The 56,577-nt window shown below is 74.3% G+C and carries 49 protein-coding genes and 1 pseudogene (1 of these 50 only partly in view); 28 read left to right on the forward strand and 22 right to left on the reverse strand.

What is annotated here, in order from left to right:
- Positions 1-91 precede the first annotated feature (91 nt).
- The gene (locus ACFWA9_RS12035) at positions 92-868 is read right to left on the reverse strand and encodes an AraC family transcriptional regulator (protein ID WP_380386007.1); all 777 of its coding nucleotides are present in this window, start codon (positions 866-868) and stop codon (positions 92-94) included.
- Between the two features lie 55 nt (positions 869-923).
- Here ACFWA9_RS12035 and ACFWA9_RS12040 point away from each other — a divergent pair, with 55 nt between their 5' ends.
- Positions 924-2,240 carry an MFS transporter gene (locus ACFWA9_RS12040; RefSeq protein WP_380386010.1) on the forward strand — a complete coding sequence of 439 codons (1,317 nt, stop codon included), beginning with the start codon at positions 924-926 and terminating at the stop codon, positions 2,238-2,240.
- Positions 2,241-2,309: 69 nt separating this feature from the next.
- Here ACFWA9_RS12040 and ACFWA9_RS12045 read toward each other — a convergent pair whose 3' ends face one another.
- Together ACFWA9_RS12045 and ACFWA9_RS12050 are read right to left on the reverse strand one after the other, a co-directional pair.
- On the reverse strand, positions 2,310-2,819 hold the full coding sequence (locus ACFWA9_RS12045) for a methylated-DNA--[protein]-cysteine S-methyltransferase (RefSeq protein ID WP_380386013.1): 510 nt from the start codon (positions 2,817-2,819) through the stop codon (positions 2,310-2,312).
- Complete coding sequence (locus ACFWA9_RS12050) at positions 2,816-4,336, reverse strand: DNA-3-methyladenine glycosylase 2 family protein (RefSeq protein WP_380386016.1); 1,521 nt, start codon at positions 4,334-4,336, stop codon at positions 2,816-2,818. The genes ACFWA9_RS12045 and ACFWA9_RS12050 overlap by 4 nt, the downstream gene beginning before the upstream one ends.
- Positions 4,337-4,594: 258 nt before the next feature.
- On the opposite strand from ACFWA9_RS12050, the gene ACFWA9_RS12055 reads away from it, so the two are divergent.
- Positions 4,595-4,999, forward strand: coding sequence for an ASCH domain-containing protein (locus ACFWA9_RS12055; protein WP_380386099.1), 405 nt, complete (start codon positions 4,595-4,597; stop codon positions 4,997-4,999).
- 69 nt (positions 5,000-5,068) lie between these two features.
- Here the strand turns inward: ACFWA9_RS12055 and ACFWA9_RS12060 are convergent, their stop codons facing one another.
- From ACFWA9_RS12060 to ACFWA9_RS12070, 3 genes are all read right to left on the reverse strand, one after another.
- Entirely contained in the window at positions 5,069-5,650 is a 582-nt protein-coding gene (locus ACFWA9_RS12060) for a YdeI family protein (RefSeq protein ID WP_380386019.1), read from the reverse strand.
- Positions 5,651-5,726: 76 nt separating this feature from the next.
- Positions 5,727-6,848: a ribosome small subunit-dependent GTPase A gene (gene rsgA / locus ACFWA9_RS12065; RefSeq protein ID WP_380386022.1), complete on the reverse strand. Its 1,122-nt coding sequence runs from the start codon at positions 6,846-6,848 to the stop codon at positions 5,727-5,729.
- Between the two features lie 319 nt (positions 6,849-7,167).
- Positions 7,168-8,454 carry a YihY/virulence factor BrkB family protein gene (locus ACFWA9_RS12070; protein WP_380386025.1) on the reverse strand — a complete coding sequence of 429 codons (1,287 nt, stop codon included), beginning with the start codon at positions 8,452-8,454 and terminating at the stop codon, positions 7,168-7,170.
- Between the two features lie 177 nt (positions 8,455-8,631).
- Here ACFWA9_RS12070 and ACFWA9_RS12075 point away from each other — a divergent pair, with 177 nt between their 5' ends.
- The 11 genes from ACFWA9_RS12075 to ACFWA9_RS12125 all read left to right on the forward strand — a co-directional run bounded on the left by ACFWA9_RS12075 (position 8,632) and on the right by ACFWA9_RS12125 (position 18,715).
- Positions 8,632-8,715, forward strand: coding sequence for a putative leader peptide (locus ACFWA9_RS12075; RefSeq protein ID WP_329492070.1), 84 nt, complete (start codon positions 8,632-8,634; stop codon positions 8,713-8,715).
- A 198-nt stretch (positions 8,716-8,913) separates the two neighbouring features.
- Positions 8,914-10,638 carry a nitrite/sulfite reductase gene (locus ACFWA9_RS12080; protein WP_359802362.1) on the forward strand — a complete coding sequence of 575 codons (1,725 nt, stop codon included), beginning with the start codon at positions 8,914-8,916 and terminating at the stop codon, positions 10,636-10,638.
- A 73-nt stretch (positions 10,639-10,711) separates the two neighbouring features.
- Positions 10,712-10,909 carry a hypothetical protein gene (locus ACFWA9_RS12085; protein ID WP_329487146.1) on the forward strand — a complete coding sequence of 66 codons (198 nt, stop codon included), beginning with the start codon at positions 10,712-10,714 and terminating at the stop codon, positions 10,907-10,909.
- Positions 10,890-11,591, forward strand: coding sequence for a phosphoadenylyl-sulfate reductase (locus ACFWA9_RS12090; protein WP_359802364.1), 702 nt, complete (start codon positions 10,890-10,892; stop codon positions 11,589-11,591). The genes ACFWA9_RS12085 and ACFWA9_RS12090 overlap by 20 nt, the downstream gene beginning before the upstream one ends.
- Before the next feature lie 73 nt (positions 11,592-11,664).
- Positions 11,665-12,246, forward strand: coding sequence for an adenylyl-sulfate kinase (gene cysC / locus ACFWA9_RS12095; protein ID WP_352290394.1), 582 nt, complete (start codon positions 11,665-11,667; stop codon positions 12,244-12,246).
- Entirely contained in the window at positions 12,243-13,181 is a 939-nt protein-coding gene (gene cysD / locus ACFWA9_RS12100; RefSeq protein ID WP_352290311.1) for a sulfate adenylyltransferase subunit CysD, read from the forward strand. Before cysC ends, cysD begins: the two co-directional genes overlap by 4 nt.
- The gene (locus tag ACFWA9_RS12105; RefSeq protein WP_352290309.1) at positions 13,182-14,507 is read left to right on the forward strand and encodes a GTP-binding protein; all 1,326 of its coding nucleotides are present in this window, start codon (positions 13,182-13,184) and stop codon (positions 14,505-14,507) included. It abuts the gene before it with no gap.
- Positions 14,508-14,775: 268 nt separating this feature from the next.
- Positions 14,776-15,948 (forward strand): aliphatic sulfonate ABC transporter substrate-binding protein, encoded by a 1,173-nt coding sequence (locus tag ACFWA9_RS12110; RefSeq protein WP_380386030.1) that lies wholly within the window; start codon positions 14,776-14,778, stop codon positions 15,946-15,948.
- 247 nt (positions 15,949-16,195) lie between these two features.
- Positions 16,196-16,999: an ABC transporter ATP-binding protein gene (locus ACFWA9_RS12115; protein WP_329487151.1), complete on the forward strand. Its 804-nt coding sequence runs from the start codon at positions 16,196-16,198 to the stop codon at positions 16,997-16,999.
- Positions 16,986-17,888, forward strand: a complete 903-nt coding sequence (locus tag ACFWA9_RS12120; protein WP_380386033.1) for an ABC transporter permease — start codon at positions 16,986-16,988, stop codon at positions 17,886-17,888. The genes ACFWA9_RS12115 and ACFWA9_RS12120 overlap by 14 nt, the downstream gene beginning before the upstream one ends.
- Before the next feature lie 20 nt (positions 17,889-17,908).
- Complete coding sequence (locus ACFWA9_RS12125; RefSeq protein ID WP_380386036.1) at positions 17,909-18,715, forward strand: sirohydrochlorin chelatase; 807 nt, start codon at positions 17,909-17,911, stop codon at positions 18,713-18,715.
- Positions 18,716-18,833: 118 nt separating this feature from the next.
- On the opposite strand, the gene ACFWA9_RS12130 is transcribed toward ACFWA9_RS12125, so the two are convergent.
- From ACFWA9_RS12130 to ACFWA9_RS12140, 3 genes are all read right to left on the reverse strand, one after another.
- Positions 18,834-20,504 carry a DEAD/DEAH box helicase gene (locus ACFWA9_RS12130; RefSeq protein ID WP_380386039.1) on the reverse strand — a complete coding sequence of 557 codons (1,671 nt, stop codon included), beginning with the start codon at positions 20,502-20,504 and terminating at the stop codon, positions 18,834-18,836.
- A gap of 157 nt (positions 20,505-20,661) precedes the next feature.
- On the reverse strand, positions 20,662-20,865 hold the full coding sequence (locus ACFWA9_RS12135) for a cold-shock protein (protein WP_329487154.1): 204 nt from the start codon (positions 20,863-20,865) through the stop codon (positions 20,662-20,664).
- A 297-nt stretch (positions 20,866-21,162) separates the two neighbouring features.
- Entirely contained in the window at positions 21,163-23,337 is a 2,175-nt protein-coding gene (locus ACFWA9_RS12140; protein WP_329487155.1) for an MMPL family transporter, read from the reverse strand.
- A gap of 552 nt (positions 23,338-23,889) precedes the next feature.
- On the opposite strand from ACFWA9_RS12140, the gene ACFWA9_RS12145 reads away from it, so the two are divergent.
- The 3 genes from ACFWA9_RS12145 (at position 23,890) to ACFWA9_RS12155 (ending at position 28,388) form a co-directional block, all read left to right on the forward strand.
- On the forward strand, positions 23,890-26,130 hold the full coding sequence (locus ACFWA9_RS12145) for an MMPL family transporter (protein WP_380386102.1): 2,241 nt from the start codon (positions 23,890-23,892) through the stop codon (positions 26,128-26,130).
- 171 nt (positions 26,131-26,301) lie between these two features.
- Positions 26,302-27,195, forward strand: coding sequence for an aminoglycoside phosphotransferase family protein (locus ACFWA9_RS12150; RefSeq protein ID WP_352290299.1), 894 nt, complete (start codon positions 26,302-26,304; stop codon positions 27,193-27,195).
- A 125-nt stretch (positions 27,196-27,320) separates the two neighbouring features.
- The gene (locus ACFWA9_RS12155) at positions 27,321-28,388 is read left to right on the forward strand and encodes a polysaccharide deacetylase family protein (protein WP_380386043.1); all 1,068 of its coding nucleotides are present in this window, start codon (positions 27,321-27,323) and stop codon (positions 28,386-28,388) included.
- Between the two features lie 248 nt (positions 28,389-28,636).
- On the opposite strand, the gene ACFWA9_RS12160 is transcribed toward ACFWA9_RS12155, so the two are convergent.
- From ACFWA9_RS12160 to ACFWA9_RS12170, 3 genes and pseudogenes are all read right to left on the reverse strand, one after another.
- Positions 28,637-29,338 carry an exonuclease domain-containing protein gene (locus tag ACFWA9_RS12160; RefSeq protein WP_352290295.1) on the reverse strand — a complete coding sequence of 234 codons (702 nt, stop codon included), beginning with the start codon at positions 29,336-29,338 and terminating at the stop codon, positions 28,637-28,639.
- 901 nt (positions 29,339-30,239) lie between these two features.
- Positions 30,240-30,662 (reverse strand): annotated as a pseudogene (locus tag ACFWA9_RS12165) (GNAT family N-acetyltransferase); the annotation flags it as partial.
- Between the two features lie 121 nt (positions 30,663-30,783).
- On the reverse strand, positions 30,784-32,061 hold the full coding sequence (locus ACFWA9_RS12170) for an SAV2148 family HEPN domain-containing protein (RefSeq protein ID WP_329487159.1): 1,278 nt from the start codon (positions 32,059-32,061) through the stop codon (positions 30,784-30,786).
- A gap of 444 nt (positions 32,062-32,505) precedes the next feature.
- Here ACFWA9_RS12170 and glgX point away from each other — a divergent pair, with 444 nt between their 5' ends.
- From glgX to treZ, 3 genes are all read left to right on the forward strand, one after another.
- A complete protein-coding gene (gene glgX, locus ACFWA9_RS12175) occupies positions 32,506-34,638 on the forward strand; it encodes a glycogen debranching protein GlgX (RefSeq protein WP_380386046.1) in 2,133 nt (710 codons plus the stop codon).
- A 139-nt stretch (positions 34,639-34,777) separates the two neighbouring features.
- Positions 34,778-37,219, forward strand: a complete 2,442-nt coding sequence (gene treY / locus ACFWA9_RS12180) for a malto-oligosyltrehalose synthase (RefSeq protein WP_380386049.1) — start codon at positions 34,778-34,780, stop codon at positions 37,217-37,219.
- The gene (gene treZ, locus ACFWA9_RS12185; RefSeq protein WP_380386052.1) at positions 37,216-38,961 is read left to right on the forward strand and encodes a malto-oligosyltrehalose trehalohydrolase; all 1,746 of its coding nucleotides are present in this window, start codon (positions 37,216-37,218) and stop codon (positions 38,959-38,961) included. Before treY ends, treZ begins: the two co-directional genes overlap by 4 nt.
- Positions 38,962-39,005: 44 nt before the next feature.
- Here the strand turns inward: treZ and ACFWA9_RS12190 are convergent, their stop codons facing one another.
- On the reverse strand, positions 39,006-39,899 hold the full coding sequence (locus ACFWA9_RS12190; RefSeq protein ID WP_380386055.1) for a transketolase family protein: 894 nt from the start codon (positions 39,897-39,899) through the stop codon (positions 39,006-39,008).
- Between the two features lie 58 nt (positions 39,900-39,957).
- Positions 39,958-40,659, reverse strand: a complete 702-nt coding sequence (locus ACFWA9_RS12195) for a thiamine pyrophosphate-dependent enzyme (protein ID WP_352290285.1) — start codon at positions 40,657-40,659, stop codon at positions 39,958-39,960.
- Between the two features lie 56 nt (positions 40,660-40,715).
- On the opposite strand from ACFWA9_RS12195, the gene soxR reads away from it, so the two are divergent.
- Positions 40,716-41,246, forward strand: a complete 531-nt coding sequence (gene soxR / locus ACFWA9_RS12200) for a redox-sensitive transcriptional activator SoxR (protein WP_329487165.1) — start codon at positions 40,716-40,718, stop codon at positions 41,244-41,246.
- Positions 41,247-41,312: 66 nt separating this feature from the next.
- Here soxR and ACFWA9_RS12205 read toward each other — a convergent pair whose 3' ends face one another.
- Positions 41,313-42,233, reverse strand: a complete 921-nt coding sequence (locus ACFWA9_RS12205) for a PfkB family carbohydrate kinase (RefSeq protein ID WP_380386059.1) — start codon at positions 42,231-42,233, stop codon at positions 41,313-41,315.
- A 276-nt stretch (positions 42,234-42,509) separates the two neighbouring features.
- Between ACFWA9_RS12205 and ACFWA9_RS12210 the strand changes: the two genes are divergently transcribed.
- The 4 genes from ACFWA9_RS12210 (at position 42,510) to ACFWA9_RS12225 (ending at position 45,213) form a co-directional block, all read left to right on the forward strand.
- Positions 42,510-43,370 (forward strand): helix-turn-helix transcriptional regulator, encoded by an 861-nt coding sequence (locus tag ACFWA9_RS12210; protein WP_329487167.1) that lies wholly within the window; start codon positions 42,510-42,512, stop codon positions 43,368-43,370.
- On the forward strand, positions 43,360-43,563 hold the full coding sequence (locus ACFWA9_RS12215) for a DUF397 domain-containing protein (RefSeq protein ID WP_352290277.1): 204 nt from the start codon (positions 43,360-43,362) through the stop codon (positions 43,561-43,563). The genes ACFWA9_RS12210 and ACFWA9_RS12215 overlap by 11 nt, the downstream gene beginning before the upstream one ends.
- 34 nt (positions 43,564-43,597) lie before the next feature.
- Complete coding sequence (locus ACFWA9_RS12220) at positions 43,598-44,284, forward strand: HAD family hydrolase (RefSeq protein ID WP_380386062.1); 687 nt, start codon at positions 43,598-43,600, stop codon at positions 44,282-44,284.
- Between the two features lie 200 nt (positions 44,285-44,484).
- Positions 44,485-45,213 carry a class I SAM-dependent methyltransferase gene (locus tag ACFWA9_RS12225; protein ID WP_380386064.1) on the forward strand — a complete coding sequence of 243 codons (729 nt, stop codon included), beginning with the start codon at positions 44,485-44,487 and terminating at the stop codon, positions 45,211-45,213.
- A 93-nt stretch (positions 45,214-45,306) separates the two neighbouring features.
- On the opposite strand, the gene ACFWA9_RS12230 is transcribed toward ACFWA9_RS12225, so the two are convergent.
- Entirely contained in the window at positions 45,307-46,491 is a 1,185-nt protein-coding gene (locus tag ACFWA9_RS12230; protein WP_380386067.1) for a hypothetical protein, read from the reverse strand.
- Positions 46,492-46,750: 259 nt separating this feature from the next.
- Here ACFWA9_RS12230 and ACFWA9_RS12235 point away from each other — a divergent pair, with 259 nt between their 5' ends.
- Positions 46,751-47,167, forward strand: coding sequence for a hypothetical protein (locus ACFWA9_RS12235; RefSeq protein ID WP_380386070.1), 417 nt, complete (start codon positions 46,751-46,753; stop codon positions 47,165-47,167).
- Between the two features lie 94 nt (positions 47,168-47,261).
- Here ACFWA9_RS12235 and ACFWA9_RS12240 read toward each other — a convergent pair whose 3' ends face one another.
- On the reverse strand, positions 47,262-48,143 hold the full coding sequence (locus ACFWA9_RS12240) for a LysR family transcriptional regulator (protein ID WP_380386073.1): 882 nt from the start codon (positions 48,141-48,143) through the stop codon (positions 47,262-47,264).
- Between the two features lie 76 nt (positions 48,144-48,219).
- Between ACFWA9_RS12240 and ACFWA9_RS12245 the strand changes: the two genes are divergently transcribed.
- Positions 48,220-48,942, forward strand: a complete 723-nt coding sequence (locus ACFWA9_RS12245) for a hypothetical protein (protein ID WP_380386076.1) — start codon at positions 48,220-48,222, stop codon at positions 48,940-48,942.
- 49 nt (positions 48,943-48,991) lie between these two features.
- Here the strand turns inward: ACFWA9_RS12245 and ACFWA9_RS12250 are convergent, their stop codons facing one another.
- The 3 genes from ACFWA9_RS12250 to ACFWA9_RS12260 are packed head-to-tail and all read right to left on the reverse strand — an operon-like array spanning position 48,992 to position 50,970.
- Positions 48,992-49,645 (reverse strand): GNAT family N-acetyltransferase, encoded by a 654-nt coding sequence (locus tag ACFWA9_RS12250; protein WP_380386079.1) that lies wholly within the window; start codon positions 49,643-49,645, stop codon positions 48,992-48,994.
- 38 nt (positions 49,646-49,683) lie between these two features.
- On the reverse strand, positions 49,684-50,280 hold the full coding sequence (gene coaE / locus ACFWA9_RS12255) for a dephospho-CoA kinase (RefSeq protein ID WP_329487177.1): 597 nt from the start codon (positions 50,278-50,280) through the stop codon (positions 49,684-49,686).
- 48 nt (positions 50,281-50,328) lie between these two features.
- On the reverse strand, positions 50,329-50,970 hold the full coding sequence (locus ACFWA9_RS12260) for an MBL fold metallo-hydrolase (protein ID WP_329487178.1): 642 nt from the start codon (positions 50,968-50,970) through the stop codon (positions 50,329-50,331).
- Between the two features lie 61 nt (positions 50,971-51,031).
- On the opposite strand from ACFWA9_RS12260, the gene ACFWA9_RS12265 reads away from it, so the two are divergent.
- Together ACFWA9_RS12265 and zapE are read left to right on the forward strand one after the other, a co-directional pair.
- Positions 51,032-51,490: a MarR family transcriptional regulator gene (locus ACFWA9_RS12265; protein WP_359802412.1), complete on the forward strand. Its 459-nt coding sequence runs from the start codon at positions 51,032-51,034 to the stop codon at positions 51,488-51,490.
- Between the two features lie 70 nt (positions 51,491-51,560).
- Positions 51,561-52,622, forward strand: coding sequence for a cell division protein ZapE (zapE, locus tag ACFWA9_RS12270; RefSeq protein ID WP_380386084.1), 1,062 nt, complete (start codon positions 51,561-51,563; stop codon positions 52,620-52,622).
- On the opposite strand, the gene ACFWA9_RS12275 is transcribed toward zapE, so the two are convergent.
- Complete coding sequence (locus ACFWA9_RS12275) at positions 52,623-54,857, reverse strand: MMPL family transporter (RefSeq protein ID WP_380386087.1); 2,235 nt, start codon at positions 54,855-54,857, stop codon at positions 52,623-52,625. It abuts the gene before it with no gap.
- Positions 54,858-55,092: 235 nt separating this feature from the next.
- A protein-coding gene (rpsA, locus tag ACFWA9_RS12280; protein ID WP_329487183.1) for a 30S ribosomal protein S1 crosses the window boundary here: on the reverse strand, positions 55,093-56,577 show its 3' portion. Its footprint extends 6 nt past the window's final position; only the last 1,485 of its 1,491 coding nucleotides appear in the window; its start codon lies beyond the right edge, outside the window; its stop codon occupies positions 55,093-55,095.

Raw genomic sequence — 56,577 nt, forward strand, 5'->3', positions numbered from 1 at the left:
GAAAGCTACACGGCCGGCCTCCATCTACGCGGATCGATCATGTGGTTGAAGTCCCTGACCTCAACCACATGATCCGAACCTTGAACAGCTCCTAGCCCCGCCCGCCGGGGAGTTGACGGGTGCGGTAACGGCCGGGGGTCTCACCGACGAGAGCGGCGAAAGCCTCGATGAAGGTCGTCGGATTGGCCCAGCCGCAGGCGAGAGCGGTCTCGGTGACGGACTTCCCCGCGGCGAGCCGGGTGAGCGCGTGGTGGACGCGGAGCTGAGTGCGCCACTGGTGGAAACTCATCCGCAGCTCCTGCCCGAAGAGCCGGCTGAGCGTGCGCTCACTCGCCCCGACCCGGGTCCCGAGCTCGGCGAGCGTCTGCTGGTTGGCCGGGTCGGCGTAGAGGATGCCGGTCAGCGCCCGGAGCCGGTCGTCGGCCGGCTCGGGCAGGTGCAGCGGCTGCTCGGGCGCCAGGGCGAGCTCGTCGACGACGACGGCGTGCAGCCGGTCGACCGCCTCCGGCGCCCGCTCGCCGGCGGCAGCCTCCTCGGCCGTGAGGGCGAGCAGGGCTTCGCGGGCGAGCCCGGAGACGCTGAGCACGGCCGGGCGCGCGGGCAGCCGGGCGGCGAGCGCGTCGACCAGGAACAGAATCCGCATGTCCGCGTTGCCGTGCGCGGTGTGGTGGTGCTCGAAGGCCGCGGGAGTCCACGCCACCCGGGTCGGCGGGGCGATCCACGTGCCCCCGACGGTGGTCACGGACAGCACGCCGGTGGCCGGATAGACCAGGTGACCGCGGTCGTGGGCATGGACGGGCAGCCGCTGCCCGTGCGCCAGGGCGATGCGGCCGCGTTCCGCGGGATCGAGATGGCGGGTTTCCCTCATAGCTTGGCATCCTATCGGTGGCCCGCCATGCCGGCTCCACCCGAGAGTGGACGGCATGACCAGCCCAGTGACCCATCAGGCCCCAGCGGCCCATCAGGCCCCGGCGGCCCATCGGGCCCCAGCGGCCCAGCCGTCGGCGTCCCGGCAGCCGTCCCTCCCCGGACCGGCCGGAGCACGCGCCGTACAAGCCGCTCTCGCGTTCAGCCTGGCCGCGCTGAACCTGCGCATCGCCGTCGCGTCCCTGTCCCCCGTCCTCGCGGAGGTCGAGCACGACGAACACCTCTCGTCCTTCGGCGCCGGAGCCCTCTCGACGGTGCCGGTCGTCTGCTTCGGGGCGTTCGCGTTCCTCGCGCCCCGACTCACCCGCCGCTTCGGCCCCCACCACCTGCTCTGGTACGCGCTGCTCGCGCTGGCCGGCGGCATCGTGCTGCGCTCCGTCCCGGGAGTGCCCGCCCTGTTCGGCGGGACCCTGATCGCCGGGGTGGCGATCGCGGTCGGCAACGTCCTCATGCCGCAGCTCATCAAGCACGACTTCGCCGGCCGCGCCGGGCTGATGCTCGGCTGCTACTCCCTGGCCCTGTCCGGCGGAGCCGCGCTCGCCGCGGGCCTGGTCGTCCCGCTCGCGTCGGCCACCGGCTGGGGCTGGCGGCCGGTGCTCGCGCTGTGGGCGGTACCCGCCCTCCTGGCCGCTCTCGCCTGGCTTCCCGAACTGCTCGTGCCGGACCGGCGTTCCGCGAGCCGCCGGCGACCGGAGCCGGTGCAGCGGGGAGGAGCCGATACCGCCGCACCCGGGTCGCTGTGGCGCGACCGGACCGCCTGGGCGGTGACCCTGTACATGGGTCTGCAGTCCCTCGGCTACTACGCGATCCTCTCCTGGCTGCCGACGCTCCTGCGGGACCACGGCATGAGCGACAGCGAGGCCGGCTGGATGCTCTCCTTCTCCAGCTTCCCCGGGATGGCCGCGTCCTTCGCGGCCCCCTGGCTGCAGCACCGTCTGCGCCCGGCCTTCGTCCCGCCCCTGGCGGCGTCCCTGCTGTGCGCCACCGGCTTCGTCGGCCTGCTCACGTCCCCCGTGTCAGGCGCCTACCTCTGGATGACCGCGCTCGGGCTGGGCCAGGGCCTCGCCGTCGGTCTCGCCCTCGGCTACATCGTCGCCCGCTCGCCCGACGCGCACCACACCGGCCGGCTCTCGACCATGGCCCAGGGGATCGGCTACCTCATCGCCTGCCTCGGCCCGCTCGGTCTCGGCCTGCTGCACTCCGCGAGCGGGGGATGGTCGCTGCCGGTCGCCGTGCTGCTCGCCGTGCTCGTCGCCCAGACCGTCGCGGCCTTCGGCGCGAGCCGTGACCGCCACGTCCTGGCGTCCTCCTGACGGACCGGAGCGGCCCTCCTGACGGACCGGGCCCGGCGGGGACCACGCCGGGCGCGGTCCCCGCCGGGCTCAGAACAGCGTGCCGCCCTCCAGCTCCAGCAGCCAGCGCTTGCGGTCCACCCCGGCGGCGAAGCCGGTGAGGGAGCCGCTGGCCCCGATCACGCGGTGGCAGGGCCGGACGATCAGCAGCGGGTTGGCCCCCACGGCGCCGCCCACCGCGCGGACCGCGTTCGGCGAGGCACCGGCCAGCTCGGCGAGCCGGCCGTAGGTGACCGTCTCGCCGTACGGGATGTCGTCCAGCGCCGCCCAGACGCTGCGGCGGAAGTCGGTCCCGACCGGGGCCAGCGGGAGGTCGAAGGCGGTGCGCTCACCGGCGAAGTAGGCGGTGAGCTGGGCGACCGGCTCGACCAGCGCGTCCGGGTCGTGGACCCAGTGGTCGGCGGGCTCGGCCAGCGCGTACTTCTGGCCGGGGGCGGTGACGGTGGCCAGCTCGGCCGGTCCGCCGTCCGTCGGCAGGACGCCGCTGAGCAGCAGCCGGCCGAACGGGCTCTCCATGAAGGTGAAGACGGTGGTGCTCATGCTCGGGTGTTCTCCGTTCCAGTGCTGAGGTCACTCGCGGCGCCCGCCCAGAGCCGGTGGACGGCGTAGGAGCGCCAGGGGGCCCAGGCCTCGGCGGCGCGGTCGGCGGATCTCGGGTCGCCGGGGGCGCCGAGCCGGACGAGGCCGTGGCGCACGCCGACGTCGCTCGGCAGGAAGACGTCCGGGTCGGCGAGGGCCCGCATCCGCAGGTAGCCGACGGTCCAGGGGCCGATGCCGGGGAGGGCGAGCAGCTGCGCCGCCGCCTCCTCCCGGTCGACGCCCCCGTCCAGCCGGACGACGCCCTCGGCCAGCGCCGCGCAGAGACCGGTGAGCGCCCGGCGGCGGGCGGCCGGCATCGCGAATTCCTCGGGGTCGGCCACCGCCAGGGCGGCCGCGGTCGGGAAGAGCAGCCGCAGCCCGCCGTTCGGCTCCGGCAGGACTGCGCCGTACTTCTCGGCGAGCCGCCCGGCCAGGGTGCGGGCCGCGCCGACGGTGATCTGCTGGCCGAGGACGGCGCGGACCGCCAGCTCGTGCGGGTCGACGTGACCGGGCGAGCGCAGCCCGGGGCGGGCGCGGACCAGCGCGCCGAGCACCGGGTCGGTGCCGAGCCGGCCGTCCACCGCGTCCGGGTCGGCGTCCAGGTCGAACAGGATCCGCAGCCGCTGGACGGCGGTCGGCAGGTCCCGCAGGTCGGTCAGGAAGAGGCGGCAGTCCAGCCAGCCGCGGGTCCGGGGTTCGTCGGCCGCCAGCCCGTCCACCTCGGCGATGCCGTGGCCGTACGGAAGCGTGAGGGTGCGGCGGTAGGTGCGCAGGCCCGGGCGCGGGCCGGGGATTACCTCCTCCACCCCGGGCACGGCGCGCAGGGCCAGGAAGCCGATCAGGTGGTCGCTGTCCAGCGCGCCCCGGTAGGCCAGCCGCAGGGTGAGGCCGCCGGCCGGGGTCGCGGTGCGCCGCCCCGCCGCGACCTCGGCGCGCAGCCCGCTGGGGGTGCGGTCGTAGACCTCGCGGACGGTGTCGTTGAACTGCCGGACGGAGGCGAACCCGGCCGCGAAGGCGATCTCGGTGACCGGCAGCTCGGTGGTCTGCAGCAGCAGCCGGGCGGTCTGGGCGCGCCGAGCGCGGGCCAGCGCGATCGGCCCGGCGCCGAGTTCGGCGGTGAGCTGGCGCTGAAGCTGGCGGGAGCTGTAGCCGAGGCGGTGGGCCAGACCGGCGACGCCCTCCCGGTCCACGATGCCGTCGCCGATCAGCCGCATCGCCCGGCCGACCAGGTCGGCGCGGTGGTTCCACTCGGGCGAGCCGGGCACCGCGTCGGGGCGGCAGCGCCGGCAGGCGCGGAAGCCCGCGCCCTGGGCGGCGGCGGCGCTGGGGTAGAAGGTGCAGTTGACGCGCTTGGGGGTCACGGCGGGGCAGCTCGGCCGGCAGTAGATGCCGGTCGAGGTGACGGCCGTGAAGAAGACGCCGTCGAAGCGGGAGTCCCTGCTGTCCACGGCTCGGTACCGGATGTCGTCGTCAATCACGCTGTCCAGTCTGCGGCACTCGGCGGGGTGGGACTGGCGGGAATCGGACATGGGCGTGCGGGTCCGCCGGAGCGGCTTTCCGGCCGCTCGCCCGCGCCGGGAAAACCACGAGCCGGGCGGCCGGGCCCGCGGCTACCCTGGCCGGGCCGGGCACCCGATCCGCCCGACCGACTGACCCTTTCTCCCGGCGACCAGGAGCCTCCCGTGACCGAGCAGCCGTACACCGGCCCGGACGATCCCCGGGTCACCGCGCTGCGGGTGGAGCAGTTCGCCTTCCCCGGGCCACTGCGCGACCGCCTGGTCGCGGCCGTCGTCAGCGGCGCCAAGACCAGCACCACCGGCCTGCTCGCCGCGTACGAGCACGAGCGCGAACCGCTGCCGAGGGTGGGCGTCCGCTCGGCGGTGATCGACTCGGACGGCCGGGCGGTGGCGGTGACCGAGACCACGGACGTCCGGGTCGTCCCGCTCGCGGAGGTCGACCTGCGGCACGCCGTGGACGAGGGCGAGGGCTTCACCACGGTGGCCGCGTGGCGTGCGGGCCACGAGGACTTCTGGCACAGCGAGGAGCTGCGGGCGGCGCTGGGCGATCCCGGCTTCACCGTCGACGACTCCACTCCCGTGGTGCTGGAGCGGTTCCGCGTGGTGGCCGACCTCCTGCGCTGACGGAGCTCCGAGCGGCCGTCGACGCCGGCCGCTCGGGGCCGCCCCGCCCCGCACACCGCCCGCCGCCCGCTACGCCGCCGGGCCGCCGTCGCCCGTCAGCCGCCGCAGGGCCCGGTCGAGCCTGTCCCGCCGGGCCCGCGGGGTGAGCGCCTGGAGCAGCGGGAGGACGAGCCGGTAGCGCGCCGTCCGGTCGAGCGCCTCGAACGCCCGCCGGGCCCGCGGGTCCGCCTCCAGCGCCGCCGCCAGCTCCGGGGGCACCGTCGCGGCCCGCTGCGAGGCGTAGGCCGCCGCCCACCGGCCGTCCGCCTGGGCGCGGCGCACCTCGGCGAGCCCGGGCTCGCGCATCCGGCCCTCGGCCGTCAGGACCGCCACCCGGTCGACGTTCACCTGCGACCAGAGGCTCCTGGGCCGGCGCGGTACGTACTTCTGCAGGTAGTGCCGCTCGTCGAGCGCGCGGCGCTGCCCGGAGATCCAGCCGTAGCAGAGGCCGATGTCGACCAGTTCGTCGTCGGTGACCGACGCGATGCCGGACTTCCGCCTGGCCATCCTGATCCACACGCCTTCGTGGCGCGGGTGGTTGGCGGCCAGCCAGTCCTCGAAGGCCCGGGCGTCCGCGAAGGCGAGGACCTCCACCCCGTCGATCTCGTCCACGCGGTCGAGCGTAGCGGCGCGCGCCCGGCGGGGCGACGGGCCGCCGTAGCGCGCCCGCCGCCCCGCCGGTCCGCCGTCACCGCTTGACGACGCCCCGGGCGCGCACCGACTTGGTGATGGTCTTCCACTTCTTCAGCCGGGCCGAGGCCAGCCGGGCGTCCGAACGGGAGGCGATCCACTCGCTCTCGCGCTGGAGCTTGAGGTAGCTGTCCATCCGCCGCTGCGGGAGCGTGCCGTCCTCCAGCGCGGCCCGCACCGCGCAGCCGGGCTCGGTGTGGTGGCCGCAGTCGTGGAAGCGGCAACCCTCGGCCAGCTCCTCGATGTCGGAGAAGGCCATCGCCACGCCCTCGCCGCCGTAGAGGCCGACCTCGCGCAGGCCGGGCGTGTCGATCAGCACGCCGCCGCCGGGCAGCGGGATCAGCTCACGGGTGGTCGTGGTGTGACGGCCCTTCTGGTCGACCGCCCGGGCCTGCTGAACGGTCATCACCTCGGCACCGGCCAGCACGTTGGTGAGCGTGGACTTGCCGACGCCGGACTGGCCGATCACGGCGGTGGTGCCGGGCGTGCAGGCGCGCAGCACGTCCACCCCCTCGCCGGTCTCGGCGCTGACCACCAGCACCGTGACGCCGGGGGCGATGGCCTCGACGTCGGCCCGGATGAAGTCGGCGTCGTCCACCAGGTCGGCCTTGGTGAGGACGACCACCGGATCGGCGCCGGACTCCCAGGCCAGGGCCAGGAAGCGCTCGATCCGGCCCAGGTCGGGCTCGGCGGCGAGCGAGGCGGCGATCAGGACGGTGTCGACGTTGGCCGCCAGCACCTGGCCGTCCGAACGCTTGCCGGCCACCTTGCGGATGATCGCGGTGGAGCGCGGCAGCAGCGCCGCGACGGCCGGCATCGGCTGGGCCGCGAGGTCCACGGCCGCCCAGTCGCCGGTGCAGGGACAGTTGATCATGTCGACGTCGCCGACCGACCGGGTGTCGGCCCGGACGGTGCGCGGCTCGCCGGTCGACGGGTCGGCCAGGACGACGTCGCACTGGCCGCGGTCCACCCGGACGATCCGGGCGGGCGTCAGCCCGGCCTCGGCGAGCGGGGCGAAGAGCTCCGCGGACTCGGCCGTCCAGCCGTAGTCGGCCAGCGGGACGTCACAGGAGTCGGAATCGGAGGAGAGGAGGGACGAAACGGAGGCAGCGTTGAACAACGCAGTGGGCCCTTCGGGAGGAGAGTGATCCCGCCGGGCTACGGCTGCGCGCGCGAAGGCGGCGTCAGCCGGCGGCCGGGAGGGAGAGGTGGTGGGTGCGAGCGCTGCCCAGGGCAGCCGTGACGGCAAAGACGGTCACAAGGCTCACCTCGCTTCTCTTCTCCGTGGACCGGTACAGCGGTCCCCTCAAACCGAACTGGTCACACCGTAGCGGCCGCCTCCGGCGCTGCCAACCGGTTTTTCACCTGCGCCGATCCGGTCGCCGCCGACCCGGTCGCCGCCGGCCGGCGCCGCGCCGACCGCCCGGCGCCGCGGCGCGTCAGCGCTGGTCCCACGGCGGCCGCGGCGGGTGGCTGGGCAGCGTGCGCTCGGGCGGCGGCGCGGTCGGCCGGTCGCTGTCCGGCGGCGGCGGGGTCGGCCGGTGGTGCGGACCGCTCCGGCTGGTGAGCCGGGCCCGGACGTTGTCGGCGGCGAGCACGTCGGCCCAGCGCTCGGGGTACTCGGAGGGCACGTCGACGTCCTCCCCCTCCTCGGCGTGCTCCTCCTCGGCCCCCTCGGCGAGGCCGAGCTCGCGCGCCCGCCGGGCGCGCTCGGCGGCGCGCCGGGCGGCCACCTCGCGGACCACGGCGGCGGCGGCCTCCTCCTGCGCGCGCTCGTTCTCGGCGCGGGCGTCGGCGGTCTCCAGGGTCGGCCAGCGGCGGTCTATGGCGGCGTTCATCGCGGCGCCGATCAGCACCGCGAGCGCGACCACGAAGATCCAGAGCAGCACGGCCACCGGCGCGGCCAGCGAGCCGTACACCGAGGGGCCCTCGACCGAGCTGACCAGGTACAGCCGCAGTCCGACGCTGCAGAAGACCAGCACCACCAGCGCGACCAGCGCGCCCGGGATGTCCTCCCGCCAGGGCGTCGAGACGGGTACGGCCAGGTGGTACAGGGTGGTGAGGAAGACGATCAGCAACAGGATCGCGGCCGGCCAGTAGAGCGCGTTGACCACGGTCGCGAGGTCCTGGACGGTGTTCTGCACCAGCCCGGGCCCGACCAGCAGCAGCGGCAGGACCAGGGAGCCGATCACCAGGGCGCCGAGGTAGAGGCCGAGCGACATCAGCCGGGTCTTGACGATGCCGCGCTTCCCGTCGAGCCCGTACATCACGGTGATGGTGTCGATGAAGATGTACAGCGCCCGGGACCCGGACCAGAGCGAGAGCAGGAAGCCGATCGAGACCAGGTCCGGGCGGGTGTGCTTGAAGACCTCGTCCAGCAGCGGGATCACCACGTCCTGGATGGACGAGTCCGAGAGGACCGTCCCGGAGGCCTTGAGGATGTCCTGCTTCAGCTTGTCGATCGTGCCCGCGCCGAGGAGGTCGTCCAGGTAGCCGAGGGTGCCGGCCAGGCAGAGCAGCAGCGGCGGGATGGACAGCAGGGTGAAGAACGCCGCCTCCGCCGCGAGCCCGGTGACCCGGTACTCGACGCAGGTGTTGGTGGTGTCCCTGACCAGCGCCCAGGCCGTCGTGCGCCAGGTGGCCTTGGCCGCCCGTCGGGAGCCCTTGCCCCGACGACGGGAGGGCCGCTCCGGGTTCGGTCTCGTCGTTTCGCCTGCTGCTTGCACAGGGCTAACGGTATCGGGCCGGGGCAGGTCCGTTGATCTCCCGTGTCGCGGGCCGTTCGACGGGGGTCCGATTCGGGGAGCGGCGGGAACGTCTCGGCATCTCGGTATGCGAAACCTTTGCGTCCATCATTCGGACGTTAGTGGACCTCGCGTCGTGCTCCGTGCGAATCTCTTGCCATGCCTAGCGCCGGAACCACCCTAGTAGGTCGACTCCACGTCGATCTCCTTCGCGTGTCCAGCGCCATCTGTCCGGTGATCTGAGCCCCACCCCGCCGCCACCCACCGCACCCGGCGCCACCACCCCGCCATCCCCGCCGACGCGGATGCGCAGGCGCCCGCCCGGCCACGGTCACTGCTCTCCCGGCCTTGAGAAACCCGCAGGTCACAGCAGCAGCGCCCGGCCGAGCACGCCCAGCGACCGATCCGGCGTCAGAGCCACCTGCCCCGAAGGACTTCACCATGGCCACCACCCCCGAGACCGCCGAGCCGACGGCCGATCGCGCCGAGGCACGCCGCCCCGCCGCGCCTCGCAAGGTGACCCGCCACCGCGGTGAGGGCCAGTGGGGCATGGGCCACTTCACTCCTCTGAACGCCAACGAGCAGTTCAAGAAGGATGACGACGGTCTCAATGTGCGGACACGTATTGAGACGATCTACTCGCAGCGCGGCTTCGACTCGATCGACCCCGCCGACCTGCGCGGCCGGATGCGCTGGTGGGGCCTCTACACCCAGCGCAAGGAAGGCATCGACGGCGGCAAGACCGCGATCCTGGACCCGCACGAGCTGGACGCCGAGTACTTCATGCTCCGCGTCCGCATCGACGGCGGCCGGCTGACCGTCGCCCAGCTCAAGGCGATCGCCGAGGTCTCCGAGCTCTACGGCCGGAACACCGCCGACCTGACCGACCGGCAGAACGTCCAGTACCACTGGATCCGGATCGAGGACGTCCCCGCGATCTGGCAGAAGCTGGAGGCCGTCGGCCTGTCCACCACCGAGGCCTGCGGCGACACCCCGCGCGTCATCCTCGGCTCCCCGGTGGCCGGCATCGCCGAGGACGAGATCATCGACGGCACCTCCGCCATCGAGGAGATCCAGCGCCGCTTCATCGGCAACAAGGACTTCTCCAACCTGCCGCGCAAGTTCAAGTCCGCCGTCTCCGGCTCCCCGCTGCTGGACGTCGCGCACGAGATCAACGACGTCGCCTTCGTCGGCGTCGAGCACCCCGAGCACGGCCCCGGCTTCGACCTCTGGGTCGGCGGCGGCCTCTCCACCAACCCCAAGCTCGGCGTCCGCCTGGGCGCCTGGGTCCCGCTCGACGAGGTCGCGGACGTCTACGGCGGCGTCATCGGCATCTTCCGCGACTACGGCTACCGCCGGCTGCGCAACCGCGCCCGGCTGAAGTTCCTGGTCGCCGACTGGGGCGTGCAGAAGTTCCGCCAGGTCCTGGAGGACGAGTACCTCAAGTACCAGCTGGTGGACGGCCCCGCGCCGAAGGAGCCCGCCGGCCGCTGGCGCGACCACGTCGGCGTGCACCGGCAGAAGGACGGCAACTACTACGTCGGCTTCGCGCCGCGGGTCGGCCGGGTCGACGGCGCCCTGCTCGGGCGGATCGCCGACCTCGCCGCCGCCCACGGCAGCGACCGGCTGCGCACCACCGCCGAGCAGAAGATGCTCGTCCTCGACATCGCCGAGGACCGGGTCGAGTCGCTGGTGGCCGGCCTGGAGGCGCTGGACCTGCGGGTCACCCCCTCGCCCTTCCGCCGCGGCACCATGGCCTGCACCGGCATCGAGTACTGCAAGCTCGCCATCGTCGAGACCAAGGAGCGCGGCCGCACGCTCATCGACGAGCTGGAGAAGCGCCTGCCGGACTTCGAGGAGCCGCTGACCATCAACATCAACGGCTGCCCGAACGCCTGCGCCCGCATCCAGGTCGCCGACATCGGCCTCAAGGGCCAGCTGGTGACCGACACCGACGGCCGGCAGGTCGAGGGCTACCAGGTGCACCTGGGCGGCGCGCTCGGCCTGGAGGCCGGCTTCGGCCGCAAGGTCCGCGGCCTCAAGGTCACCAAGGACGGCCTGCCGGACTACGTCGAGCGGGTGCTGACGCGCTACCAGGCCGACCGCGCCGAGGGCGAGCGCTTCGCCCAGTGGGCCGCCCGCGCCAGCGAGGAGCAGCTGTCATGAGTGAGCGCGGCGAGCGAATCATGGGGCAGGGGCGTGTCTCGCGAAGCGGACGCCGAGCGCGGCGAGGTGGGCGATGAGTGAGCGGGCGGCACCGTTCTTCTGCCCGTACTGCGGCGACGAGGACCTGCGCCCCTCCGAGGCCGGGCACGGCGCCTGGGAGTGCCACGGCTGCCGCCGGGCCTTCCAGTTGAAGTTCCTCGGCCTGCTCTCGGCACCCGACAGGACCACGGCGACCGACGGGGGTACGTCACATGACCGGCACGACGACTGACTACGAGGCGATCGCGACCGCCGCCGGCCGCGAGCTGGAGGAGGCGACCCCCCAGGAGATCCTGGCCTGGGCCGCCGACACCTTCGGCGCGCGGTTCTGCGTCACCTCCTCGATGGAGGACGCGGTCGTCGCCCACCTCGCCTCCTCGGTCCTCCCCGGCGTGGACGTGGTCTTCCTGGACACCGGCTACCACTTCCCCGAGACCATCGGGACCAGGGACGCGGTGGCCGCGGTGATGCCGGTCAACCTCATCACCCTCAAGCCGCTGCAGACGGTCGCCGAGCAGGACGCCCAGTACGGGCCCGCCCTGCACGACCGCGACCCGGACCTCTGCTGCTCGCTGCGCAAGGTCGAACCGCTGAACCGCGGGCTCGGCGGCTACGACGCCTGGGCCACCGGGCTGCGCCGCGACGAGTCGCCCACCCGGGCCGGCACCCCGGTGGTCGCCTGGGACGCCAAGCGCCGCAAGGTCAAGATCGCCCCGATCGCCCGCTGGACGCAGGAGGACGTGGACGCCTACGTCAACGCCAACGGCGTCCTGCTCAACCCGCTGCTGTGGGAGGGCTACACGTCGGTCGGCTGCTCGCCGCTGTCGTGCACCCGCAAGCCCGAGGAGGGCGAGGACGCCAGGGCCGGCCGCTGGTCCGGCTCCGGCAAGACCGAGTGCGGCATCCACCTCTGAGCGAGCCACCGCCCCACCACCGATCCACCGTCACCACCCGTCTGGAGAACCCACCGTGAGCACAGCCACCACCCTGGCCGCCGACGGAGCCGCGGAGGCGGCCCCCGCGGCCGCCCCCTGCGAGCGCGGCGCCACCGTGTGGCTGACCGGGCTCCCGAGTGCGGGCAAGACCACGCTCGCCTTCGCCCTGGCCGAGCGGCTGCGGGCCGAGGGCCACAGGGTCGAGGTCCTGGACGGCGACGAGATCCGCGAGTTCCTCTCCAAGGGCCTCGGCTTCACCCGGGAGGACCGGCACACCAACGTCACCCGGATCGGCTTCGTCGCCGAGAAGCTCGCCGCCAACGGCGTCAAGGTGCTCGCCCCGGTGATCGCCCCCTACGCGGACTCCCGGGCGGCGGTCCGCGAGCGGCACGCCGCCCACGGCACCGGCTTCCTGGAGATCCACGTCGCCACCCCCGTCGAGCTCTGCGCCGAGCGCGACGTCAAGGGCCTGTACGCCAAGCAGGCGGCCGGCGAGCTCTCCGGCCTGACCGGCGTCGACGACCCGTACGAGGCCCCCGTGGACCCGGAGCTGCGGCTCCAGACCCAGGGCCGCGAGGTGGCCGAGAGCGCCGCCGAACTCCACGCCTTCCTGACCGAGAGGGGTCTCGCGTGACCACCGCGACCGACAGCCTGGTCCACACCGACGAGAGCGGCTTCGCGCTGTCCCACCTGGACGCGCTGGAGGCCGAGTCGGTGCACATCTTCCGCGAGGTCGCGGGGGAGTTCGAGCGCCCGGTGATCCTGTTCTCCGGCGGCAAGGACTCCATCGTCATGCTGCACCTGGCGCTCAAGGCCTTCTGGCCGGCCGCCGTCCCGTTCTCGCTGCTGCACGTCGACACCGGCCACAACTTCCCCGAGGTCATCGAGTACCGCGACCGGGTGGCGGCCGAGCACAACCTGCGCCTGCACGTCGCCCACGTCCAGGACTTCATCGACGACGGCCGGCTGCGCGAGCGCCCCGACGGCACCCGCAACCCGCTGCAGACCGTCCCGCTGCTGGACGCCATCGAGCGCAACCGCTTCGACGCCGTCTTCGGCGGCGGCCGCCGCGACGAGGAGAAGGCCCGCGCCAAGGAGCGCGTCTTCTCCCTGCGCGACGAGTTCGGCGCCTGGGACCCGCGCCGCCAGCGCCCCGAGCTCTGGTCGCTGTACAACGGCCGGCACGCGGTCGGCGAGCACGTGCGCGTCTTCCCGCTCTCCAACTGGACCGAGCTGGACGTCTGGCAGTACATCGAGCGCGAGGGCATCGAGCTCCCGGAGATCTACTACGCGCACGAGCGCGACGTCTTCTCCCGCAGCGGCATGTGGCTGACCGCGGGCGAGTGGGGCGGCCCCAAGGAGCACGAGCCGGTCGAGCGGCGCCTGATCCGCTACCGCACGGTCGGCGACATGTCCTGCACCGGCGCCGTCGACTCCGACGCCGCCGACATCGGGGCCGTGATCGCCGAGATCGCCGCCAGCCGCCTCACCGAACGCGGCGCCACCCGGGCCGACGACAAGCTTTCCGAGGCCGCGATGGAAGACCGCAAGCGCGAGGGATACTTCTAAATGAGCACCACCACCCGGACCAGCGCCACCGCCCTGCTGCGCTTCGCCACCGCCGGCTCCGTCGACGACGGCAAGTCCACCCTGGTCGGCCGGCTGCTGCACGACTCCAAGTCGGTGCTCGCCGACCAGCTGGAGGCCGTCGAGCGCGCCTCCCTGAGCCGCGGCCAGGAAGCGCCCGACCTCGCACTGCTCACCGACGGCCTGCGCGCCGAGCGCGAGCAGGGCATCACCATCGACGTCGCGTACCGCTACTTCGCCACCCCCCGCCGGCGGTTCATCCTCGCCGACACCCCCGGGCACGTGCAGTACACCCGCAACATGGTGACCGGCGCCTCCACCGCCGAACTCGCCGTCGTCCTGGTCGACGCCCGCAACGGCGTGGTCGAGCAGACCCGCCGGCACGCCGCCGTCGCCGCGCTGCTGCGGGTGCCGCACGTGGTGCTGGCCGTCAACAAGATGGACCTCGTCGAGTACGCGGAGCCCGTCTTCGCCGCCATCGCCGAGGAGTTCACCGCCTACGCCGCCTCGCTCGGCGTCCGGGACGTGGTCGCGGTCCCGATCTCCGCCCTCGCCGGGGACAACGTGGTCGAGCCGTCCGCCCACATGGACTGGTACGGCGGCCCGACCCTGCTGGAGCACCTGGAGACGGTGCCGGTCGGCAGCGACCCGAGCGTCGAGCCGGCCCGCTTCCCGGTCCAGTACGTGATCCGCCCGCAGAGCGACGAGCACCCCGACTACCGCGGCTACGCGGGCCAGTTGGCCTCCGGCGTGCTGCGGGTCGGCGACCCGGTGACGGTGCTGCCCTCGGGCCACACCACCACCGTCGCCGGCATCGACGCGCTCGGCGCGGAGACCGACCTCGCCTGGGCCCCCCAGTCGGTGACCGTCCGCCTCGCCGACGACATCGACGTCTCCCGCGGCGACCTGATCGCGGCCGGCCCGGTCCCGGTGCCCACCAAGGACATCGAGGCCACCGTCAGCCACCTCAGCGAGCGCCCGCTGCGCGCCGGTGACAAGGTGCTGCTCAAGCACACCACCCGCACCGTGCGCGCGCTGGTCAAGGCGATCTCCTACCGCATCGACATCGACAGCCTCGAACAGCGCTCCGGCGCCCAGGGGCTGGAGGTCAACGACATCGGCCACGTGGTGCTGCGCACCGCCGAGCCGCTGGCCCTCGACGACTACCGCGTGAACCGCCGGACCGGTTCGTTCCTGCTGATCGACCCGGCCGACGGCACCACCCTCACCGCCGGCATGGCGGGCGAGGCCTTCGACACCGTGCGCCCCGACGCGTCCGGCGCACCCGACGAGGAGGACTGGGTCTGATGCCCCGCGAGGCGTTCTCGGGCATGGACAAGGAAGGCGGCCGCATCGGCAGCGGCGTCCTCGGCAGCGGCCAGGGCGGCCTGACCCGATGTGCGGGCCGACAGGGCTGACCGGAGCCCTGTCACCGGGCCGGCCGCTGTCCCACCCCACAGCTGGTGCAGCGCACCGACCCGGCTTGCCCGGCATCCCCCGATGCCGCGAGCACGACCCGACCCTTCCCGCCCGGGACCGTCCCCGCGACGGTCCGCCCGTGAACAGGACTTCGCCCATGGCACCGAACCACGCACTCGCGCCCGCCACCCTCCCCGATCGGCCCACACACCCGGCCGCCGGCCGGATCAGACGCTCCGCCGCGGCCGCCGTCGCCGGCCTCACCGCGGTGGCGCTGCTCTCCGCCTGCGGCTACGGCTCGAAGAGCGAGGACGACAAGCCCGCCGCGGCGGCCGCCGCGGGCGGTTCCGCCTCCGGTGCGAAGCTCTCCGCCGACACGGTCAAGATCGGCTACTTCGCCAACCTGACCCACGGCACCCCGCTGGTCGGGCTCCAGGAGGGCCTCTTCCAGAAGGAGCTCGGGGCCACCCAGATCAAGACCCAGGTCTTCAACGCGGGTCCGGCCGAGATCGAGGCGCTGAACGCCGGCTCCATCGACATCGGCTGGATCGGCCCCTCCCCCGCGATCAACGGCTACAGCCAGTCCAACGGCGAGTCGCTGAAGATCATCAGCGGTTCGGCCTCCGGCGGCGTCAAGCTGGTGGTCAACCCCGAGAAGGTCCAGAGCCTGGACGACCTCAAGGGCAAGAAGATCGCCACCCCGCAGCGCGGCAACACCCAGGACGTGGCGCTGCTCAACTACCTGGCGGGCAAGGGGCTGAAGGTCAACCCCGACACCGGCGCCGGCGACGTCTCGGTGGTGCGGAGCGACAACAAGGTCACCCCGGACGCCTACAGCTCCGGCTCGATCGACGGCGCCTGGGTGCCCGAGCCGACCGCGTCCAAGCTGGTCACGCTCGGTGCGAAGGTCCTGCTCAACGAGAAGGACGTCTGGCCGGACAAGAAGTTCGTGATCACCAACATCATCGTCTCGCAGAAGTTCCTCAAGGAGCACGCCGACGTGGTGGAGGCCGTGCTGCGCGGCTCGGTGAACACCAACACCTTCATCAAGGCCAACTCCGACAAGGCCAAGGCCGACGCCAACGCCGCCATCAAGAAGGAGGCCGGCAACGCCCTGCCGGCCGAGATCCTCGACCCGGCCTGGGCCGACATCGACTTCCTGGACGACCCGCTGGCCGGCACCCTGCAGGCCGAGGCCGACCACGCCGTCACCGCCGGCCTGCTCAAGAAGCCGAACCTGGCCGGGATCTACGACCTGACGCTGCTCAACAAGGTGCTCAAGGAGAAGGGCCAGGCTCCCGTGGCGGACGCCGGGCTCGGCGCCAAGTAGCACCGCGCGGCACCCGCGCCACCCACGGCGCACGGAAGCCCCGCCGCACCCAAGCCCCGAGGTCCGGTTCCCCGCCCGCCCGGTCGATGCCCGATCGATGCCCCCAAAGCACACGGGACGGGCGGGGCCGGACCCCGGCCCCGATTCCTTCGCCACCCGCCCTCCTCGCCCGCCGACCGGCAGGAGGGGCCCATGACCGCCCCCGGCCCCCGGCCGGGAGCTGCCCCCAGATGCAGGAGGTGCCCGGATGACCCCGGCACTGACCACCTCGGACGACGCCGTCGGCGTCGACACCCGCGGCGGCTCGCCCGCCGTCCGGATCTCGCACGTGCACAAGTCCTTCGGCCGCCCGGGTGCCGCCACGCACGTCCTGGACGACATCACGCTCGATGTCGCGCCCGGCGAGTTCGTCACGCTGCTCGGCGCCTCGGGCTGCGGAAAGTCCACCCTGCTCAACCTGGTCGCCGGCCTCGACAAGCCCACCGCGGGCTCGATCGAGGTGACCGGCGGACGCCCCGCCCTGATGTTCCAGGAGCATGCGCTGTTCCCCTGGCTCACCGCCGGCAAGAACATCGAACTCGCGCTCAAGCTCGCCGGCGTGCCCCGCCCCGAGCGCCGCCCCGAGGCCGAGCGGCTGCTCGAACTCGTCCGGCTGGGCGGCTCCTACGGCAAGCGCGTGCACGAGCTCTCCGGCGGCATGCGCCAGCGCGTCGCACTGGCCCGCGCGCTCGCCCAGGGCGCCTCGGTCCTGCTGATGGACGAGCCGTTCGCCGCGCTGGACGCCATCACCCGGGACGTGCTGCACGACGAGATCACCCGGATCTGGGCCGAGCACAAGCTCTCCGTCCTGTTCGTCACGCACAACGTGCGGGAGGCCGTCCGGCTCGCCCAGCGCGTGGTGCTGCTCTCCTCGCGCCCCGGCCGGGTCGCCCGCGAGTGGCGCATCGACCTGCCGCAGCCGCGCCGGATCGAGTCCGCCGGCGTCGCCGACCTGTCCATCGAGATCACCGAAGAACTGCGTGGGGAGATCCGCCGCCATGGCCAGCACTGACAGCACCACCACCCTGGCCAAGGACCGGCCGGCGGACATCGCCGACGTCGGCGCCGGCCTGGACGCGCTGGACGCCGTCCAGGTGCGGCGCGTGCCGCTCGGCGAGATCCTGCGGACGAAGGCGCTGCCGCCGCTGCTCGGGCTGCTGCTCGTGCTGGCGCTCTGGCAGGGCGCCTACAGCCTCGAACTGACCTCCTCCTACAAGCTGCCCAGCCCGGCCGACGTCTGGCGCTCGCTGGTCGAGCTCTGGGAGGCCGGGACGCTGTTCAGCATCATCTGGACGAGCGTCTGGCGCGGTGTCTCCGGCTTCCTGATCGCGGTCGTGATCGGCACCCCGATCGGTCTGCTGGTCGCCCGGGTCAAGCCGGTCCGGGCCGCGCTCGGGCCGGTGCTCTCCGGCCTGCAGTCGCTGCCCTCGGTCGCCTGGGTGCCCGCCGCCGTCATCTGGCTCGGCATCAACGACTCGATGATGTACGCCGTCATCCTGCTCGGCGCCGTCCCCTCCATCGCCAACGGCCTGGTGGCCGGCATCGACCAGGTGCCGCCGCTGTTCCTCCGGGCCGGCCGCACCCTGGGCGCCACCGGCCTGTCGAACGCCCGCCACATCCTGCTGCCGGCCGCCCTCCCCGGCTACCTGGCCGGCCTCAAGCAGGGCTGGGCGTTCTCCTGGCGCTCGCTGATGGCCGCCGAACTCGTCGCCTCCTCCCCCGACCTGGGCCTGGGCCTGGGCCGGTTCCTGGAGAACGAGCGGGAGTCGGCCAGCATGTCCGGCGTCCTCCTCGGCATCATCCTCGTCCTGTTCGTCGGCATCGCCATCGACCTCCTGCTCTTCGCCCCGCTGGAGCGCCGGGTGCTGCGCAACCGGGGCCTGGTGGGCACGGCCCGCTGACCATCGAGGTTCCTGTGATCATGTCTGCACCGGATCGACCGCTCCTGCTGATCGCCCACGGCAGCCGCGACCCCCGCCACGCCGCGACCGTGGCGGGGGTGGTCGAGCAGGTCCGGGCGCTGCGCCCCGGGCTGGAGGTCGCCACCGCGTACCTGGACCACTGCGCGCCGCGGATCCCGCAGGTGGCCGGCCGGCTGCCGGCGGCCGTGGCCGTTCCGCTGCTGCTGAACCGGGCCTTCCACGCCAAGCACGACATCCCCGCCGCCCTGCGCGCCGCCGGCGCCGACCTGCCGGTCGCGGACGTGCTGGGCCCGGCGCGACCGCGCGTCGCGGACGCGGCGCCGGCGACCGGGCCGCTCCCCGTCCCCTCCCCACTGCTGCTCGCCGCGCTGGACCGCCGCCTCGCCGGGGCCGGGCTGGCCGTCGGCTCCCCCGCCGTCCGCGCCCGCACCGGTGTCGTGCTGGCCGCGGCCGGCTCCTCCGACCCGGCCGCCGACGCCGCCACCCGGGCGGTGGCCGCCGAGTGGCGCCGGACCCGCGGCTGGGCCGGCGTCGAGGTCGCGTACGCCTCCGCCGGCGGCCCGCGCGTCCCCGCCGCCGCCGCCGCACTGCGGGCGACCGGGGCCCGCCGGGTGGCCGTCGCGCCCTACCTGCTCGCCCCGGGTCTGCTGCCGGACCGGATCGCGGACGCCGCGGCCGAGGCGGAGGCGGACGTCCTCGCCGAGGTCCTCGGCGCCGCCCCCGAGATCGCCCGCCTGGTGCTCAGGCGCTACCTCGGGGCCTGCCGCGAGGCCGTCGCCGCACCGGCGCTCAGCGCCAGCGCCTGAGCGTCCCGGCCGGAGCCGGCCGGGACGCCCCGGACCGCGCCCCCCGGCGCACGCGAACGGCCCGGCTCCCCCACCGAGGGGAGCCGGGCCGTTCGTCCTCGTCCGCGTCCGGAAGGACTCAGTCGGTCTTGCGGCGCTGGCGGCCGGTGCCGTAGTTGGCGCCGGTCTTGGAGCCCGAGCCGGGCGCCGGGCGGCCGGAGGAGCGGCCGATGAAGCCCGCGGCCTGGCGGCTGCCGCCGCCGCCCTGGCCGCCGCCGGCACCGGCACCGCCGAGGCGCTGCTTCGGACGGGGGCGGCGCGGGTTGCCGTTCATGTCGACGTCGGTGGGCAGGCCCGAGCGCTTGACGGGGCGGCGGCGCGGGGCGCCGGCCTTGGCCTCGGCGGCCGGAGCGGCGGCCGGAGCCGGGACGACCACCGCGACGGGTACGCCGCTGGGAGTGCGGGCACCGGTGATCCGGGTCAGCTCGGCGTCGCCCGGGCGGATCTTCGTCGTGGTCGGGCGGATGCCGGCGACCGTCATCAGCCGGTTGACCTCGCGCCGCTGGTCGGGCAGGACCAGGGTGACGACCGTGCCGGACTCGCCGGCCCGGGCGGTGCGGCCGCCGCGGTGCAGGTAGTCCTTGTGGTCGATCGGCGGGTCCACGTTGACGACCAGGTCGAGGCCCTCGATGTGGATGCCGCGGGCGGCCACGTTGGTGGCGATCAGCGCGGTCACCAGACCGTCGCGGAACTGGTCGAGCACCCGGTTGCGCTGGGGCTGGGACTTGCCGCCGTGCAGGGCCGCCGCCTTCACGCCGTTGGCCAGCAGCTGCTTGGCGAGGCGGTCGGCGCCGTGCTTGGTGTGCACGAACATGATCACGCGGCCGTCGCGCGAGGCGATGTGCGCGGTCGCGGAGGCCTTGTCGGCCGGGTCCAGCTGGAGCACGTGGTGGTCCATGGTGGTCACCGCGCCGGCCGACGGGTCGACCGAGTGGGTGACCGGGTCGGTCAGGAAGCGCTTGACGAGCCGGTCGACGTTGCGGTCCAGGGTGGCGGAGAACAGCATCCGCTGCCCGCCCTCGGCGACCTGCTCCAGCAGCTTGGTGACCTGCGGCAGGAAGCCCATGTCGGCCATCTGGTCGGCCTCGTCGAGGACGGTGATGGCCACGTCGCCCAGTCGGACGTCGCCGCGGTTGATCAGGTCGTCCAGCCGGCCCGGGGTGGCGACCAGGACCTCGGCGCCCCGGCGCACGGCGTTGGCCTGCCGGGTGATCGACATACCGCCGACGACGGTGGCGATCCGCAGGTTCACGGCGGTGGCGTACGGGGTGAGCGCGTCGGTGACCTGCTGGGCCAGCTCACGGGTGGGCACCAGGACGAGGGCCAGCGGGTGCCGGGAGTCGGCGCGCTTGCCGGCCGTGCGGGCCAGCAGCGGCAGGCCGAAGGCGAGCGTCTTGCCGGAGCCGGTGCGGCCGCGGCCGAGCACGTCGCGGCCGGCGATGGAGTCCGGCAGGGTGGCGCCCTGGATCGGGAACGGCTCGGTGACGCCCTCGCGGGTGAGCGCGCTGAGGATGCCCTTGGGCAGGTCCAGCTCGCCGAAGGTGGCCGCCGGGGGCCGCGGCGGGGTGCCCCCCTGGACGACGGTGAAGTCGGCGGGCGCCTGGGCGGCGCGCGGGGCGCTGTTGCGCGGGGCGCCGCCGCGGGAGGCACGGGGGGCGCCGCCGTTGCGGGCGCCGCCGCCGGTGCGGGGCTTGCGCGAACGGTCGCCGCCGCGCTCGTTGTCACGGGGTGCGCGGGCAGGGGTGGTCATGGATTCTCCATCCGAGGGGAGGCACAGCCCGGTCGGGGCTGGTCGGCCGTCGGGTGGGAATTCGCCGCCCCGGCCGTTCGGCGGCATGCACGAGGGCCCGCACCGTGCGGTACGGGCCCTCGCTACGCGAGATCGCGAGTCAGCTCGGAAGCTGGACTCAGATGACGCGGATGTTCTCGGCCTGCGGGCCCTTCTGGCCCTGCGTGACGTCGAACTCGACCTTCTGGCCCTCGACGAGCTCACGGAAGCCCTGAGCGCTGATGTTCGAGTAGTGGGCGAACACGTCAGCGCCGCCACCATCCTGCTCGATGAAGCCGAAGCCCTTTTCGCTGTTGAACCACTTCACGGTGCCGGTAGCCATAACCGTCTCCTCAAAAAACTGGGGCATCAGAGCCCACACTTCGTGGACCCCAAGTAGCCGCGATCCCCATCCGGAGACTGAAACACCGGACAAAACAAATGCGCCTGTTGGGTTGAACCAGCAGGCGCACACAAACGTTCATGGGAACCAAAACTGCAACTGAGTCGACTGTAGCACGGCGCCACCCCGATTGACCGGGGACTTTTTGCCTGGCACGTCACGTTTGCCCACGCCGCAAAGGGGGCACGCGGCGCCCGCCGAAGCGGACGCCGCGTGCTGTGCGGTGCGACGGGGCGGTCAGTGCCGTCCGGCCGGCTCCGGCACACCGTGCGAACCGGCCACCGGGGCCGGGCCGGACTGGTGCTGGTCGTCGGCGCCGTGGCCGGGCCACCAGGCGGCGCGGCCGATCAGCGCGGTGAGCGCCGGGGTGAAGAAGAGCGCCATCACGAAGGCCGCCAGGGCGATGCCGAAGGCCATCGCGAAGCCGAACTCCAGCATGAACACGTTGCCCGCGAGCATGAAGGTCGCGAACGACGCCGCCAGGATGAACCCGGCCGCCGCGACGGTCGGGCCGCCGTGGCGCAGCGCCTCACGGGCCGCCTCACGCGGGTTGCGGCCCGCGCGGGCCTCCTCCCGCAGGCGGGCGATGATCAGGATGTTGTAGTCCGTCCCGATCGCCACCACGAAGAGGTAGATCAGGATCGGCAGCATGAACATCAGGCCGCTCTCGCTGCCCAGCTTCTGGAAGAGCAGCGTGGCGGAGCCGAGGGTGGCCGTGAAGCCGAGCCCGACCGAGACCATCAGGTACCACGGGGCGACCACGCTGCGCAGCTGCAGGCCCAGGATCAGCAGGATCAGCAGACCCGCGACCGGGAACACCAGCTTGTAGTCGTGGTTCATCGCGAGGTTGATGTCCTTGTAGACGGCGGTCAGACCGCCGACCTTCGCCTCCGTGCCGGTCGGCGCCTGGCTGTGCGCGACCTCCCGCAGCTCGGTGACCGAGTCGATCGCCGCGTTGCTGGACGGCTCGTTGTTGAGCAGCACGGTGAAGTCGGCCGTCGTGCCGTCCTCGCTGAGCTGGGGCTTCGCCGCGACCGGGGACACCCCGTGGACGCCGCCGAGCTTGGCCGCGAAGCCCTCGAACGCGGCCGGGTCGAGCTTGGTGCCCGCGGTGCTGGTCAGGTAGACGTGGCTCGGGTCGGCCGCGCCGGCCGAGAAGCCGTTCATCAGCTTGTCCTGGACGACCATCGACTCCTTGTCCTTGGGCATGGAGCTGCCCGCGAGGTCGAAGGTGCCGTTGTAGCCCAGGGCGCCGGCCGACAGCGCCACCAGCACGCCGCCGGAGGCCAGGGCGACCAGGGCGGGGCGCTTCTCGACCATGCGGCCGAGCGCGGTGAAGCGGGCGTTGCCAGGCTCGTTCATCCACTTCTTGCCCGGCCAGAACACACCGCGCGCCGGGATGACCGCGAGCACGGCGGGGGCCAGGGTGAGCGAGGCGAGCGCGGTGACGATCACCGCGATGGCCAGGGCCGGGCCGAGGGCCTTGAACATGCCGAGGCTGGAGAGGATCAGCACCGCGAAGGCGACGGTGACGGCGCCGGCCGCCGAGGCGATCGCCTCACCGACCCGGCCGACGGCGTTGGCCACGGCCTCCTTGCGGTCGTCCCCGGCCCGCAGCCGCTCGCGGTAGCGGAACGCCAGGAAGAGGAAGTAGTCGGTGCCGACACCGAGCACGACGACGATCAGGATCGCCGACAGCACCGGGGTGCTCTCCAGACCGAACGCCTTGGTGGCGTAGGCGATCACGCCGTTGGCGGTCGGCATGGCGACCACCAGCGAGATCAGGATCGGCAGGAGTCCGGCCAGGACGCTGCGGAAGATGATTCCGACGATGAGCGCGACCAGGACGACCGTGGACATCGCGATGAGCGCGTCGGCCGAGCCGGAGGACTCCTTCTGGTCCAGCGCCTGGGCGGCGGCGCCACCGAGCTGGAACTTCAGGTCGGTCCCCGAGGTGAGCGACTTGCCCTCCTCGCGGAGGTGCTTGGCGGCCTCGCCGAAGTCCTCGGACTGCTGCTTGGCCTTGTCGATGGCTATCGGCGCGAGCGCGTACTTGCCGTCCTTGGACGTCGTCTGCTCGCTGACCGGGATGACCTTCTCGACGTCCGCGATCTTCTTGTCCGAGAGGCCCTGGACGATCTTGGCCATGGCGGCCTTGTCGGCGTCGTTCATCGCGGCGCCGTCGTTGCGCTCGAAGAGCACCATCGCGGAGGGCGTGAAGTTGGCCGGGAACGCCTTCTCCTGGAGCGCCGAGGCCTGGATGGACTCGTAGTGCTTGGGGAGGAAGGAAGCCTCGTCGGTCTGTGCGGTGATCGTCGGCGCGCCGGCCACGATCGCGATCATCGCGACAACCCATGCCGCGATCACCCACCAGGCGCGACGGACGACGAAATGTCCGAGTCGGTGGAACATGCTCGTGATGCCTCCTGGGCATGGTTCACCGCCAGCCCTTGGGGGACGGGACTCCGGGCGACGGAGGACCGGCAGGGCATGGCGACGAGGCCCGCCCCTAGCCGGTCGGCAGGTAAGTGAGATGAGGACATCATCATACGAGAACTTGCTTGCCGACCGGCAAGCACATATCCCCCGTAGACCAACCCCCTCAGGGACGCCGTCCAGCCGCCCCGCACCATCTTCACCCGCCGAGCGGCCCTCTCACCTCGTGCTCGGGGTGGAGACCACTCCCCCTCAGGGTGGAGTTCGCACCCACTCTGAGGGAGGAGAAGTCAGGGTTCCCCGGTAGGGAGAACCCCACCCCGCCCCCGTGGCAGACCCCCGGGACGACTCCCCTGCCAGCCGGATACCTGCTCAACGGCCCCTTCCCTACTGTCGGTTGTGACGCCGGACGCACACCGGCGCCCGATTCCGGCGGCCGGCTCTCCGACGGCACTCTCGCCCCGCGACGACCGCCGCTCTCCCAGGGGGAACGACTCCGTGAAGACCAAGCTCGGCCTCGCCGCCGCGATGGGCGCCTGGAGCGCCCGGCACAGAAAGGCAGCCGTCTTCGGCTGGCTGCTCTTCGTCGTCCTCTCCGCCTACCTCGGCGGACTGCACGGCAGCACCGAGGTCGCCGACTCCGAGGCGATGCCCGGCCAGGTCTCCCGGGCCGCGCGGATCCTCGACGACGCCGGGCTGACCGCCCCGGCGAGCGAGACCGTGCTGGTCCAGAGTGCCACCACGACCGCCGACGCACCGGCCTTCCGTGCCGCCGTCGACCAGGTGCTCGCCGGGGTGACCGGCACCGGCCGGGCCACCGACGTCCGTTCCCCGTACGACACCGGGGCGGTCTCGGCGGACGGCCGCTCCGTCCTCGTCCGGTTCAACGTCGCCGGCGGGGACGAGGTGGCTGTGAAGAACGTCACGGCCGTGCTGGACGCCGTCGCCGCCGTCCAGCGGCAGCACCCGGACCTCACCGTGGCCGAACTCGGCGACGCCAGCTCCGGCAAGTGGATCGACGAGCAGTTCTCCAGCGACTTCACCCGCGCCGAGTGGACCGCCGTCCCGCTCGCGCTGGGCATCCTGCTGATCGCCTTCGGCGCGCTGGTCGCCGCCGTCCTGCCGGTCGTGCTCGCGGTCACCGCCTTCGTCGCGGCCGGCGGACTGGTCGCGCTCGGCAGCGGCGTCCTGCACACCACCGACAGCGCCGGCTCGGTGATGCTGCTGGTCGGCCTGGCCGTCGGCGTCGACTACTGCCTCTTCTACCTGCGCCGCGAACGCGAGGAGCGGGCCGCCGGGCGGGACCTGGAGACCGCGCTGGCGGTCGCCGCCGCCACCAGCGGCCGGGCCGTGCTGGTCTCCGGGGTCACCGTGGTGGTCGCGATGGCCGGCATGTTCCTCACCGGCATGGCCGAGTTCCAGGCGATGGCCTACGCCACCATCGTGGTCGTGGTCACCGCCGTGCTCGGCTCGCTCACCGTGCTGCCCGCCCTGCTGTCCATGCTGGGCGACCGGGTCGAGAAGGGCCGCGTCCCGCTGCTCGGCCGCCTGCGCCGCCCCGGCACCGCCGGCACCGGCGGCCGGTTCTGGAACGCCGTCCTCACCCCGGTGCTGCGCCGCCCGCTGGCCGCCACCCTCCTCGCCACCGCGGTGCTGCTCGCCCTGGCCGCGCCACTGCTGACCATGCGCACCGCCAATCTCACCTTCCGCCAGCAGCTGCCCGCGGGCAACGCGCTGGTCGCCGTCTCGCAGAAGATCGAGGCGGCGTTCCCCGGCAGCCCGGCCCCGGCCTCGGTGGTGATCAAGGCCGCCGACATCGACTCCCCGGCGATGACCGCCGCGATCGCGGACCTCCGGGCGAGGGCGCTCGCCGACGGCCGGATGCACGGACCGGTGGACGTCACCGTGCACCCCGCGCAGAACGTCGCCACCGTCGACATCCCGCTGGGCGGCAGCGGCAACGACGCCACCAGCACCGCCGCGCTGAAGAGCCTGCGCGAGGACCTGGTGCCCGCCACCGTGCTCCGGGTGCCCGGCACCGAGGCGCCGGTCACCGGGCGGACCGCCGCGTCGCACGACTTCAACGCGAAGATGACCGGCTCGATGCCGCTGGTCCTCGGCTTCGTGGTGGCCTTCGCCTTCCTGCTGATGCTGACCACCTTCCGCTCACTGGCCGTCGCCGCCACCGCCGTGGTGCTCAACCTGCTCTCGGTCGGCGCCGCGTACGGGGTGCTGACGCTGGTCTTCCAGCACGGCGTGGGCGCCTCGCTGCTGGGCACCGCCGGGGTCGGCGCGGTCGAGACCTGGGTACCGCTCTTCCTCTTCGTGATCCTCTTCGGCCTCTCGATGGACTACCACGTCTTCGTGGTCTCCCGGATCAAGGAGGGCCGCGACCAGGGCCTGCCGACCCGGGCCGCCGTCGCGCACGGCATCCGCTCCACCGCCGGGGTGGTCACCAGCGCGGCAGTGATCATGGTCGCGGTGTTCGCGGTCTTCGGCACCCTCTCCATGCAGGCGATGAAGCAGATGGGCGTCGGCCTCGCCGTCGCGGTACTGATCGACGCGACGGTGATCCGCGCGGTGCTGCTGCCCGCGGTGATGACCCTGCTCGGCGAGCGCAACTGGTACCTGCCGGCCTGGCTGCGGTGGCTGCCCGAGCTCTCGCACGGCGGGAGCCTCCCGCCGGTCGCCGCCGCGGCCCACGGCCCCGGTACCGCCACCGGGCCCGCCGAACCCGAGCGGGCCCGGCACCGCCGGATCGGGGTCTGACACCACCGGGTCGGGGTCTGACACCACCGCCGGCACCCCGCCGTCCACCGGACGTCACCCGGCCGCCGTCCACCGGCCGCCGGCCGTGACCGGGCCCCGCGTCGCGCGGGGCCCGGTCCGCGTGCGTCATGATGATCACCGTCCAGGCGTCCCGCGGAACGGAGCAGTCCCATGATCCCCTTCGACGAGGGCCGCGCCCGGCTGCTGCTCGCCCGGGCCTGCGCGTCCGCCGGCCTGCCCGAGCCCGACGGCGCCCGGCTGCTCGCCCTGGGCGAGAACGCCGTCTTCGACCTCGGCGACCCGGCCGTGGTGGCCAAGGTCGGCCGCGGCCCCGAGCTGTCCGACCGGGCCGGGCGGGAGCTCGGCTTCGCCCGCTGGCTGGCCGACCGGGGCATCCCGGTGGTCCGCCCGTACGACGCCGTCCCGCCCGAGCCGAACGTCGTCGACGGCCACCCCGTGACCTTCTGGGAGCGGCTGGCCCCCGCCGAACGGCCCGCCCGGCCGGTGGACCTCGCGCCGCTGCTGCTCGCCCTCCACCGGCTGCCGCTGCCGCCCTTCCCGCTCGCCCGGCGGGACCTCCTCGCCCCCGTCGAGCGCTGGCTGGCCTCCGCCGAGGGGCACGTCGACCCCGCCGACGTCGCCTTCCTCCGGGACCGCCGCGACGACTTCGCCGCCGCGCTGCCCGGCCTGCCCGCGCAGCTGCCGACCGGCGTGATCCACGGCGACGCGCTGCCGCGCAACGTCCACGTCGGGGCGGACGGGCCCGTCCTGCTCGACCTGGAGTACGCCTCGCACGACCTGCGCGAGCACGACCTGGTGGTGCTCGCGCTCAGCCACGACCGGTACGGCGTCCCGGCCGAGGAGTACCGGGCGTTCACCGAGGCGTACGGCTGGGACGTCCGGGAGTGGGCGGGCTTCGCGGTGCTGCGCGGCGCCCGCGAGACGGCGAGCGCCTCCTGGGTGGCCCAGCAGGCGCCGGGCAACCCGGCCGCGCTGGCGGAGTTCCGCCGGCGGGTCGACTCGCTGCGCGAGGGCGCCACCGGGGTGCGCTGGTACCCGTTCTGAGCCTGCCGCCCTCCGCGCGGGCTCGGCGGCTCCGACGTGCAACCGGGGCGGTCCGACGGGCGTCTTGTCGGACAGTCTCCCTGATCGGGGACCGGTAGCCGCCCAGTGCCTCAGGAGCCGCAGCCATGCCGGAGCACACCACCTCGCAGCGTCCCGCCCCCTCCGTCCGACGCCGCCGCCGGCTGCTCGCGGGCTGCGTGGCGGTGCTCGCCTCACTCGCCCTGGCCGCCTGCGGCACCGCCAACGGGGCGCTGCAGCCGCAGCCGGGCACCACCGCGTCGGGGAGCGCCTCGGGCACCGGCGCCCCGGCTCCGTCCGCGTCGCCCTCCGGGTCCTCCTCGGCGTCCTCGTCCACGTCCTCGTCCGCGCCGTCGGGCAGCGCCCCCGCCGCCACCCCGCCGGGCGACGCCGTCCCGGTTGCGAAGCCCGCGACCGGCGGACCGGCCACGCCCAAGCCCCCGGCTCCTCCCCGGACCCCGGTGCCCGCCAAGACCCCGGTGCCCGCCACGACCCCGTCCACCGCACCGGCCACCCGGCCGCCCACGACGGCACCGGCCCCGCCCGCCCCGCCGGCCCCGCCCGCGACCGGGGTGTCCACCTCGGTCGTCCGCTCCACCGCCTCCGGCGGGCGGACGGTGGCGCTCACCTTCGACGACGGGCCGGGCCCCGCCACCGGCGAGGTCCTGGACCTGCTGGCCCGGTACGGCGTCAAGGCGACGTTCTGCCAGATCGGCCAGCAGGCCGCCGCCCAACCCGCCATGGTCAAGCGGATCCGGGCGGCCGGCCACCGGCTCTGCGACCACACCGTGAGCCACCCGCTGCCGTTCGCCCCGCTCGCGCACGACACGGCCGCGTCCCAGATCTCCGGCGGCCGGGACATGATCGTGCGGGCCGGCGGGCCGGGCACCGAGGTCGCCTGGTTCCGGGCCCCCGGCGGCGGGTTCACCGCCGACAACCAGCACATCGCCGCGGCCGAGGGCCTGCGCCCGCTCGGCTGGTCGGTCGACCCGCGCGACTGGTCCCGCCCGGGCGTCGCCTCGATCGTCTCCACCGTGCAGGGCCAACTCCGGCCCGGCGGCGTGATCCTGATGCACGACGGCGGCGGCGACCGGAGCCAGACCGTCGCCGCGCTGAAGCAGCTGCTCCCCTGGCTGATCGCCCAGGGCTACCGCTTCGACCTCCCCGCGCGCTGACCCGGCCGACCGGCCGAACGCCTCGCGACAGCCCGGCCCGGTGGTCACCGCTCCGCACCGGGCGACCGATCAACCCGACGCGCCCGGACAGCGGTTGAACACCGGGTACGGGGTGCGACGGCCTCCCCACCGCCGGCCACCCGGTCGGCGGCCCTGATCGCCGTCCCGCGCGACCGGGCCGGTGCCCCACGCGGCGCGAGGCCCGGTCGGCCCGGCCCGCGCGGCCGGGTGCTCCGGCGGTCAGGCCCTCAGCGCAGGGGCCAGCGCGGGTCGATGACGGCCTGCGGGTCCTTGCCGCGGCGGAGCCAGGCCTCCAGGCCCTCCGCCCAGCTCCGGTACCAGTCGATCTGGCGGGTGTGCAGGACGGCGAGCGGCACCTCGCCGACCTCGGCCGGGTACCGCTCCGCGAGGGCGACGGCGACCCGGACGGCGGCGAGGGCGTCGCTGCCGGCCTCGTGGGCGTCGGTCAGCTCGACCCCGTACACCTCGCAGACCCGCTGGAGGGTGCGCGAGCCCTTGCGGTACTTGTCGACGGCCCGGTCGATGACCAGGGCGTCGAGGACCGGCGCGACCGGACCGCCGAGGCGCTCGGCCAAGGGGGCCAGGCCGTGGCGGCGCAGCTCGGCGTCGAGCAGCGAGAGGTCGAAGGGGGCGTTGAAGGCGACCACCGGGTGACCGGCGGCGAGCCGCTCGCACAGGGCGGTGGCTATCTCGTCGACCGCCGCCTTGGCCGGGCGGCCCTTGCTGCGGACGAGCTCGTCGCCGATGCCGTGGATCGCCTCCGCCTCGGCGGGGATCGGGACGCCCGGGTCGACCAGCCAGCCGGTGGCGCTCAGCCGGCGGGCTCCGACGGTGTCCACGAGGGCGGCCGTGACGATGCGGTCCACGGTCGGGTCGGTGCCCGTGGTCTCCAGGTCGAAGCCGACCAGTGGCTGCTGCCACCAGCTCATAGGGATGTGTCCTTCCGTCCTGCTGGTCGAAACAGCCCCTATCATCGCCCGGGCCACCGACAACGCCGCCGGTGGGGCGGGCGGGCACCGCCCCCGGGCCCCGCCGGGCAGGCTCCGGCCCGGCCCGCCGGCACCGTCCCGGGCCCGGTGGAGACCGGCGAAGTGCCCAGCGGCGGTGGCCCGCCGCGAGTGGCCCGGCGACCGGTCCGGACGGCGGCTGACCGACGCGGCCATGACGGCTCCGCCCCTGGCCCAGGGCCGGTCGGCAGCCCGCCGGGACCGGTGGGCGGCCACCCGGGGCCGCCCCGAGCGGGCCGAGCCCGCCGGTTTCCGACCGACGCGGCGGCGGCGCTTCGGCGGTGGTGGCGGGACGCCCGGCGCCCGCGGATCAGTTCGCCGCCGCGGCCGACGCCCCGGCCCCCGCCCCGGCCCCCGTGTGCACGGTCAGCCGGCGGGCCTCGGCCCACACCTCCTCGTCGAGTTCGCCGCGCGTCCGGGTGCTGCGGCCGAGCAGGTCGTAGTCGTCGTCGAGGAGGGCGAGCGCCTCGGCCGGACCGTCGTCGTGCCCCCACCGCCGGTGCGCCGCGTGCGCCAGCTCCCTCGGCGTCAGCTCGCCGGTCAGCAGCCGGGCGGCCAGCGCCACCAGCCCCGCCCGCTCGGCGGAGCGGCTGTCGACCGGCGGGAGGTCGAGTCCGAGCTCCGCGAGCGCCGGCGCCAGCAGCTCGGCGACCGAGGCGTCCGCCTCCCCGTAGGTGCAGGCAGCGAGGACCCGCAGGGCCGGGGTGTCGAGCCCGGCGGCCAGGGCCCCGCAGGCCGCCTCCACCACCTCGCGGGCCCGCAGCTCGCCGATGGTCCAGAGCAGGGCCCGGTCCCGCAGCCGGGCGGCGGCGGGCGAGCCGACGGGCCGGCGGAGCAGCCGGACGTCGACCTGGTCCTCGGAGACCAGGGTGAAGCCGTGCCGCTCGTAGAGGCGGCGCGCGGGGCTGCCCCGGAGGACGTCGAGCCGCACCGGCTCGCCGGCGGCGTCGGCCTCGGCCAGGACGGACCGCAGGACGCCGGAGCCGACGCCCCGGCCCTGGAGCTCCGGGGCGAGGTAGAAGTGCTCCAGCAGCCGCCCGCCCGGCCCGTCGGGGCGGACGGTGACGCAGCCGGCGAGGGCGCCGCCGACCAGCACGGCCGACGTCCAGCGGGTGGAGAAGGAGTCGCGCAGCCGCCGCCGGACCCGGTGCTCGTCGTAGCGGCCGAGCCGTTCGAGGTCGGGGCGCAGCACCACGGCGCGCAGCTCGACCAGGGGTTCGAGGTCGGCGGTCGTGGCGGGGCGCATCGTCCAGGCGGGGGTGGTGGTCACCGGGGCAGTCTTCCAGCGGCCCGGCCGGCCGGGTCGACCGGGCCGGCCGGTTTCGCGGCGGCCCCGGCCCCTGTGCGCCAACCGGCCCGCCGGCCGCTCAGGAGACCGGCCGGGAGTCCCCCCAGATGCCCTCGAACTCCTCGCGGTAGACCTCCAGCAGCCCGGCGTCGGTGCCGCCCGGCTGCTGACCAGCGCCGCCGCGCAGGACCAGGGCGGGCGACTCCATGCCGCGGGCCCGGCGCAGGTAGGGCTGGACCACCCCGAGGTCCCGGGTCTGCCGGCGGGGGCCGCCGGTCTGGCCGGACGGGCGCGGACCCTCGACCAGGTAGGCGGTGAAGCGCGGGGTCTCGTCGAAGACCCGGATCTCGAAGCCCCCCTGGTCGCGCAGCCGGGCCCGGACCCGGCGCACGTGCATGATGTTCATCTCGATCGAACGGGCCAGCTCGCCGCGGCCGAGGCCCAGTTCGCGTTCCCGGCGGCGGACGGCGCTGCTCGCCGGGTTGAGGAAGAGCAGCCGGACCCGGCAGCCGTCGGTGGCGAGGCGGACCAGGCGCTTGCCGGTGTAGTTCTGGCAGAGCATGCCGAGGCCGATGCCGAGCGCGTCCAGCCGCCGGGCGCCGTCCAGCAGGTCCTCCACCGGCAGGTCGCGCTGGAGCCGGACCCGGTCGGCGTGCACCGCGACCACGTCCGCGTACCGGCCGGCCACCAGGGACTCGACGACGTCGGCGGGGACGCCGCCGGTCCCGCCGTCCAGCACGGCGAGCAGCCGGGCGGCGGCGCGTTCGGTCTGGGCGAGCACGGTCGGGGTGAGGACGCGGTTGCGGGAGACGACGTGCCGGGCCACCTCCAGTTCGTCCAGCGCCAGCTCGATCTCCCGGCGGTCGGCCAGGTAGGGGTCGAAGCAGGGCCAGTGCTGGACCATCAGCTCGCGCAGCTGGGGCAGGGTGAGGAAGACCAGCGGGTCGTCGTCGGCCGGGTCGAGCAGGTAGCCCTTGCGGCGGCTGACCTCGCGGACGGCGCCGGCCCGGTGGGCCCACTCCTCGCCGGCCGGGCCGGCCGCGGCCGTCACCCAGTCCTCGCCGTGGGCGGGCGCGTAGATGGGGTAGAGCACCTCGTCGACGAGGGAGCGCAGCCGCTGCTCGACCAGGTTGAGCCAGACGTACGCCCGCCCGGCCAGCCGGACCCGCTGGTAGGCGTCCTCCCACTCGGCGCCGGACCAGGCGAGGGCCGGTATCTCGACCGGGCCGCCCTGGGCCGGCACCACGGCCCGGCCGGTCATGGCGGGGCGCATGACGACCGTCGGGGCCTCGCTGCGGGCGCCGCCCCGGTCGGGGCCGCCGGGCCCACCGCCACGGCCGCCGGCGGGGTACACCATGCGCCACCTCACCTGGTTGCTGCCGGAGCCGGTGGTCTGCCGGATCGTCGGTCGGGTCTTCTGTCGGGTGCTGCCGGTCCTGCCGCGTCCGCCGGCGCCGCACTCCCTGATGGATCGCCACGGCGCGGGAAGCGGCCGGACGATCAAGGGTACTGCCCGCCGCGAGGCGCCCGCAGCCGGTTGGCCGAGGGGGCGCGTGCGCCCCGGCCGCCCCGTGCGTCCCGGCGGCCCCGGGGGTACCCGGCGGACACCCGTTCGGGCGAACACGCGGCGAATGGCCCCGCCCTCGGGGGCGGCGTCGGGGAGTATGCGGACTGTGCCGTGCGTCACGGCGCGCGACCGTCGCACATGCCCGGCCGCCCAGCCGGGAAGAGAGCGTCGGGGTCCGGGCTGATAGTCGGACTACCTGTCAGTTTCCCTCCGACACAAGGAAGTTGAGGACTCATGCAGGTCTGGCCAGGGAAGCCCTACCCCCTCGGTGCCACCTTCGACGGGGCCGGTACCAACTTCGCGGTGTTCTCCGAGAGCGCCGACCGCATCGAGCTCTGCCTGCTCGACGAGGACGGGTCGGAGACGGCCGTCGAGCTGCGCGAGACGGACGCCTTCGTCCGGCACGCCTACCTCCCCGGGGTCCAGCCCGGCCGGCGGTACGGCTTCCGCGTCCACGGACCGTACAACCCGGGCCTCGGCCAGCGGCACAACAGCGCCAAACTGCTGCTGGACCCGTACGCCAAGGCGATGAGCGGGAACATCGACTGGGACGAGTCGGTCTACGGCTACCACTTCGGCGCGCCCGAGCGCCGCAACGACCTCGACTCCGCCCCGCACACCATGCACTCGGTGGTCGTCAATCCGTACTTCGACTGGGGCACCGACCGGCCGCCGCGCACGGACTACCACCGCACGGTGGTCTACGAGGCCCACGTGAAGGGCCTCACCAAGCTCCACCCCGGCATCCCCGAGGAGATCCGCGGCACCTACGCGGGGCTGGCCCACCCGGCGGTGATCGAGCACCTGGCCAAGCTCGGCGTCACCGCGATCGAGCTGATGCCGGTGCACCAGTTCGTCCGCGACCACCGGCTGCGCGACCTCGGCCTGGCCAACTACTGGGGCTACAACACGGTCGGCTTCTTCGCGCCGCACTCCTCCTACTCCTCCACCGGGGACAGAGGCCAGCAGGTGCAGGAGTTCAAGTCGATGGTGAAGGCGCTGCACGCGGCCGGCATCGAGGTGATCCTGGACGTCGTCTACAACCACACCGCCGAGGGCAACCACCTCGGGCCCACCCTCTCGCTGCGCGGCCTGGACAACGTCTCCTACTACCGGCTCGCCCAGGACCAGCGGTTCTACGAGGACACCACGGGCACCGGCAACAGCCTGCTGATGCGCAGCCCGCACGTCCTCCAGCTGATCATGGACTCGCTGCGCTACTGGGTCACCGAGATGCACGTCGACGGCTTCCGCTTCGACCTCGCCGCCACGCTGGCCCGGCAGTTCCACGAGGTGGACCGGCTCTCCTCATTCTTCGACCTCGTCCAGCAGGACCCGGTGGTCTCCCAGGCCAAGCTGATCGCCGAGCCGTGGGACCTCGGCGAGGGCGGCTACCAGGTGGGCAACTTCCCTCCGCTGTGGACGGAGTGGAACGGCATGTACCGGGACACCGTGCGCGACCTGTGGCGCGGCGAGAACGCCACGCTCGCCGAGTTCGGCTCCCGGCTCACCGGCTCCTCCGACCTCTACCAGGACGACGGCCGCCGCCCGATCGCCTCGATCAACTTCGTCACCTGCCACGACGGCTTCACCCTGCGCGACCTGGTCTCCTACAACGACAAGCACAACGCGGCCAACGGCGAGGACAACCGGGACGGCGAATCCTTCAACCGCTCCTGGAACTGCGGCGCCGAGGGCCCGAGCACCGACCCGGCCATCGAGGAACTGCGCGCCCGCCAGCAGCGGAACCTGATCGCCACCCTGATGCTCTCCCAGGGCGTGCCGATGCTCTCGCACGGCGACGAGCTCGGCCGCACCCAGGAGGGCAACAACAACGCCTACTGCCAGGACAACGAACTCGCCTGGGTGCACTGGCCCGAGGGCGACGGCCCCGAGTCCCGGCTGCTCGAATTCACCCAGGGCATGATCTGGCTCCGCCGCGACCACCCCGTCTTCCGGCGGCGCCGCTTCTTCCACGGCCGCCCGGTCTCCGGCCGCCCGGCCAACGGCCACTACGAGGACCTCACCGACATCGCCTGGTTCACCCCCGGCGGGGAGGAGATGACCAAGCGCAACTGGGGCGCCAGCTACGCCAAGTCGCTCACCGTCTTCCTCAACGGCTACGCCATCTCGGAGCCGGACCGGCGCGGCGGGCGGATCGTCGACGACTCCTTCCTGCTGATGTTCAACGCCCACTTCGAACCGCTGGAGTTCACCGTCCCGGCCGACCACGGCCAGGAGTGGCAGGTCGTGGTCGACACCGCCCAGCCCCGGCTGCCCGCCCCCGGCACCGGCGCCCGGGTCAAGGCGGGGGACGCGCTCTCGCTCGTCGACCGCTCGCTGATGGTGCTCCAGCGGCCGGCCTAGGCCGGGTGCCGGACGCCCGGCCGCGGGGCGGCGCCCGGGGTCCGCGGCCGGGCCCCACGGCGTGCCGCGGTCACCACGTTCACCTGTTCGGATCAGCAACGGGTCTTGGCCGCGGGCTCGCACGGGTAGTCATGGACACATGACCTACGCCGCCGAGCCCGCTCAGCCCCGCCCGGCCGCAGTACCGTCCGCCACCTACCGCCTCCAGCTGCAGCCCGGCTTCACCCTCCACGACGCCACCGCCGCGGTGCCCTACCTCGCCGCCCTCGGCGTCTCCCACCTCCACCTGTCCCCGCTGCTGGAGGCCGCCCCCGGATCCACCCACGGCTACGACACCGTCGACCACGGCCGGATCAGCGCCCAGCTCGGCGGCGAACCGGCGTTGCGCGCGCTGGCCGCCGAAGCACACCGGCACGGCCTGCGGCTGCTCGCCGACGTGGTGCCCAACCACATGGCCGTCCCCGTCCCCGAACGGCTCAACCGGCCGCTCTGGCACGTCCTGCGGGACGGCCCCGACTCGCCGTACGCACCCTGGTTCGACATCGACTGGACCGCCCAGCCGGGCCCCCCGGACTCCCCCGGCCGCGGCCGGGTGCTGCTGCCGCTGCTCGGCGACCGGCTCGGGGCCGTCCTCGGCGACCTCGTGGTCGACGGCGAGGAGCTGCGCTACCACGACCACGCCCTCCCGCTGCGGCCCGGCACCGCCGGCCTCCCGCTCCCCGAGCTGCTCAGCCGGCAGTGGTACCGGCTCGCCTGGTGGCGGCTGGCCCGCACCGAGCTGAACTACCGGCGGTTCTTCACCGTCAACGAGCTGATCGCCGTCCGGGTCGAAGTCCCCGAGGTGTTCGAGGCGACCCACGGCGTGCTGCTGCGGCTGCACCGCGAGGGCGTCCTGGACGGGTTCCGGATCGACCACCCGGACGGCCTGGCCGACCCGCGCGGCTACCTGCGCCGGCTCGCCGGGGCCACCGGCGGCGCCTACACGGTGGTGGAGAAGATCCTCACCGGTGAGGAGCGCCTCCCCGGGGACTGGCCGTGCGCCGGCACCACCGGGTACGACGCGCTGCGCCGCATCGACGGCGTGCTCACCGACCACGCCGGCGCCTGCCGGCTGGCCGGCGCCTACGAGCACGCGGTCAGCGGGGCCGGGTCCGGCGGGGAGCCGTGCGCCGACCCGCACCCGGCCGTCGCCGCCGCCCGGCGCGGGCGGGCCGACATGACCGGCCCGCGCGGCGAGCTGGCGGCCGAGGTCGAGCGGCTGGTCCGGCTCGCCGTGCGGATCGGCGCCGCCGAACCCGCCCACGCCGACCACGCGCCCTGGCAGCTGCGGGACGCCCTGCGCCGGGTGCTCACCGGCTACCCCGCGTACCGCCCGTACGTCCGGCCCGGCGAGCCCGCCCCGGCGGTCTCCGAGGAGCAGGTGCGGGCGGCCCTCGACGGCTCCGAGGACGCCACCGGGCGGCTGGTCGCCGACCTCGCCCTCGGGCGGCTCGGCAGCGGGCCCGAGAAGGACGAGTTCTGCGCCCGCTTCGCGCAGACCGCCGCCGCCGTCGCCGCCAAGGGCGTCGAGGACACCGCCTTCTACCGCTGGAACGCGCTGCTCGCGCTGAACGAGGTCGGCGGCGAGCCGGCCCGGCCCGGGCTCCCGCCCGCCGCGTTCCACGCCTGGTGCCAATACGTCGAGGAGCACTGGCCGGCCACCATGACGGTGCTCTCCACCCACGACACCAAGCGCAGCGCCGACGCCCGCGCCCGCCTCGCCGTGCTCGCCGAGCAGCCGCGGGCCTGGGCCGACGAGGCCGCCGCCTGGTCCACCGCCGCCGGCCCGGGCGGCGACCCGAACAGCGACTGGCTGCTCTGGCAGACGCTGGTCGCGGCCTGGCCGATCACCCCGGACCGGCTCGTCCCCGCGCTGCTCAAGGCCGCCCGCGAGGCCAAGCTGCGGACCTCCTGGACGGCCCCCGACGCCCGCTTCGAGCAGGCCCTGGCCGACCGGGCCCGGGCCGCCTACGCCAACCCGGGGCTGCTCCCGCGGATCGAGGGCTTCGTCCGGGCCCTCGCGCCCCACGCCCGGGCCAACACCCTCTCCGCCGCCCTGCTGCACCTGACCGTGCCCGGCGTGCCGGACCTCTACCAGGGCAGCGAGGAGCCGCTGTACACCCTGGTCGACCCGGACAACCGGGGCGTGGTGGACCTCGGCGCGCTCGCCGTCCGGCTCACCGACTCGGCCACCCCCCGGGCGGGCGACCTCGCCCGGGAAAAGCTGCACCTGACCGCGACGGCGCTGCACCTGCGCCGCCGCCGGCCGCTGGGCGCCTACCGGCCGCTGGCCGCCCGGGGCCCCGCCGCCGACCACCTGCTCGCCTTCGCCCGCGGCGACGACGTGATCACGGCGGTCACCCGGCTGCCGTACGGGCTCGCCCGGGCCGGCGGCTGGCAGGACACCGCGCTGGACCTGCCGGCCGGCGGCGCGTGGACGGACGAACTGACCGGACGCCGCCACCCGGCCGGCCCGGTACCGGTGGCGGAGCTGCTGACCGCGCAGCCCGTGGCGCTGCTGACCAGGAGGGGCGAGGCGTGAGGACGCACGAGGTCCGGACCTATGAGGTGTGGGCCCCGGCGGCCACTGAACGGGTCGAGGTGGAGGTCGACGGCGCGCGGCACCCGCTGGCCCGGGACGACGGCCGGCCCGGCTGGTGGCACGGGCCGGCGCCGGCCGGGGACTACGCGTTCCGGCTGGACGGCGGCCGCCCGCTGCCCGACCCTCGCTCGCCCCGGCAGCCGCACGGACCGGACGGACCCAGCCGGTCCGTCGACCACGCCGCGTTCCGCTGGTCGCGGACCGGCTGGCGCGGCCGCCCGCTGCCCGGCGCCGTGCTGTACGAACTGCACGTCGGCACCTTCACGGCCGCCGGTACCTTCGACGCCGCCGCCGAACACCTCGACCACCTCGTCGAACTGGGTGTCGACTTCGTCGAACTGCTGCCGGTCTGCCCGTTCCCCGGCCGGCACGGCTGGGGCTACGACGGGGTCTCGCTCTGGGCCGTGCACGAGCCCTACGGCGGTCCGGAGGGGCTGAAGCGCTTCGTGGACGCCGCGCACCGCAAGGGCCTCGGCGTCGTGCTGGACGTGGTGCACAACCACCTCGGCCCGTCCGGCAACCACCTGCCCGCCTTCGGGCCGTACTTCACCGACCGGCACCACACGCCGTGGGGCTCGGCGGTCAACCTGGACGCCCCCGGCTCGGACGAGGTGCGCCGGTACCTGATCGGCAGCGCGCTGGCCTGGCTGCGCGACTACCGGATCGACGGCCTGCGGCTGGACGCCGTGCACGCCCTCGCGGACGACCGCGCCGTCCACTTCCTGGAGGAACTCTCCCGCGAAGTCGACCGGTTGGCGACCGCCACCAACCGGCCGCTGTTCCTGGTCGCCGAGTCCGACCTCAACTCCCCCCGCACCACCACCCCCCGCGAGGCCGGCGGCCAGGGCCTCACCGCCCAGTGGAGCGACGACTTCCACCACGCGCTGCACACCGCGCTCACCGGTGAGTCCCAGGGCTACTACGGGGACTTCGCCCGCGCCCCGCTGGCCGCCGTGGCCCGGACGCTCACCCGCGGCTTCTTCCACGACGGCACCTGGTCCTCGTTCCGGGAGCGCAGCCACGGCCGGCCCTTCCCGCCCGCGCACGGCCACCGGCTGCTCGGCTACCTGCAGACCCACGACCAGATCGGCAACCGGGCCCTCGGCGACCGGCTCTCCCCCGGCCTCTCCCCCGGGCGGCTCGCCTGCGGGGCCGCCCTGGTGCTCGCCTCGCCGTTCACCCCGATGCTGTTCATGGGCGAGGAGTGGGGCGCGGCCACCCCGTGGCAGTACTTCACCGACCACACCGACCCGAACCTGGCCGAGGCCGTCCGCCAGGGCCGGCGACGGGAGTTCGCCGAGCACGGCTGGCGGGCCGACGCGGTGCCGGACCCGCAGGAGCCGGCCACCGTGCTGCGCTCCGTCCTCGACTGGACCGAGCCGGGGCGCGCCCCGCACGCCGAACTGCTCAGCTGGTACCGGACGCTGATCCGGCTGCGGCGCACCCGGCCGGAGCTCTCCGACCCGGACCTCGCGGCCGTCCGGGCCGAGTACGACGAGGCGGCCCGGTGGCTGGTGCTGCACCGGGGGGCCCACCGGGTGGCGGTCAACCTGGGCGGCGCCCCCGCCGCGCTGCCGCTCGGGGGGCCGGGGCGGGAGGTGGTGGCGTCCTTCGGCGCGTGCGCGCTCGACGGGGCGGCGGTGCGGCTGGGGCCGGACTCCGTCGCGGTCGTCCGGCTGTGAGCGGCGCGGCCGGGGCCGGCCCGCGCCTCGGTTCGCCCGCCGGATCACCAGAGGAAGGTGCCGATCCGCTCCCGCAGCCCGGGCGCGTCCAGGCCGTAGGCGGCCAGGTGCTCGGCCATCGAGCCGTAGTGCCGGTGCTCCGCGCGCGGCACCCCGAGGGCGAGCACCCGGTGCGCCCGGTCCGCCAGCGCCGCGTGCACCTCCCCGGCGGACGTCCCGGCCAGGTAGGGCTCGACCACCACCACGTCCGCGCGTCCGCCGACCACCGCCCGGAGCCCGGCCGCGTCGAACGGCCGCACGGTGGCCGCGTACAGCACCGAGACGTCCAGCCCCTCGGTGGCCGCCAGCACGGCGTCCAGCATCGGGCCGACCGCGAGCACCACGCCCTTGGCGCCCCGGCGCAGGACGGAGAACCGCCCCGCCTCGACCGGTACCGCCGAGGCGTTGCGGTGCTCGGACAGCCGCACGTACACATTGCGGTCACCGTCGGCCACCGCGTGCCGCAGCAACCGCTCCGCCTCGTCCGGGTGCCCCGGGACGTGGACCGTCCAGTCCGGCAGGGTGTCCAGCAGCGCGACGTCGCCCGGCGACATGTGGGTCCGGCCGCCGGCGGGCCAGTCGTAGGAGCCGGCGGCGCTCACCAGCACCGCGCCGACGCCCTGGTGGACGAGGTCCAACTTGACCTGCTCGAAGGGGCGTTCGATCAGGAAGCTGGCGAAGGTGTGGGCGATCGGCCGCATCCCGGTGAGCGCCAGTCCGCCGGCCGCGCCGATCAGCAGCTGCTCGCGGATGCCCACGTTGACCACCCGGTCGGGGTGGCGCTCGGCGGCGGGGGCGAAGCCCGAGGCGCTGATGTCGGCCAGCACGACGGCCAGCCGCGGGTCGTCGTCGAGCAGCCGGGCGGTCACGTCGACGAAGCGCTCGCGCATGGTGTCCATGGAGGTGAAGTCCCTTACTGGTGAGGAGTCTTGTCGGGGCGGCGGACGGAGGCGGCGCTCAGGGGTTCTTCGGCTCCACCCGGGCCACCACGACGCGCGGGCGCCCCGGGTGCTCGGCGGTGAACGCCGCGTACAGCGCCTCGTGGTCGCGCCCGTCCACCGTCTCGGCCGACCAGCCCTCGCCCGCGAAGCGCGCCGCGATGCCGCCCCGCCACCCGTGCGTGGCCGAGGAGTTGTCGATGACGACGACGTGCAGCCGGTCCAGCCCGTACGCGCCGGCGAAGGCCAGCGCCTCGTGGTTCGACCCCTCGTCGAACTCCGCGTCCCCGAGCAGGACCCAGACCGCCGGGTCGTCGAGCCCCTGGGCGCGCAGCCCGAGCGCGGTCCCGACCGCCAGCGGCAGACCGTGCCCGAGCGAGCCGGAGCTGATCTCCACCCCGGGGATCAGCAGGCGGTCCGGGTGGTGGCCGAGCGGCGAGTCGTAGGCGCCGAAGCTCGGGAGCAGCTCCGGGTCGATGAAGCCCTTCGCCGCCAGCACCGCGTAGTACGCCATCGGGCCGTGGCCCTTGGAGAGCAGGAAGCGGTCCCGCTCCTGGTCCTCCGCGGTGGCCGGGGTGACCCGCAGGACGCGGTCGTACAGCACCCAGAGCACGTCCAGGGTGGAGGTGGCGGCCGGGCCGTGCTTCTCGGCGCCGGTCATCCGGCCGATCAGGTCCGGGAGTTGCTCGAAGCCGGCCGCGGTGGCGGTGTTCGTCGTCATGCCGACGATCCTGCAACGTGAAGTCAGCTTGAAGTCAAGCGGCTACAGTGAGCGGCATGACCGCCCCCGCATCCGCCCGCGGCGAGAACTCCGGAGCCTCCACCGGACCGAGCCGGCACGACCTGCTCACCATCGGCCAGCTCTCCGAACGTAGCGGCCTCGCCACCTCCGCGCTGCGCTACTACGAGAAGCTCGAACTGATCCACGCCACCCGCACCACCGGCGGCCAGCGCCGCTTCACCCGCGGCACGCTGCGCCGGATCGCCTTCGTCCGCGCCGCCCAGCGCGTCGGCCTCTCCCTCGACGAGGCCAGGGTCGCCCTGGACCGGCTCCCCGAGCACCGCGCCCCCACCGGCACCGAGTGGGACGGCGTCGCCCGGTCCTGGCAGAACCGGATCGACGAGCAGATCGCCGAGCTGGAGCGGCTCAGGGCCAAGCTCACCGGCTGCATCGGCTGCGGCTGCCTCTCGCTCTCCCGCTGCGCCCTGTACAACGCCGCCGACCGCGCCGCCGCGGCCGGCCCGGGCGCGCGCTACCTGCTCACCCGCGACCCGGCCACCGGCCCCGAACCGGGCACCGACGACTGACCGCTCTCCCACGACGCACGCCGAGGGCGGCCGCACCGGGCGCCGTGACGGCGAACGGCCCGGGCCTCACCCTCCGAGCAGCCGCTCCAGGTCGGCGCGGCCCGGCACGGCGCCGCGGGCACCGAGCGCGGTGACGGCGAAGGCCCCGGCGGCCACCGCGGTGGCCGCCGCCCGGGCGAGCGGGAGGCCGCGGGCGAGTTCGGCGGCGAGCGCGCCGCAGAAGACGTCACCGGCGCCGGTGCTGTCGACGACGGCCACCGGCGGCGCCGTCACGCGTTCGCCGCGGCCGTCCTCGGCGAATAGGGCGCCGTCGCCGCCGAGGGTGACCACCGCGGCCCCGCCGAGCGCCGCCAGCGCCCGGGCCGCCCCGGCCGGATCGTCGTCGCCGGTGAGCTGCCGGGCCTCGACCGCGTTGGCGACGAGCAGGGTGCCCGGTCCGGCCGCCCCGGCCGGGAGCGCCCCGGCCGGCGCGGCGTTGTGCACCCATCGCGCACCCGGCACCGCGGCGACGGCCCCGGCCGCCGCTTCGAGGCACGGCGTCGGGACTTCGCCGCTGGTCAGCACCACGTCGCCGGCGCGCAGCCGCAGCGCGGCGAGGGCGTCGGCGACGTGCCCGGCCGAGAGCAGCGCGTTCGCGCCCGGCAGCACCAGGATGCTGTTCTCCCCGCCGGGATCCACCATGACCAGGGCCTGCCCCGTCGCGGCCGCGCCCTCGGCGCCCACCATGCCGGTGCCGACCGCGCGGCGCCGCAGCTCGGCGAGTGCCCGGCGGCCGGCGTCGTCCGCGCCGACCCTCGCGACCAGGTGGGTGGCCGCCCCGAGCGCGGCGGCGGCGACCGCCTGATTGGCACCCTTGCCCCCGAAACCCTCGTCGACGGAGGTCACCAGCACCGTCTCACCGGGCGCGGGCAGGACGGGACAGCGCAGGATCCGGTCGGCGTTCACCGATCCGACGGCCACCACACGGCCGGGAGTCTCTCTGTTCACCCCTCCTGTCTAGACGGTCGGACGCCCGCGTGCCAGGCCGCCACGGACGGGTCGCGCGCGGAGTGAATATCCGGGCCGGCCGACTTCCCGCTCCCGGCACGACCACCACCCCGGCATTCCGGCTATTCACCGGCATCACTCCCGCCGGAATTCCGCCGAACCCCGTGCCTTCCGCACATTCGCACGCATGGAATTGCGCGGACTGGTAAGACTCTTGTGATCACGAGAGGAGGTGGCAGACTGTGACTCGACGTCAACTGACAAGGAGCGGCCAGAGTGGACAGCCCGACCGTGCTCCGGCGTAGGCTCGGATCCGAGTTCCGCCGCCTGCGCGAGCAGACCGGGCTGCAGGCGAAAACCGTCGCCGACACCCTGGGATTCAGCGCCGCAAAGGTCTCGCGCATCGAATCGGGCCAGACCACCCTGAAGGAATCGGACGTCCGCGCACTGCTCGAACTGTACGGCGTCCGGGACGATTTCGAGCGGCGGCAGTTCATCTCACTGACCCGCCGCAGCACCCAGCGGGGCTGGTGGCACGACTACGGGGACGCCCTCCCCGACTGGTTCCAGACCTACGTCGGGCTGGAGGCCGATGCCGCCCGCATACGCGCCTACGAGACCGAGTTGATCCCCGGGCTGCTGCAGACGCCGGACTACGCCCGCGCCATGTTCCGGATCTCGCCGTCGGAGCAGGGGCACGGTGAGATCGAACGCCGGGTCAGACTCCGGATCCAGCGCCAGGAGGTCTTCCAGCGCGCCGATCCGCCGGTCGTCCAGGCGGTCCTCAACGAGTCCGCCCTGCGCCGCGCGGTCGGCGGGGCAGAGGTCATGCGCGCCCAGGTGCGCCATCTCGCCGAGTTGGCGCACAAGCCCAGCGTCACGATCCAGGTGCTTCCCTTCAGCACCGGAACGCACCCCGCCATGAGCATGGCCTTCCACATTCTCTCCTTCGCCGACGTACCGGGCGACATCGTCTATGTCGAGGCATTGACGAGCAGCCTCTACCTGGAGAAGGAGTCGGACATCGCGCGTCATGTGCTCGTGTTCGACCAGCTCGCGTCGACCGCCATGAACGCCGAGGAGTCCCTGTCCTGGATGCACGATCTCGTCGCGGAGGGGTACGGAAATGACGACTGACCTGGTGTGGCGCAAGAGCAGCTTCAGCGGCAGCGAGGGCGGGAACTGCGTGGAGGTCGCGGACGGTGCCGCCGGTGCGGTGCCGGTGCGGGACAGCAAGGACCCGTACGGCCCCTCCCTCACCTTCACCGCCGACGCCTGGGGCTCCTTCCTGACCGCCCTGCACACCGGTGAGCTGACCGTCCGGCCCTGAAGTCGCCGGCGACGCCTGTGGTCTACTGCCGGTCATGCCGCTGCTGATGCTGGACCTCGACAACACCCTGATCGACCGTGATGCCGCCTTCCTGGCCTCCGCCCGGGCGTTCCTGGCCGAGCACGGCCTGCCCGGCAGCGACCTCGGCTGGATCGCGGAGCTCGACGCGAGCGGGTACACCCCGGAGGACCGGATGGCCGCCGCCCTGGCGGCCCGGTACGGGAGTTCGGTACCGGCGAGCGCCGTCGACGCCCTGCTCGACAACGGTGGCGCCGACCTCGTGGAGCTCGCCGCTCCCACCCGCCGGGCACTGGCCCGGGCCCGGGCCGACGGCTGGGCGTGCGTCATCGTCACCAACGGCCGTACCGGGCAGCAGGAGGCGAAGATCCGCCGTACTGGGCTCGACCGGATCGTCCAGGGCTGGGTGGTCTCCGAGGCCGTCGGCCACAAGAAGCCCGCTCCGGAGATCTTCCGGGCCGCGGCCGAGACGGTGGGGCAGCCGCTCAGCGGCGCCTGGATGGTCGGCGACTCGGCGCACGCCGACATCGCGGGCGCGCACGCGCTCGGCCTGGGCAGCGTCTGGGTGTCGGCCGGCCGCTCGTGGGCGCAGGACGCGTACCGGCCCACCCTGGTCGCCGAGGACGTCGCCACCGCGATCGGCCACGCGCTCGACCACGCCTGCGGCGGGGCGGCCGGCGGCGGGGGGATCGGCGGCCGGTGACGGCCCGGAGAGCTTTACCTCCTGCTGGGGAAACGGCCCCCTCCGCCCAGCTCCCCACGCCCCCTCAGCGGCCGCCGGGGGTGCCTCCGGCACGGCCTCCACCGGCCCGGAAAATGGCCTCCGACCAGCCACTTTCCCTCTTCCGGCGACTAGAATCGAGGGGACCGGACGGCCCCGCGTCCGCCCGTGGAGAGGACCAGATGCACCGCGACATCCGCACCACCGACGACGTCCTGGACCTGCTGGACCAGCTCTTCCCCCCCGCCGCCGACCGGTGGACGGACCAGGCCCGCGACTGGTGGGACCAGTTCTACGCGGACCGCTCCGCGCCGCGCCCTTTCTTCGTCCCCAAGCCCGACGAGAACCTCGTCTCCTACCTGGACCGCGGCCTGCTCACCCCCGGCCGTGCCCTGGACCTCGGCGCCGGCCCCGGACGCAACGCCGTCCACCTCGCCTCGCAGGGCTTCGAGGTGGACGCCGTCGACCTTTCCCCCACCGCCGTCGCCTGGGCCGGCGAACGGGCCCGCGAGGCCGGCACCGACGTGCGCTTCCACTGCGGCAACATCTTCACCGTCGAACTCCCGCACCGGCAGTACGACCTGGTGTACGACTCGGGCTGCCTGCACCACCTCCCGCCGCATCGGCGGATCAGCTACCTCGCCCTGCTGGAGCGGGTGTTGAAGCCGGGCGGGCACCTCGTCGTGAACGCCTTCGCGGCTGGCGCCATGGGCTCCGAACTCCCCGACCGGGAGCTCTACCGCAACGGCCGGCTGGACGGCGGCCTCGCCTACACCCCGGACGAACTGCGCCACCTCTTCTCGGAGTTCACCGAGATCGAGATCCGCCCGATGGTGCCGCACGGGCCCGACTCGCCGCTCTTCGGCATCCCGGTGCTGCTGAGCGCCCTGTTCCGGCGCCCGGCCGAGTAGGCCCGGGCGCCGGGGTTCGCGTGGTGCCGGGAGTGCGTGGTGCCGGGGTTCGCGTGGTGCCGGGGTTCGCGTGGTGCCGGGGGCGTGGTGCCGCTACGCCACGACGGCGAGCGGCATCACCCGCCCGCCGTCGGTCAGCAGCATCGCCACCGCGCTCACCGCGCCGGTGGCGAGGTCGACCCGCAGGACCAGCACCCGCTGCCCCTGGTTCTCCGAGCCGTGCTGGACGGTGGTGTACGCCGCGTTGGCGGCGCGGTCGACCACGAACGCCTCCTCCTGGACGGCGGCGGGCCCCCAGAACTGCTCGGGGATGGTGGCGAGCGGCTTGAGCGCGATCCGCGGGTGGGCCGGGTCGGCGGTGTCCACGGTGGCCAGCGCGAGTTCGCGCCCGTCGGCGCTGAGCACCTGGCGGTCGCCCACCAGCGCCTTGGGGTTGAGTACTCCGCCGCTGACCTCCGCGACCGGGTTGGCGGCGAGCGTGGCCACCGGGCCGACCCGGACGGTCCGCCGGTCGTCCGCGGCGACCGTCAGCGAGCCGTCGCCGTTGGCCACCGCCCGCTTCGCCACCTGCGCCGACACCACCCGGCCGCCGAGGAAGGCGAGCGCCTCGGGGGCGCGCACCCCGATCCCCTCGACCGGGTGCTCCCCGGTGCCGTCCGGCCGGACGGCCCGCAGGCGCCCGTCGGCCGCCGGACCGCTCGACTCGGTCCAGTGCACGACCTCGCCGCTCACCGGGTCGACGACCGGGGCGCTCTGGCGAGTGCCCGCGCCGGCGGCGGGCAGGCCGGAGATGTCCTTGAGGTCGGTCGGGCCGCCCTGGCCGAGCACGGAGACGCGGGGCTCACCGGGGTGGTCCGCGTCCTGGAAGCCGTACTGCGCGGTGCCGACCATCCCGGCGAAGCCGGCGGTGAAGCCGGCCGGGGTCGCACAGCCGCGGATGTTGGTCGGCGGCTTGGCGAGCCCGTTGCTGACCGCGAAGCTGCGCACCTTCCGCGCCGCGCCGTCCGCGCCGACGGTGACCAGGACGCAGCGCTCGTCCGGCGTCCCGGCGTGCGTGCTCACCGAGAGGACCAGGCCGCCGACCTCGGTCGCGGTGGGCAGCGTGTCGAGGAGCACCTTCTCCGGGAACCGCACCTCGGCCGTCGGCCCGCCGGTGCCCGTCGTGGCACCCGCCGACGGGGTGGCCTCCCCCATCCCCGTACCGCCGCTCTGGCACGCCGTCAGCGCCAGCAGCGGCACGGCGGCCGCCGCCAGGACAGCCCTGCGCAAGGGCTTCATGCCCCCCACCTCCACCCGTTCGGTTCCGGCCCAGGGTAGCCGGGCCCGGTTCCGGGCCGTACGGCGGCGGCCGGTCGGTCCGGCGGGTGGCCGGGGGCGGTCCCGTCGACCACCGGGCGCGATCGCGGCCGAGGCAGCTCAGGACCGCGCCGGGGCAGTGGTCCCGGGAGGGGTACCGGAAGGCGGACTCCTCGTCGCCGCCCCCCCTGGCCGTCGCCGGACGCCGATGCCCTACGGTGGGCGCCGGAAGGGGTGGCACATGACCGACGACCGACCGACGAACTCGGCTCCACCGCCCGCGCCTTGGCCGCTGATCGCGACCGGGAAGCCGTTCGCCGACCGGGTCGGCGACCTGGTCCGGGCCTGGGAGGCCGACGGGCGGGACCCGGACCGGCTGGTGGACGGGAAGCCGTTCTTCGCCCTGTACTGCTGGCACCTGTGGACTATCCGCGAGGGCCGGCCGCACGACGCCGCCACGGCCGCGTACGTGGCGAGCGCCCACCGGGCGAACGGCGGCGCGGCCGGCTGGGACGCCCTGCTGCGCGGCCGGGCGTACTGCTCCTGCCACGGCGAGCGCTGGCGGCTGGAGAACCTCTCGATCTGCCTCGGCTGCCTGGAGTACGTCTGCTTCGAGCTCGGCCGGCCGTGCTGCCCCGGCGCGCCGGTCGTCGGCTGAGGCTCGGCCGGAACCGGCCCCGCCGGACCGCCCGACCGCCCCGCCGGACCGCCCGACCGCCCGACCGCCCGGCTACCGCCCGACCGACAGTCCGTCAGCCGGCCAGCAGCCGGGCCAGCAGCGCCGCCGGACCCTCCGGCAGGCTGCCGTGCACCAGCTCCGTCCGGTGGACCAGCCGCGGCTCCCGGACCGGCACGGCGACGACGCCCGCCGCGCCCTCCGCCGCCGGGGCCGGGAGGACGACCAGGCCGTGCCCGGCGGCGACCAGGGCGAGCAGGCCCCGGACGTCCGTACCCAGGTAGCGCGCGGCCGGGCGGAACCCGTCGACGGCGGTGGCGGCCCGCAGCCGGGCCGCGTCCGGCGCCAGGTCGGGAGCGTCCAGCCAGCGCGCGGCGGACAGGTCGGCCAGGGCCAGACCCGCGCGGCCGGCCAACGGGTGCCCGGCGGGCAGCGCGACGGCGAGCGGCCGCTCCCCGACCGCGACCGTGCCGAGCGGGCCGACCTCCGGGAGCGGCAGGGGGTCGCTCGGGGCCGCGAGCCCGTCGATCAGGGCGAGGTCCACCTCGCCGGTCGCCACCTGGGCGGGCAGCGCCTGCGGGGGGAGGACCCGCACGACGAGGTCCAGTCGCGGGTACTCCCGGCGCACGTCGGCCAGCGCGCTCCCGAGCGCGGCGCCGACCGCCAGCGGGGTGGCCCCGAGCACCAGGAGGGCGCTCGGGGTGCCCGCCAGGCGTGCGACGTCGGCGCGCGCCGCGTCCAGCCGCACCAGCAGCGGGGCGGCGTGCTCCAGCAGCCGCGCGCCGGCCTCGGTCGGGCCGACCGGGCGGCGGCCGAGCAGGACCGTCCCGAGATCGGCCTCCAGCGCGGCGATCTGCTGGGAGACCGCGGACTGCGTGAAGCCGAGCGCACGGGCCGCCTCGGAGAAGGAGCCGAGCCGGACCACGGTGACGAAGGTGCGCAGCTGCTGGGGGTCCATGGCTATCAGATCCTCTGATCCAAAGGTAAGAGATCATCGTTGGCGCTGATCCGGAGTCAGGGGTCAGGATAGCCGCATGACCTATCTGACCCCCCGCCTCGCCCTGGTCGGCGACCGCTCCCCCGCCGTCCGCTCGCACGCCCGCGTGCCCGGGCTGCTCGACGCCCTCGCCACCCGCGACCAGCTCGCCCTGGACGCCTACTGGATCCCCACCGGGGACGCCGGGGCACCGGGCGCCCTCGACGGCTTCGACGCCGTCTGGCTGCTCCCGGGCAGCCCCTACCACAGCGAAGCGGGCGCGCTGGCCGCCGTCCGCACCGCCCGCGAGCGGGGCATCCCGTTCCTCGGCACCTGCGCCGGCTTCCAGCACGCCGTGGTGGAGTACGCCCGCAACGTCTGCGGCATCGACGGCGCGGCGCACGGCGAGAGCCACCCCGACGAGGACGACCTGGTGATCGTGCCGCTCAGCTGTTCCCTGGTCGGGCACGAGGGCGCGGTACGGATCGCCCCCGGCACCCTCGCCGAACGCGTGCTCGGGGAGACCCGGACGCTGGAGCGCTACCACTGCCAGTACGGGCTGAACCCGGCCTACCTGGAGCGGCTGCGCGCGCCCGGGCTGCGGTTCAGCGGTACGGACGAGGCCGGCGAGCCGCGGATCCTCGAACTGCCGGAGCACCCCTTCTTCCTGGCCTCGCTCTTCCAGCCCGAACTGGCCGGGGACGGCACCCGGGCGCACCCCTTCGTCCGGGCGCTGGCCGCCGCGGCGGCCGAGCACGCCGGCGCGGCCGCCCGCGCCTGAACCGGCCGCACCTGAGCCGGCCGCCGGGGTGCGGGCGGGAACGGCGGGCTCACATCGGCAGCGACCGCAGCCGCACCGGCCCGTCGGGCAGCCGCGCCCCCTCGGTCAGCGGTGTCCACATGGTCCGCAGCGGCATCGGTACGACCCGCCCGCCGGGCTGCTCCACCAGCACCTCACCCGCCGTCTCCCGCCAGCCGAGCCGCTCGTAGAGCGCGACCAGCGGCGGCCGGCAGAACAGCAGCGCGTACCGCGGGCCCAGCGTCCGGGCGTGCGCCAGAGCCGCGCCGACCACCACCCGGGCCAGCCCCCGGCCCCGGGCGTCGGGGGCGACGGCCACGCCGCCGACCCCCACCGCCTCGGTGTCCGTCCCGCCGACCGTCAGCGGCAGCGGCAGCAGGCCGGCGTGGGCGACCAGGCGGCCGTCCGCCGCCCGGACGCCGAAGTGGATCTCCTTCGGCAGCCAGGTCAGGCCGGTGTGCGCGACCCCGAAGGGATCGTCGCCGGCGCCCAGGACCTCTTCGAGGTCGCGCCGGGCGTACTCGGCGAGGCGAACGGCAGCGGCGGGCGCGGGTGCGGGTGCGGGTGCGGCAGCGGCGGCGGGTGCGGGAGCGGCAGCGGCGGCGGGTGCGGGAGCGGGCGCGGCAGCGGCGGCGGGTGCGACGGCGGGTGCGGCAGCGGCGGCGGGAGCGGGGTGATCGGCCATCCCCCCATGATCGCCTTCCCGGCCGACTCCGAGAAGGGTCAGCCCTGACGGGCCTTCAACGCGTTCCAGACCTCGTCGACCCGGGGGGCGAGTGCCTCCAGCGGTCCGCTGTTGTCGATCACCACGCCCGCGACGGCCAGCCGGTCGGCCCGGGAGGCCTGCGCGGCCATCCGGGCCCGGGCCTCCTCCTCGGTCATGCCGCGCAGCCGGACCAGCCGGTCGATCCGCACCTCGTCGTCGGCGTCGACCACCAGGACCAGGTCGTACAGCGGGGCGAGGCCGTTCTCCGCCAGCAGCGGGACGTCGTGCACCACCACCGCGTCCGGGGCGGCGGCCGCCTCCAGCTCGGCGGACCGAGCCCGGACCAGCGGGTGGACGATCGCGTTCAGCGCCCGCAGCCGCTCGGGGTCGGCGAAGACGACGGCGCCGAGCGCCGGGCGGTCCAGCGCACCGTCCGGCCGCAGCACGCCCTCGCCGAACTCGGCCACCACGGCGCCCAGACCGTCCGTCCCCGGGGCGACCACCTCACGGGCGATCACGTCCGAGTCCACGATCACCGCGCCGTGGGCGGCGAGCAGCCGCGACACCTCGCTCTTGCCCGCACCGATGCCACCCGTCAGTCCGATCTTCAGCATGGCGCCAGGCTACCGGCGCCCCCGGCCCGCGGTCAGCCCCGACCGGGCTCAGTCCAGGTCGAGGCTCTCGCCGTCCCCGAGGGTGCGCAGCTCGGCGCCCGTCCCCGGGCCGCCGGGGCCGACCAGTCGGGTGTGCACGGCCAGGCCCGCCGGGCTGAGCACCGCGTCGTGGATCGGCAGCGCCCGGCGCGGGCCCGCCTCCCGGACGTAGTCGACCAGTTCGGAGACCTTGGTCCACGGGGCGGCGATCGGGAGCAGCAGCGTCTCCACCACGTGCGGCGGCACGGTCAGCGCGTCACCGGGGTGGAAGAGCCGGCCGTCGAAGAGGAAGCCGATGTTCTTCACCGGCGGGATGTCCGGGTGGATCACCGCGTGCCACTCGCCGTGCACGGAGACCTCGATCCCGCCGATCTCGAAGGCGTCGCCCTCGCCGACCACCGCGACCCGAGGGGCGACGCCCTCCAGCTGGTCGGCGACCGCTCGGTTGGTCCAGACCCGCAGCGCCGGGTCGGCCTCCAGGGCGGCGCGCAGCCGGGCCTCCTCGAAGTGGTCGGCGTGCTCGTGGGTGATCAGCACCGCGTCCGCGCCGGCGAAGGCGGCGGGGTCGGTGAACATTCCGGGGTCGACGACGACGGTGGTGCCGCCGTGCTCCAGGCGGACGCAGGCATGGCCGAACTTGGTGATTCGCATGGGAAAACCGTACAGCAAAGCTGTGCAGTTTGGCTGGACACCTGAGCGATAGACTTCTCCCATGACCAGCGACACCGCAGGCGGCCGCGACACCGCCGCCGCTCCGCGTCCGGAGACCCTCGAACTGGCCGCCGACCTCCGCGCCGCCGTCGGCGACCTGGTCCGCGCGCTCCGCCCCGGCGACACCCTGCCGCAGAACCAGGCGGGCGTCCTCGGCCTGCTGATCCGCGACGGGCAGGCCCTCACCGTCAGCGAACTCGCCACCCGCCAGCGCGTCCGCCACCAGTCGATGGCCCGTACGGTCGCCCTGCTCACCGGGGCCGGCCTGGTCACCCAGGAGCCGCACGCCACCGACGGACGCAAGCTGCTCGTCTCCCCCACCGGGGCCGGCCGCGCCGCCCTCGCCGAGCAGCGCGCCCGCCGCGAGGCCCGGATCGCCACCGCCATCGAGGCCCGACTCACCCCCGGGGAGCGGGAGACCCTCCGCGACGCCGTCGCCCTGCTGCGCCGCCTGCCCTGACCGCCGCGCACGGCGGCGGGCAACTCCCCGGACGGGGAGCGGTTCTGACGTCCTGCTAGGGTCCGAACCCGTGACAGACAGGGCTCAGCAGCAGTACGAGGCCATGCGGGGCCACTTCCACCGGGCCGCCGAGCAGCGCGGCTTCGTGCTCGACCCCGCGCAGGAACCGCCGGTCGAACGGCTCAGCCGACTCGCGGGGGAACTGGCCCGCCCGACCTGGCGGCTGCGGCAGCCACCACGGCACCTCTACCTCTGGGGACCGGTCGGCCGCGGCAAGAGCTGGCTGGTGGACACCTTCCTCGACGGCCTGCCCACCCCGCGCAAGCGCCGGCTGCACTTCCACGACTTCTTCCGCCGGCTGCACGAGGGCGTCGCGCAGGAGTCCCACGCCCACCGGGCGGGCTCCGCGGTCGACCGGGCCGTCGACGAGCTGCTCGGGGACTGCCGGCTGCTGGTCTTCGACGAGTTCCACGCCCACGACGCGGGCGACGCCATGCTGGTCGCCCGTCTGTTCACCACCCTGCTCAACCGCCGGACCACCCTGGTGACCACGTCCAACTACCCGCCCGACGGACTGATGCCGGACCCGCTCCACCACCACCTCTTCGAGCCGACGATCAGGCTGATCACCGAACGGATGGACGTCCTGGGCGTCTGCGGGGCGGTGGACTTCCGGCGGCAGCCGCGCGCCGAGGACGCCCGGCAGCGCTTCACCCGCGGCGCCCGGCTGCTTCCGGGGACGGAGCGGGCCGCGGGCCTCACACCGCCCCGGCCCGAGGAGGCCACCGCGGTGACGGCGCACCACCGCGAGCTGCCGGCCCGGGCGGTCCGCGACGACCTGGTCTGGCTCGGTTTCGACGAGCTGTGCGAGGGCCGCACCGCCGTACCCGACTACCTGGCGCTCGCCGAGCGCTTTCCCACGCTCGTCCTGGACGGTGTGCCGCCGCTGGCCACCGCCTCCTCCGACGCGCGCCAGCGCTTCGCCAACCTGGTCGACGTCTGCTGCGACCGCGACACCCGCCTGGTGCTGATCGGCGCCGACCCGCTCGCCGGACTGCCCGCCGGCTCCGGTCTGCTGCGCGACCTCGACCGCACCGCCAGCCGGCTCGCGCTGCTCCGGCAGCCCGGCTGATCAGGTGTTCGCGCCCACCCCGGCGCCCGCCAGGTCGTGGACGGGGGCCCGCGGCACCGGCAGCACGGCCGGCTCGATGGCCGGCAGTTCGACGTGCTCGCTCAGGCCGAACCGCCGGTGCAGCCGCCGCAGCGGAGCCGGGGCCCACCAGTTGAACTCGCCGAAGAGGCTCATCGCGGCGGGCACCAGCAGGCAGCGGACCAGGGTGGCGTCCACCGCCACGGCGACGGCCAGCGCGATGCCCATCTGCTTGACCATCAGCATGTCGCCGAGCGCGAATCCGGCGAAGACGATCACCATCAGCAGGGCCGCCGAGGTGATGATCTTCCCGCTGCGCTGGACGCCCAGTTCGACCGCCCGGGTACAGCTGTGCCCCTTGTCCCGCAGTTCCTTGATCCGGGCGAGCAGGAACACCTCGTAGTCCATCGACAGGCCGAACGCGAAGGCGAAGACCAGCACCGGGATGAACGTCTCCAGCCCGCCCGTGGGGCTGAAGCCGAGCAGACCGCTGAACCAGCCGTCCTGGAAGACCAGGGTGAGCGCGCCCAGGGAGGCGCCGAGCGAGAGCAGGTTCATCAGCAGGGCCTTGACCGGCATCACCAGCGAGCCCGTCATCAGGAAGAGCAGCACCAGCGTCCCGAGCGCCACCAGGCCGAGCGCGATCGGGCCCCGGGTGAGCAGTTCGTGCTGGAAGTCGACCACCGAGGCGGCCCCGCCGGTGACGTAGGTGGTGAGCCCGCTCCGGTCGGCACGCAGCTCCTTGACCACCTGTTCGGCCTCGGCGCCCTGGGGGTCGCCGTGCACCAGCACGTCGATGGTGGAGAGCCGGTCGCCGACCGGGGTCACCGCCCGGACGCCGTCCACTCCGGGCAGCTTGGCGACCACGTCGTCCGCGTACGCCTGGGCCACCGGCGCGCCGCCCTCGACGACCACGGTGATCGGGGCCTGGGCGGACTGCGGGAAGCGCTGGTCGATGGTCTCGGCGACCTGCCGGCCGGCCGAGGAGGCGGGCAGCACGGCGGCCCCGGAGGTCCGCATGTCGGCGTGCAGGAACGGCGCCCCGGCGGCCATCAGCAGCGCGGTGCAGGCGAGGGCGACCGGGACGGCGCGCTTGCGGACCCGGCGGACGGTGCGGCTGAAGAAGCCCTCGTCGGGGACGGGCGCGCTCGGTGCCTTGATCCGGCTCCCGGCGAAGCCGAGCAGCGCGGGTATCAGGGTCAGGGCCGCGGCCACGGCGATCACCACCACGCTGGCTCCGGCGGCGGCGACCGCGCCGAGCACCGGGCTGGTGAAGACGAAGAGGCCGGAGAGCGCCACGGCGACGGTCAGTCCGGAGAAGGCCACCGTCCGGCCCGCGGTGGCGGCGGTCCGTTCGACGGCGGCGGCGATGCCCGCGCCGTGCCCGCGTTCCTCGCGGAAACGATTCACCATGAGCAGTGCGTAGTCGATCGACAGGCCCAGTCCCAGCACGGTGGCGATCGGCAGCACGCTGGTGTCGATGTCCATGATCCTGCTGAACCCGAACATGGCCAGCAGCGCGCCGCCCACCGAGGCGACCGCGCCGATCACCGGCAGGCTGGCGGCGGCCAGGCCGCCGAAGACCAGCACCATGACGACCAGGGTGAGCGGCAGGGTGACGATCTCGCCGAACCGGGTGTCCTTCTCGGTCTGCTTCTTGACCTCCTGCTCCAGCACGAGGTCGCCGCCGACGGTGACCTCGGCCCCGTCCGCCCGGATCCCGGCGAGGCGCTGGCCGACGGCGTCGGTCTGCGCGGCGGTGCTGTCGTCGGCCATCCGGACCGAGACCAAGCCGGCGTCGCCGTCGGCCGAGCGCAGCGCGGCGGCGGCCGGGCCGGGGCCGTAGGCGTCGCTGACCGAGGAGACCCCCGGCAGTGCGGCGATCTCGGCGGTGGCGCGGGTGACGGCGTCCCGGACCCCCGGGTCGTCGACGGGCCTGCCGTCCACCACCGCGGTCACCGTGCCCCGGGCCGGGTCGGCCGCGGTGACCACCGCGCTGCCGCGGTCGGCCTCGGAACTGGCCGAGGAGGCACCGGCGACGGACCCCTCGAACACCCGGCCGCCGATCAGGACACCGACCACCAGGACGACGGCCCAGAGACCGAGGACCCACCGCCGGTGCCGGAAGCAGAACCGGCCGAGGGCAGCGAGCCGCCCGTCGACCTGACGGCCGGCGGACGTGCGGGTGGGGGGTGTCACTGCGGTGCTACGGCGCATGTGCGGGGGGTGCCTAGCGTGTGGGGCCGGAGTGAACGGCCCGTCGGGCAACTCATCCCAAGGTAGGGCCTAGGTCCTGAATCACCCATAGGCACCCGATGAGCCCCTTATCACAAAAATCCAGCGGATAAGGAACAAATAAGTGAATGCCCAAAACAATGAGCCCCACCCGGAGTTCCGGGTGGGGCTCATCGATCAAGCGGCTATGCGCAGGGCACTAGCGAAGGGCGAGAGCTCAGCTCTGGCCGCCCGCCAGCTTCTCGCGCAGGGCAGCCAGGGCCTCGTCCGAAGCGAGAGCGCCGGAGCCCTCGTCGCTGCTGGAGGAGTACGAGCCACCGGCGGCGGCGGCGACAGCGTCGCCACCCTCGGCAGCGGCCTCGGCGTCGGCCTCGCGGCTCTTGATGACCTGGGCCTGGTGCTGCTCGAAGCGGGACTGCGCCTCGGCGTACTGGCGCTCCCACTCCTCACGCTGCTTCTCGAAGCCGGGCAGCCAGTCGTTCGCCTCGGGGTCGAAGCCCTCCGGGTAGATGTAGTTGCCCTGGTCGTCGTACGAAGCGGCCATGCCGTACAGGGTCGGGTCGAACTCGACCTCGGCCGGGTTGGCACCGAGGGCCTCGTTGGCCTGCTTCAGCGAGAGGCTGATGCGACGACGCTCGAGGTCGATGTCGATGACCTTGACGAAGATCTCGTCGCCGACCTGGACGACCTGCTCCGGGATCTCGACGTGGCGCTCGGCCAGCTCGGAGATGTGGACCAGACCCTCGATGCCCTCGTCCACGCGGACGAACGCACCGAACGGAACCAGCTTGGTGACCTTACCCGGAACGACCTGGCCGATCTGGTGGGTACGGGCGAACTGCTGCCACGGGTCCTCCTGGGTCGCCTTCAGCGACAGGGAGACGCGCTCGCGGTCCATGTCAACGTCGAGAACCTCGACGGTGACCTCCTGGCCGACCTCGACAACCTCGGACGGGTGGTCGATGTGCTTCCAGGACAGCTCGGAGACGTGAACCAGACCGTCGACGCCGCCGAGGTCCACGAACGCACCGAAGTTGACGATCGAGGAGACGACGCCGGAGCGCACCTGACCCTTCTGCAGGGTGGTGAGGAAGGTCTGGCGGACCTCGCTCTGGGTCTGCTCCAGCCAGGCACGGCGGGACAGGACCACGTTGTTGCGGTTCTTGTCCAGCTCGATGATCTTGGCCTCGAGCTCCTTGCCCACGTAGGGCTGGAGGTCGCGGACGCGGCGCATCTCGACGAGCGAGGCCGGCAGGAAGCCACGGAGGCCGATGTCGAGGATGAGACCACCCTTGACGACCTCGATGACGGTACCGGTGACGATGCCGTCCTCTTCCTTGATCTTCTCGATCGTGCCCCAGGCGCGCTCGTACTGAGCACGCTTCTTGGACAGGATGAGACGACCCTCCTTGTCCTCCTTCTGGAGAACCAGGGCCTCGATGTTGTCCCCGACGGAGACGACCTCGTGCGGGTCGACGTCGTGCTTGATCGAGAGCTCACGGGACGGGATGACGCCCTCGGTCTTGTAACCGATGTCGAGGAGCACCTCGTCACGGTCGACCTTCACGATGACGCCCTCGACGATGTCGCCATCGTTGAAGTACTTGATGGTCTCGTCGATCGCGGCGAGGAACGCTTCCGCGTCGCCGATGTCGTTGACCGCGACCTGCGGGGTGGTGCTGAGGGAGGAGTCGGTGGGGCT

Source organism: Kitasatospora sp. NPDC059973 (genome assembly GCF_042737525.1).
Taxonomy (GTDB): domain Bacteria; phylum Actinomycetota; class Actinomycetes; order Streptomycetales; family Streptomycetaceae; genus Kitasatospora.

Coding starts and splice junctions, on each gene's coding strand:
- ACFWA9_RS12035 (WP_380386007.1), bottom strand. CDS start 868: ATGAGGGAAACCCGCCATCTCGATCCCGCGGAACGCGGCCGCATCGCC.
- ACFWA9_RS12040 (WP_380386010.1), top strand. CDS start 924: ATGACCAGCCCAGTGACCCATCAGGCCCCAGCGGCCCATCAGGCCCCG.
- ACFWA9_RS12045 (WP_380386013.1), bottom strand. CDS start 2,819: ATGAGCACCACCGTCTTCACCTTCATGGAGAGCCCGTTCGGCCGGCTG.
- ACFWA9_RS12075 (WP_329492070.1), top strand. CDS start 8,632: ATGCCTAGCGCCGGAACCACCCTAGTAGGTCGACTCCACGTCGATCTC.
- ACFWA9_RS12080 (WP_359802362.1), top strand. CDS start 8,914: ATGGCCACCACCCCCGAGACCGCCGAGCCGACGGCCGATCGCGCCGAG.
- ACFWA9_RS12085 (WP_329487146.1), top strand. CDS start 10,712: ATGAGTGAGCGGGCGGCACCGTTCTTCTGCCCGTACTGCGGCGACGAG.
- ACFWA9_RS12090 (WP_359802364.1), top strand. CDS start 10,890: ATGACCGGCACGACGACTGACTACGAGGCGATCGCGACCGCCGCCGGC.
- ACFWA9_RS12105 (WP_352290309.1), top strand. CDS start 13,182: ATGAGCACCACCACCCGGACCAGCGCCACCGCCCTGCTGCGCTTCGCC.
- ACFWA9_RS12110 (WP_380386030.1), top strand. CDS start 14,776: ATGGCACCGAACCACGCACTCGCGCCCGCCACCCTCCCCGATCGGCCC.
- ACFWA9_RS12115 (WP_329487151.1), top strand. CDS start 16,196: ATGACCCCGGCACTGACCACCTCGGACGACGCCGTCGGCGTCGACACC.
- ACFWA9_RS12120 (WP_380386033.1), top strand. CDS start 16,986: ATGGCCAGCACTGACAGCACCACCACCCTGGCCAAGGACCGGCCGGCG.
- ACFWA9_RS12125 (WP_380386036.1), top strand. CDS start 17,909: ATGTCTGCACCGGATCGACCGCTCCTGCTGATCGCCCACGGCAGCCGC.
- ACFWA9_RS12130 (WP_380386039.1), bottom strand. CDS start 20,504: ATGACCACCCCTGCCCGCGCACCCCGTGACAACGAGCGCGGCGGCGAC.
- ACFWA9_RS12135 (WP_329487154.1), bottom strand. CDS start 20,865: ATGGCTACCGGCACCGTGAAGTGGTTCAACAGCGAAAAGGGCTTCGGC.
- ACFWA9_RS12140 (WP_329487155.1), bottom strand. CDS start 23,337: ATGTTCCACCGACTCGGACATTTCGTCGTCCGTCGCGCCTGGTGGGTG.
- ACFWA9_RS12145 (WP_380386102.1), top strand. CDS start 23,890: ATGGGCGCCTGGAGCGCCCGGCACAGAAAGGCAGCCGTCTTCGGCTGG.
- ACFWA9_RS12150 (WP_352290299.1), top strand. CDS start 26,302: ATGATCCCCTTCGACGAGGGCCGCGCCCGGCTGCTGCTCGCCCGGGCC.
- ACFWA9_RS12155 (WP_380386043.1), top strand. CDS start 27,321: ATGCCGGAGCACACCACCTCGCAGCGTCCCGCCCCCTCCGTCCGACGC.
- ACFWA9_RS12160 (WP_352290295.1), bottom strand. CDS start 29,338: ATGAGCTGGTGGCAGCAGCCACTGGTCGGCTTCGACCTGGAGACCACG.
- ACFWA9_RS12170 (WP_329487159.1), bottom strand. CDS start 32,061: ATGGTGTACCCCGCCGGCGGCCGTGGCGGTGGGCCCGGCGGCCCCGAC.
- glgX (WP_380386046.1), top strand. CDS start 32,506: ATGCAGGTCTGGCCAGGGAAGCCCTACCCCCTCGGTGCCACCTTCGAC.
- treY (WP_380386049.1), top strand. CDS start 34,778: ATGACCTACGCCGCCGAGCCCGCTCAGCCCCGCCCGGCCGCAGTACCG.
- ACFWA9_RS12190 (WP_380386055.1), bottom strand. CDS start 39,899: ATGGACACCATGCGCGAGCGCTTCGTCGACGTGACCGCCCGGCTGCTC.
- ACFWA9_RS12195 (WP_352290285.1), bottom strand. CDS start 40,659: ATGACGACGAACACCGCCACCGCGGCCGGCTTCGAGCAACTCCCGGAC.
- soxR (WP_329487165.1), top strand. CDS start 40,716: ATGACCGCCCCCGCATCCGCCCGCGGCGAGAACTCCGGAGCCTCCACC.
- ACFWA9_RS12215 (WP_352290277.1), top strand. CDS start 43,360: ATGACGACTGACCTGGTGTGGCGCAAGAGCAGCTTCAGCGGCAGCGAG.
- ACFWA9_RS12220 (WP_380386062.1), top strand. CDS start 43,598: ATGCCGCTGCTGATGCTGGACCTCGACAACACCCTGATCGACCGTGAT.
- ACFWA9_RS12225 (WP_380386064.1), top strand. CDS start 44,485: ATGCACCGCGACATCCGCACCACCGACGACGTCCTGGACCTGCTGGAC.
- ACFWA9_RS12230 (WP_380386067.1), bottom strand. CDS start 46,491: ATGAAGCCCTTGCGCAGGGCTGTCCTGGCGGCGGCCGCCGTGCCGCTG.
- ACFWA9_RS12235 (WP_380386070.1), top strand. CDS start 46,751: ATGACCGACGACCGACCGACGAACTCGGCTCCACCGCCCGCGCCTTGG.
- ACFWA9_RS12240 (WP_380386073.1), bottom strand. CDS start 48,143: ATGGACCCCCAGCAGCTGCGCACCTTCGTCACCGTGGTCCGGCTCGGC.
- ACFWA9_RS12245 (WP_380386076.1), top strand. CDS start 48,220: ATGACCTATCTGACCCCCCGCCTCGCCCTGGTCGGCGACCGCTCCCCC.
- ACFWA9_RS12250 (WP_380386079.1), bottom strand. CDS start 49,645: ATGGCCGATCACCCCGCTCCCGCCGCCGCTGCCGCACCCGCCGTCGCA.
- coaE (WP_329487177.1), bottom strand. CDS start 50,280: ATGCTGAAGATCGGACTGACGGGTGGCATCGGTGCGGGCAAGAGCGAG.
- ACFWA9_RS12260 (WP_329487178.1), bottom strand. CDS start 50,970: ATGCGAATCACCAAGTTCGGCCATGCCTGCGTCCGCCTGGAGCACGGC.
- ACFWA9_RS12265 (WP_359802412.1), top strand. CDS start 51,032: ATGACCAGCGACACCGCAGGCGGCCGCGACACCGCCGCCGCTCCGCGT.
- ACFWA9_RS12275 (WP_380386087.1), bottom strand. CDS start 54,857: ATGCGCCGTAGCACCGCAGTGACACCCCCCACCCGCACGTCCGCCGGC.